We start from the raw sequence: 57253 nt of genomic DNA, 5'->3' as shown, positions 1-57253 counted from the left end.
ATTGTCATTGCCGGCCAGACGCTGACCGATCACATCGTGCAATATCTCGGGCTGGCGCATCGGGTCCTTGCCGCTGTTGGCGTGACTGCAGTCAACCATGATCGCCGCCTCGACGCCGGCCCTGTTCAACTCTGCCTGAGCGCCGGCTACGCTGATCGCGTCGAAGTTCGGCCCCTGATTGCCGCCGCGCAGCACCAGGTGAGTATCCGGGTTGCCGAGCGTTTCCACCAGCGCGGGTCGGCCCAGCTCGTCCAGGCCGAAATGCTGATGCGGGTGGGCCGCGGAGCGCATGGCATCAATCGCGATGCCCATGCTGCCATCGGTGCCATTCTTGAACCCCACGGGCATATCCAGACCGCTGACCAGCTCCCGGTGAATCTGCGATTCACTGGTCCGCGCCCCGATGGCCGCCCAGCCCAGCAGGTCATCCACATAGCCAGCCACCAGCGGCTGCAGCAGCTCACTGGCCAGCGGCAGGCCCAGCTCGATCATCTGCAGCATCAGCCGGCGGGACAGCTCCAGGCCGCCCGCCATGTCCCCGCTGCCATCCAGCTGCGGGTCGTAGACCAGCCCCTTCCAGCCAATGGTGGTGCGGGGCTTCTCGATGTAGGCGCGCATCACCAGCAACATCCGGTCCTCAACCTGCGGTGCCAGTTCGGCCAGGCGCTGTGCATAGTCCAGCGCTGCATCGGCGTCATGGATGGAACAGGGGCCAATTACCACCAGCAGGCGGGGGTCATGTCCGTGGAGGATGTTGCGAATCGCTTCACGCTGGGAGCGGACCTGCTCGGCCAGCAGGGCATTGAGCGGCAGGCGCTGGCGCAGAACGGCCGGGGTAGGCAGTGGCCGCGTGCGGCGCTGGGTTGAATCGGACTGGGTCGAATTGTTCGAGACCAGGGAAAGCTGCAGGGCGGATACGGGAGAGTTCATCGTTTGTCCTTAACCGCGCGGTTCAGGCCGCGCGGTGTTCTATCGTTCTGATCTGGGTGGTGTCGTACGGTCCGGCGTCAGGCCGGTAAATCGCCAGCTGCAGTAACGGTAGGAATGCCTGAAGTAGTTGCTCATGTCTCTTTCCTCGATATGTAAGCCACTGTGGGCCGAAAAAACAAAACCCCCGGTCGGGTGGCCGACCGGGGGTTTCTGAATACTGCGGTGGGCGGCCGGTGCAGAGTGGGCCGCCTGATGGGATCAGGCCAGCCCTTGGCTAAACCAATACCCATAAAAATAAACGGAAACCGCGTCAGCAGCGCAGGCAGCAGTCGCCACGGCGTGAGCCGGGGTGCGATGGTGCTGAAGGGATGCGCTGAGTGACATGCTGTTCTCCGTTGACGTGCAGTTAACTTACTGGATTAACCGGCGGTGTTCAACTCTGGTACGGATGAAGAATGCCGGAAGCAGATGACAATAGGGTGACGGAGCCCACACTCGGAGTCAGGCTGGCGGTCTGGAGCATGTGGAGCAAAGCCTCTGTCGCCAGGGATGGCGACAGGGAGCCTACAGGGAAGTATTTACGGCGTCTTTGCGGAACATGCTCCAGACCGGCATTCACTGAGAACGCAACTAGGGCTGTTTTACCGTATCCAGCGTCCTGGTGATCGCTGCCACCGCCGCGCCGACGTTGCTCAGCTCCGCCGGCAGGATCATGGTGTTGTTGGTCTTGGCCAGCTTGCCGAACTCGTTCACGTATTGCTCGGCCACCCGCAACGCCACCGCATCCTTGCCGCCTGGGGTGGTGATCGCATCGGCGACCAGACGCAGGCCGTCAGCGGTGGCCTGGGCAATCAGTTCGATCTGCCGTGCCTTGCCCTCGGCTTCATTGATCTGACGCTCGCGCTCGGCGATGGACAGGTTGATGGTTTCCTGCTTGATCCCTTCCGAGACATTGATCTTGGCCTCCCGCTCACCCTCGGACTGGGCGACCACAGCGCGGCGCTCCCGTTCTGCGCGCATCTGCTTCTCCAATGCATCGAGGATGGTCGCCGGCAGCTCGATATCGGCGATTTCGTAACGCATCACCTTCACGCCCCAGGGCCTTGCAGCCTCATCCAGAGCCTGGACCACCTGCACGTTGATCGCCTCGCGCTCCTCAAAGGTCTTGTCCAGATCGATCTTGCCGATCACCGAGCGCAGCGTGGTCTGGGCCAGCTGGGTTGCGGCGTAGCGGTAGTTGGTGATGCCGTAGCTGGCAGCCTTGGGGTCCACCACCTGCAGGTAAATCACGCCATTGACCACCACCTGGATGTTGTCCTTGGTCACGCAGGCCTGACGATCCACATCAATCGCCTCCTCCTTCATGGTATGGCGGTAGGCGATGCGGTCGACGAAGGGGATCAGCAGATGAAAGCCGGCCTCCAGGGTTTTCGCGTATTTGCCGAGTCGCTCGACCACAAAGGCGGAACGCTGAGGGACTATCTGTGCGGTCTTGGCGATGGTGATGACGATCAGCACCAGGAACGCGAGGGCAATGAGCGTTGCGGTTTCCATTAACTGCTCCTTCTTGTTGGTTTCGTTTTATCAGGGTGCGCTGCCGTCCGGCCGGCTGCGCACCTTCAGCACTATGCCGTTGAAGCCGGTTACCCAGGCGGTATCACCGCTGCGCAGCGGCTCGCTGGATTCGGCATCCCATTTCGCTCCGTTGAGCTGTACATCCCCCGCCCCGTCGACGAAATCGGTCAGTACGGTGACCCGCTGGTTGAGCAGTCCGGCGCTGTCCAGATCATCCTCGGCACGACCACCAACCATGCCCTTCAACCAGCGGGTACAGTGGCGACGCAGGCCGAACAGGGCAACCAGGCTGATCAATGCAAAGCACAGCAACTGCACCGCGAGGCTATCGATAATGCCGAACAGGGTCAGCAGGCCCACCGCCAGCGCACCGATGCCAAAGAACGCGGCGACCAGCCCGGGCACGAAGAACTCGGAAATCAGCAGCGCCAGCCCCAGCAGCAGCCAGAAGGTATATCCATTGAGAAAACTGCCCAGCATGATCTGTCTCCCACGCGTCATCCGAACCATGAAATGCAGCCTAACAGAACAGACATCGCCGGGAAGCACAAAGTCATCACTACCGTCCGTCGGATCGATTTCATGAATGGTATTGCAACAGAGCCATCGACCAACCGGTCATCTATGGGGCCACCAGGTCACCCAGGGCGAAGAACAGCCGGCCGGGGCCGGGCCGGCTATTCTTCTGGTTCCTGTTGCGCAGTCAGGAGCCGTCACCACAACAATAACAACCAATGAAGGAAACTCCGCATGTTCCGTAAACACCTGTTCGGCAGCCTGGCGCTGACCGCCGCGCTGGTTGCCTCCGGGCAGGCTCAGGCCTCCTGGTTCAGCTCTTCCTCCGATTACACCCGAACCAAGTACCCCATCGTCCTGACGCACGGCATGCTCGGCTGGGACAGCATGCTCGGCATCGACTACTGGTACGGCATCCCCCAGGCCCTGCGCAAGGATGGCGCCACGGTGTACATCACCGAGGTCAGCCAGCTGGATACCTCCGAAGCCCGCGGCGAGCAGCTGCTGGAGCAGGTCGAGGAGATCGTCGCCATCTCCGGCAAGGGCAAGGTCAACCTGTTCGGCCACAGCCACGGCGGGCCGACCATCCGCTACGTCGCTGCGGTCCGGCCCGACCTGGTGGCCTCGGTAACCAGCATAGGCGCGCCCCACAAGGGCTCGGCGCTGGCCGACTTCCTGCGGGAGATTCCGGAAGGGTCCGCCGGCGAGGCTATCCTTTCCAGTCTGGTGAATGCCGCCGGCAAGATGATCAACTTCCTGTCGAAGAGCCCGATCGACAGCCCGATGAACTCCCTCGGCTCGCTGGAATCACTGCATACGGCGGGCGCGGCCCGCTTCAACGCCCGGTTCCCGCAGGGCATCCCCACTTCGGCATGCGGCGAGGGGGCCTACCAGGTGAACGGGGTGCGCTACTACTCCTGGAGCGGCACCAGCCCCTCGACCAACGTGCTGGACCCGTCGGATCTGATGATGATCGCCGCCGCCCAGACCTTCCCCAGGGGGGAAGCCAATGACGGTATGGTCGGCCGCTGCAGCTCCCGGCTGGGGATGGTGATCAGGGACAACTACCGCATGAACCACCTGGATGAGGTCAACCAGTTCTTCGGTCTGACCAGCATTCTGGAGACCGATCCGGTAACGGTCTATCGCCAGCAGGCCAACCGGCTGAAGAAAGCGGGACTCTGACCGCAGGCCCTGCCGGTGGAAGGCTCCGGCGGGGCTTACCCCTTTTCTGACAGTACGGTGAGCACATGAAGATGATCATCTATCTGCCGCTGGTGACCAGCGCCCTGCTGCTGGGCTGGTACCTGTTCGGCGGCAATCCCTCTCAGCCCCCCTCCCCTGCGGACATTCCGGTCGCCGGACGCAGCACGGCGGCCACCCCGCTGATATCCCCCACTACAGGCCCGTCCCGTGCATTGCCGGCACCGGTGGAACAGCCCACCAGCCTGCGCGGTACGGATATCGACGGTCAGCTTGAGGTGGACGGCATCGGCAACCTGCGCATCACCGGCCAGGTCCGTCACCTGTTCGATTACTTCCTCAGCCTGATCGGCGAGGAGGACCTGGCGGCAACGGAGCGGCGGATTCGCGATCATCTGGCTGGGCAGCTGCAACAACCGGCCCTCGGCCAGGCGCTGGCGTTGCTGGATGACTATCTCGAATATCAGCGGCAGGTCGCCGAGCTGGAAAGCCGCTTCCCGGTCAGTGAGAACCTGGAAGACCTGCTTGCCCGCGAACAGGCAGTGCAACAGCTGCGTGCCAGCCTGTTCAGCCGCGAGGCCCATGAGGCCTTCTTTGCCGGTGAGGAGATCTACAACAACTTCACCCTTGAACGTCTGATCATCGCCAGGGATGACTTCATGGATGAACGGCAGAAGGCCGAAGCCGTGGAGGCGCTCAGGGAAAGCCTGCCGGAGGAAATGCAGCAACTGCTGGTGCCCCAGCTGCATCAGGAACTGCGGGAGCAGACCCTGGCACTGCGCGATGCCGGTGCGGACGAACATGCCATCCGCGCGTTGCGCATGAACCTGCTGGGCCCGGCGGCCACCGAACGGCTTGAGGAGCTGGACGCACAGCGCGCCGAATGGCGACAGCGGGTGGCCTCCTTCGAACGGGAGCGCGATGCCATCATGGCACAGCCCGGGCTTGCCGCCACCGACCGTCAGGCGGCGGTGGACGCGCTGATGCAGGAGCAGTTCAGCGAAAGCGAGCGGCTGCGGCTGCGCTGATCACTTTTTCATCCAGACGCCGTTGAGCATTATGTATTGCCCGGACGGCGTCTTCTCCAGCGCCTTCTTGCCGGCCATGGACTCCACATCCCGCAGCTGGATGTTGTTCTCCCGGGCCAGGCGCTGATATTCCTGGCGCCGGGCATCGTTGATCTGCCGGACAATGGCAGCACCGTTGCCGCCCGGACTGACCACCCCTAGATAGCCGTCGGGCTGCTCACCGACCTGCCCCGCCGCCTTGGCGGCCGGCAGTGCCGCCATCGCCTCGTTGAGACTCATGGCCATGGCCGGTGCGCTGAGCAACACCAGCATCAGACCGATCAGTTTGATTGCGCTACGCATGGGGTTCTCCTAGAACAGTCCGCTGGATTCGCTGAACAGCGAGTCCAGCTCCTTGTCGACCTTGATGTAGATCTCGTGCTGGATCTTCACATTAAGGTTGATGTTGATCGGGTCGCTGGGCGCGGCCAGCTGCACCGTCGGCGTGCAGGCGCTCAATATCGCAACGGCTACCGCCACCACCGTCAGTCGCCACATATCTGTCTCCTGTCATGGACTGCCGCGCTGCATATAACGCTGCTCGATCCGTTTTCTGATTAGGTCACTCACCTGTCCACTGAGCTGCAGGCTGGTCAGCAGAGCCGGTATGTCTTCCTCAAGCCGGATGTTGAGGTTGACCTGGCGTCCCTGCTGAAAGGCGGGATTGCTGCCCTCCAGGCGCAGACCAAGCACCAGCACACCCTGCTCATCATAGGACACATCGCTGGCCAGCACGCGGTAACGGAAGTCATCCAGCGCCGCCGCCAGCTGTTCCAGGTTCGGGTTGCCCTCGGCCATGGTGCGCAGCTGTTCGGCCTGATAACGCAATACACCGCCCGGCTCGCGGGCCTGCAGCCGGCCATCCTCGATCAGCAGTTTGCCATCGACCAGGCTGACCGGGAAGCGGCCGTCGAGCGTACCGCGGCCGCTGAGACCCTCGGCCGGGTAGACTTCGAACAGCCGGGCCAGTTCGAGCCCTTCTACCAGCGCCACCAGGCTTTGCCGTGGCTGGCCAAGGTCAATCGCGCCAGGCTCTACGCTCACCCGGCCACCCAGTACACCCAGACTGGCTGACTGCAGTTCAAGCACCCCACGCGCCGGTTGCGCCAGCCGCGTTGCATAGCTGCCCCGAGCCTGCAGCGGCCCCAGTTCCAGCCCCGGATCCAGACTGTCGACCCGCAAGCCTCCGGTAGCAAGACGCAGCTGCTCACCCTGCAGGGATATCGACAGAGGCAAGGTCAGGCCGCGGAACGCGGCGCGGTCGTAGATACCTTCGGCCCCCGTCAGGGTCACCTGCCCGCTCAGCTTCTGCAGACTATCAAGGCCACTGGCCTGGATCTGACCGGTGATCCGCCCGCTGCTGAAACTGAGCAGGTCCGGCCAGTCGACAAGAGTCGTCGCCAGCGGGTTACCAGCGCGCAGGAAGATATCATTGAGAGTGGCCTGCAGCTGCCATGACTGGTCGGCGGGCCAGTCCAGCTGCAGCCGGCTGTCGAGGCCGCTCGCCGCGGTGAGGTTGGCGTCCAGATCCAGCCCGGCGCCGGCATAGCGCAGTTCGCCCTGCAGCTCCCAGCTCTGCGGTTGCAGAACCGCCTGCTGCAGGTTATCCACGCTCAATCTCAGGGGGGCAGTAAGCGCCAGTTCCTCGGGTATCGCCAGGGGCAACAGCAGGCGAGCCCCACCTAGCTGCCCACGGACGCTGTGAAGCACCAGCGTGTCCTCGGCCAGCGCCAGGCGCCCTGCCGTCAACGGAGCCTCGGCACCCAGCTCGAGTGTCAGCTGGTCGCTATCCCCGCTGGCCTGAAGTGGCCAGTCCAGCTCGACATTCGACAGCTCGACCTCAGCCAGCTCCAGACGGGAAGCAGCAAGCCGCAGGCGGGCGGCGTCCAGGCTGGCATTCCAGCCGTCCTGACTCTGCAGCCTGAGGTTGCCTTGCAGCTGGCCTTTGAGGGGACCTTCGGCCTGTATATCGAGCGCCAGATCGATTCGATCCTGCCAGTCCGCCAGACTGGCGGGATCGGGCTTCAGATCCAGCATCAGCGTCTCGGGTCGCGGGAGCGATGCGGGCATGGCGAATTCGGGATTTTCCAGCTTTGCCGTTATCTGGCCCCGGTTAAGCCGCCACTGCTCGGTCTCGTTTTCCAGATCCAGCATGGCATCGCCGCTGAGCGTCCCGATGCCCGGCAGGCTCAGCGGCTCGGGCAGGTGCAGCGCGGCCTGGATCAGGTAGCGGCCGTTACGCTCTGTCAGATCCAGCTGGCCGCTGACTCGCTGCTCCTGCGACGCCAACTGCAGCGCGCCATGCAGTTCCAGTGGCTGGGCCTGGCTGTCCAACCGAACACTGCCCTGCAGCATGCACTGACCCTGCGGGCAGGGTAACTGCAGCAGCAGCCGGTCCACCTGCAGACGCTCCGGCAACCAGGCCAGGGGGTCGGCAAGATCGGCAAGCGAGGGCAATTGCCAGGGCTGGTCCGCATCCACCTCGGGCAACCGCTCGACCGGTTGCCATATCAGCTGCAGCTCATCGACCGACAATTCGCCGATGCGCGGCCCTTCGCGCCACACCGGCCGCAGGCTAACCCCTCCACCACGGACGCCGAGGCGTCCCTGATCGTGGACGTAGACAGCGCCGATCTGCTGCAGATGCAGCTGGCCATCGCGCCAGCGCAGTTCCTGCCAGTGCCATTGTTCGATACCCGCCGCCAGCAGACTGCGCTGCAGCCACTGAGCCGCCAGCACCAGCAGCAGCGACAACACTCCCAGCACGGCAATCAGGCCGGCAAGTCTGCGCATTGGCCACGGTCCCCTGAAGACAAACATCCGAAATCAAGGTTAGCATGCCGGATCACTTCGACTGACGGGCCATATATGGATATTCTCCGCCGCATAAACCGCCGCAACCGGCGCGCGCACCCGCTGACCAGGATCGGTCTGATACTGCTGGTGATCTGGCTCGGGCTCATCCTGTATCAGACTCAGCGCCAGCTGCCGGAGGACTTTTCCCTGAGCCTGCCCTGGCGGCAGGCCGTGAACGTCGAGCTGCTGCTGGATCAGACCTGGCAGACACCCGACGGGGAGCGCTTCAGCAAGCAGGAGATCTTCGACGAAGCGCTGCGGATCATCAGCCAGGCCCGGCGTCTGGTAGTAGTGGATATGTTCCTGTTCAACGAGTTCGCCGGCCAGCAGAGTTACCGCCCCCTGTCAGGTGAACTCGCCGGCGCGCTGGCGCAGGCCCGGCAACTGAACCCGGAGCTCGAAGTGGTGCTGATAACCGACCCCTTCAACACCCTCTATGGCGGGCTGGAAAATACCCATCTGCAGTCGCTGCAGGCCGAGGGTGTGCAAGTTGTCATGTCACCCCTGAAACAACTGCCTCCGTCCAATCCACTGTGGACCAGCCTGTGGAGCGTCTGCTGCCGCCTGCTCGGCAACAGCACCGATGGAGGCTGGCTACCCAATCCGGTGGGGCCGGGCAAGGTTACCCTGCGCAGTTACCTGCACCTGGCGAATTTCCGCGCCAATCACCGCAAGACGCTGTTTGCCGATGCGGGTGACAGCTGGACCGCCCTGGTCACCTCGGCCAACCCGCACGATGCAAGCAGTCGACACAGCAACCAGGCGCTGCGCTTCAGCGGCGCAGCAGCGCTGGACCTGCTGCGCTCGGAAGCCACGATCACCCGCCTCCTCGATATGCCCACCGGCCATTGGCCGACCCCGCCACCGGTCCAGCCGCTGACGGCCGACCAGCCGCGGCTGCGGGTGCTGACCGAGGGCGCCATCGCCCGCGCCTTGCTGGAGCTGGTCAACGACGCCGTCGCCGGCGAGCGGCTGGATGTGTCGGTGTTTTACCTGTCCCATCGACCATTGATCGAGGCGTTGATCAACGCCCGTCAGCGCGAAGTGGATGTACGCGTGCTGCTCGACCCCAACCGCGACGCCTTCGGCCGCGAGAAGAACGGCATCCCCAACCGCCAGGCCGCCTGGGACCTGCACCGCGCCGGCATCCCCCTGCGCTGGTGCAATACCAGTGGCGAACAGTGCCACAGCAAATGGCTGCGCCTGGACCGCGCCGATGGCAGCAGCGAACTGATCAGCGGCTCAGCCAATTTCACCCGACGCAATCTGGATGACCTGAATCTGGAAACGGATGTCCAGCTGGTCGCTGCGCAGAACCACCCGGCGATACAGCGAGCCAGGACCGCGTTTGACAGACAGTGGAGCAATGCCGAAGGCATCGAATACAGCCTGCCCTACACCGCCTTCGCCGACCACAACGTCGCACGCTACGCGCTGTACCGGTTGATGGAAGCGACGGGGTTATCGACGTTCTGATGATCTGATAATGCCGAAGGCCCATTAAAGGCCGGGGAACCATGGAAGGCCGAGTTCCATGATCAGCTCTGGATATAGGCTACCTGGGTGTGCATGTACTCATACAACCCATGCTTGCCATCCGCCCCACCGATACCCGAGCGGCGCACGCCGGCGTGGAAGCCCAGCCAGTCGCAGCCCCGCAGCGCTCCGCCCCCCCCGGGAATGTCGAGTTCCACCTCGACACCAACGAACCACCCGCACTACCCCAGCCAGCCCCAGCCTCACCACGTTCCGCCCCTTGGGAGTGTCGAGTTCCATCTCGACACCAGCGGACGCTCCGCCCACCATCAACCCTCAGGCGATCTCCCCCAGACAGGCCTCGATGATATCCAGCCCTTCCCCCACCTCCACATCTGTGGCGGTGAGCGGCACGAGGATACGGATGACGTTGGCATACTGCCCACAGGTAAGCAGCAGCAGGCGTTTCTCCCGGGCGCGCATGACCAGCCGGCTGGCCAGTTCGGGGTCCGGGTGGCCGTCTTCGGTCAGGAACTCGACCGCCACCATGGCACCCAGCCCGCGCACTTCGGCTATGCGCCTGTGCTGCTCGGCCAGTTTCCGCAGCCGCTGGGTAAGCATGTCGCCCAGGGTGCGGGCCCGCGCCAGCAGGTTTTCTTCCTCGAATACCTCCAGCACCGCCAGCGCCGCGGCGCAGGACACCGGGTTGCCCGCGTAGGTGCCGCCCAGCCCACCGGGGGCGATGGCATCCATGAGCTCCGCACGACCGCACACGCCCGCCAGCGGGAAGCCGCCGGCCACCGACTTGGCAAAGGTGGTCAGGTCGGCAGTGGCGCCCATCTGCTCCATGGCAAAGAAGGTGCCGGTACGCCCTGCGCCGGTCTGCACCTCGTCGGCAATCAATACGATGCCATGCAGGTCGCACAGGGCCCGCAACCGCTGCATGAACTGCGGCGAGGCCACGCGGAAGCCGCCCTCGCCCTGCACCGGCTCGACCACCAGCGCGGCGATGTCCCTGGGCTCGGCGTCGGTCTTGAAGATCTGCTTGATGCTGTCGATGGCATCGTCCTCGCTCACCCCGTGCAGGGCATCGGGGAAGCGCGCACGGAACACCCCGCCCGGCATCAGGCCCATGCCGGAGGCATAGGGCATGACCTTGCCGGTCATCGCCAGGGTCATCATGGTGCGGCCATGATAGCCGCCGGCAAAAGCGATGACGCCGGCGCGGCCAGTGGCGGCGCGGGCGATCTTCACTGCATTTTCCAGCGCTTCCGAGCCGGTGGTGACCAGCAGGGTCTTCTTGTCGAAGTCGCCGGGCACCAGGCTGTTGATTTTTTCGCACAGCGCGACATAGGGCTCATAGGCCACCACCTGGAAGCAGGTGTGGGTGTAGAGTTCCAGCTGGCGCCGGACCGCATCGATCACCCTGGGGTGGCGGTGCCCGGTGTTGAGCACGGCGATACCCCCGGCGAAATCCAGGTAATGATTGCCTTCGACATCGACGATGGTGGCGTTTTCCGCGTGCTGGACGAACACCGGGTGGATCTGGCCCACGCCACGGGCCACCGCCTGCTCGCGCCGCTGCATCAGGGATTCGTTGTTCATGCTCATGCCGCTGCCCTCCAGGTGATCCGGCGGATCAGATGCCGCCCAGACACACGTATTTGAGTTCCAGATATTCGTCGATGCCGTATTTGGAGCCTTCACGGCCCAGCCCCGATGCCTTCATGCCGCCGAAGGGTGCTACCTCGGTGGAGATCAGCCCGGTATTCACGCCGACCATGCCGTACTCCAGCGCCTCGGCGACGCGGAACACCCGGCTCAGGTCCCGGGCATAGAAATAGGCCGCCAGGCCGTACTCCGTATCGTTGGCCTGACGGATCACATCGGCCTCGTCGCTGAAGCGGAACAGCGGCGCCACCGGGCCGAAGGTTTCCTCCCGGGCAATCAGCATGCTGCTGTTCACATCGGTCAGTATGGTCGGCTCGAAGAACAGCCCGCCCAGGGCATGGGGCTTGCCGCCGGCCAGCACGGTGGCACCACCAGCAACGGCGTCCTCGATATGCCGCGCGACCTTCTGCACCGCCTCGGCATTGATCAGCGGGCCGGTGGTCACGCCTTCGCGCATGCCATCGCCCACTTCGAGATGCCGCACGGCGGTGGCCAGCTTCTCGGCGAAGGCATCATATACCCCGTCCTGAACGTAGATGCGGTTGGCACACACGCAGGTCTGGCCGGCATTGCGGTACTTGGAGATCATCGCTCCCTCTACCGCTGCATCCAGATCCGCATCGTCGAACACGATGAACGGGGCGTTGCCGCCCAGCTCCAGGGACAGCTTCTTGATGCTCGGCGCGCACTGTTCCATCAGACGTACACCCACCGACGTGGAGCCGGTGAACGACAGCTTGCGCACTACCGGATTGGCGCACAGTTCGGCACCGACCAGCCGGGAATTGTCGACGCCGGCGGTCACCACGCTGAACAGGCCCGCCGGCAGACCGGCCTGCTCGGCCAGATGGGCCAGGGCCAGGGCGGAGAACGGTGTCTGCGGTGCCGGCTTCAGCACCATGGCACAGCCGGCGGCCAGCGCCGGGCCGGCCTTGCGGGTGATCATGGCGGCGGGGAAGTTCCAGGGGGTGATGGCGGCGGTAACGCCGACCGGCTCCTTCTGCACCAGCAGGCGCTTGTCGCCCTGGTGGCCGGGGATGATGTCGCCGTAGACCCGCTTGGCTTCCTCGGCGAACCATTCGATAAAGGAGGCGGCGTAGAGGACTTCCCCCCGGGCCTCGGCCAGCGGCTTGCCCTGCTCGGCCGTCATGATCCGCGCCAGGTCTTCCTGGTGCTGCACAATCAGCTCGAACCAGCGCCGCAGCGCTGCCGATCTTTCCTTCGCAGTGCGTCGGCGCCAGGCTGCCTGAGCGGTCTGGGCGGCGGCAATGGCGCGACGGGTCTCCGCTGCCGCCATGTCCGGCACACTGCCCAGACGCTCTCCGGTGGCGGGGTTGTGGATGTCGGTACGCCGGCCCTGATCGGCCTCGCACCAGTGTCCGTCGATGAATGCCTGTTGGCGAAACAGTTCGGGGGCATGCAGTTCCATGGGCTCTCCTGGGGACCGGCGCTACGCCTGCCAGCAGCGTTTGATATTTCGAACATGCTAAGGCGGATAGCCGGTCCAGACAAGATGAGCCGGGGTTACACCAGCGGTTCGTCATCCATCAGGATGCTGGCCGGCTTATGGCCTTCCTCGAACAGCCCCGCCACGCGCTGCAGACTGGCCAGCAGCATGTGCTGCTCCCAGTCTGCCAGTTCGCCAAAGCGTTCCAGAAAGGCACTGGGCAGCAGGGCCGGCTCGGCCTGGATAACCGCTTCGCCGTCCTCGGTCAGGCACAGGTGGACCTTGCGCTTGTCGCTCTGGCTGCGCACCCGCTTGAGCAGCTGGCGGCTTTCCAGCCGGTCGATGATGGTGCTGAGGGTGGCCTGGGAGACGCTGACCTGTCGCGCCAGGGAGCCGAGTGTGCCCTCCTCGCTGACCTGGATGCTGTGCAGGATCAGCAGCTGAATCGGCGTCAGCCCGCTGTGGCGGCCCAGCCGCTTGGCGTGAATCTCGGTTGCGCGCTGCAGCCGCCGCAGGGCCATGTACAGGTCGTGCATCATAGAATGGAGTTCCCCCCGGCAAAAACAGCTGAAAGACGTCCATTCTGCCACAAAGCCCTCGACTCCGGTGGCCCTGCGGGCCCGTCCTGGCCCCGATCGGTTAGACATGTAAACATGTAAAGGCAACCGAAACGGAAAAAACCGTTAAACCAAACACCTGAAACGCCCTCAAAGAAGAGGATTGCAACGAAACAGATGCGCATTTCCAGCGGAGTCACACCGGATTCCCGGGGTGTGCAAGCATTTCCTACACAAACAGGAGCTTTTGATGTGTGGACTGGCGGGGGAATTTCGCTTTGATGGACAACTGCCTGACCTGGATGCGTTGTCGCGCATAAGCGGTCAGATGATCAACCGCGGCCCTGACGCTGCCGGCATGTGGGCCGCCGGGCCCATCGCCCTGGCCCACCGGCGACTGAAGATCATGGACCTGGCCGAAGCTTCCGGTCAGCCCATGGTGGACCCACAGCTGGGGCTGAGCCTCATCTTCAACGGGGCCATCTATAACTACCCGGCGCTGCGCGGCGAGCTGGAGATCCTCGGTTACCAATTCTTCTCGGATGGCGATACCGAGGTGGTGCTCAAAGCCTACCATGCCTGGGGCGAGAACATGCTTGAGCGCATGAACGGCATGTTCGCCCTGGCGATCTGGGAGCGCGACAGCCAGCGGCTGTTCCTGGCCCGGGACCGGCTCGGCATCAAACCGCTCTACCTGTCGCAGACCGACAAGCGACTGCGCTTCGCCTCAAGCCTGCCGGCGCTGCTGCGCGGTGGCGAGCTGGATACCTCGCTCAACCCGCAGGCGTTGAATCACTACCTGTCCTTCCACTCCGTGGTGCCGGCGCCGCTGACGCTGCTCAACGGTGTCACCAAGCTGCCGCCCGGCCACTGGATGCGCATCGACGCCCGCGGCAATCAGGAACAGAAATGCTGGTGGACGCTGAACTACGGCGCCCGCCCCGACGAACAGGGCCTGCCCTTCGAGGAGTGGCAGGACCGCGTGCTGGACAGCCTGCGCAGCGCGGTCAAGCGGCGCAATCTGGCCGCCGTGGACGTCGGGGTTCTGCTCTCCGGCGGTGTCGATTCCAGTCTGCTGGTCGCGCTGCTGGACGAGGCCGGCGCACGCGACCTGAAGACCTTCACCATCGGTTTCGCCGATGTCGGTGGCGAAGCGGGGAACGAATTCCCGTACTCGGACCTGATCGCCGAGCACTACGGCACCGAGCATCATCAGCTGATGGTGCCCGAGCAGGACATCATCGCCCACCTCCCCGACGCGCTGACGGCCATGAGCGAACCCATGGTCAGCCATGACTGCATCGCCTTCTATCTGCTTTCGCGGGAAGTCTCGAAGCACTGCAAGGTGGTGCAGAGTGGCCAGGGTGCCGACGAGATATTTGCCGGCTACCATTGGTACCCGACCGTGGCTGATGCCGAGGATCCGGTGGGCGCCTACCAGCAGGCGTTCATGGATCAGGATTTCGCCACCTACCGCAACATGGTCCAGCCGGCGTGGGTGCAGCAGGATTACTCCGGCGAATTCATCCGCGAGCATTTTTCCCGGCCCGGTGCCGATTCGGGCCTGGACCGCGCGCTGCGACTGGACAGCACCGTCATGCTGGTCGAGGACCCGGTAAAGCGGGTCGACAACATGACCATGGCCTGGGGGCTGGAGGCGCGAGTGCCCTTCCTCGACCATGAGCTGGTGGAGCTGGCCGCCCGGGTGCCGGGTGAATTCAAGTTGCCCGGCGACGGCAAGTATGTACTCAAGGAAGCCGCCCGGCGGATGCTGCCGGCTGCGGTGATCGACCGGCCCAAGGGCTACTTCCCGGTGCCCGGCCTGAAATATCTGCAGGGTGAAACCCTCGACTGGGTGCGCGACAGCCTGACCGGCAGCAGCGCCCGATCACGGGGGCTTTTCAATCCCGACTATGTCGACCAGTTGCTGCAGGATCCCGCTGCCCATATCACCCCCCTGCGGGGTTCGCGCCTGTGGCAGCTGGCCGTTCTGGAACTCTGGCTGGACACCCACCGAGTGACGCCATCATGAATAAAGTATTGCCCCCCGACCAACAGCGCCTGCGCCGCAGCCAGACGCCCACCTGGGAACGGCTGCAGGCGGGCCATGCGCAGCAGGGCCAGCAGCCCGATGACAGCCTGGCGGATGTCACGCTCGATTGCGGGTGGGGCCGGCTGCTGGTCGGTCATACCTTCAACGACCCCCAGCGCCTGGCCAATGCCCTGCTGGAGGAAAGACCCGGGGAGCGCGACATCGCGCTCTACGTCGCCGATCCCCATGTGGTGCTGAGTTTCGCCCCGCAACAGCTGTTTCTCGACCCCTCCGACACGCTGCGGCTGTGGTTTACCGATTACCGCCCGGCCCATGAAAGTATCCGTGGTTTCCACATTCGCCGCCCGCAGTGCGAAGAGGACTGGCAGGCGATCAACAATCTCTATCTGTCCAACGGCATGGTGCAGGTCAACCCCCAGCGGCTTACCGCGCGGGAAGCCGGCGGCCCGGACTTCTGGCTGGCCGAGGATACCGACACCGGGCAGATCATAGGCACGGTGATGGGGCTGAACCACGCCCGGGCCTATGACGATCCGGACAAGGGGTCCAGCCTCTGGTGCCTGGCTGCCGACAGCCAGACCCAGCGCTTCGGTGTTGGCGAGATGCTGGTCCGGCACCTGATCGAGTATTTCATGAGTCGCGGCGCCAGTTATCTGGATCTCTCGGTGCTGCACGACAACCGCGGCGCCAAGACCCTCTACCGCAAGCTGGGCTTCCGCCAGCTGCGCACCTTCACCATCAAGCGCAAGAACAGCATCAACCAGCCGCTGTTTCTCGGTCCCGAGCAGGACAAGGGGCTCAACCCCTATGCCCGCATCATCACCCGCGCGGCCATGCGCAAGGGTATCGAGGTCAACATCATCGATGCCGAGGCCGGTCTGTTCAGCCTGACCCAGGGTGGCCGCACCATCCGCTGCCGGGAGTCGCTCAGCGACCTGACCAGCGCAGTCAGCATGACCCTGTGCCAGCAGAAACAGCTCACCCACCGCGCATTGCAACGGCACGGCCTGAACACACCCAGCTGGCAACTGGCGGGCAGCCCCGAGGACAATGCCGCCTTTCTGGCCGAACACGGTGCGCTGGTGGTCAAGCCGGACAACGGCGAGCAGGGCGATGGCGTGGCGGTGAATATCCGCGATGAGGCGAGTCTGGAGCAGGCCATCGAGCAGGCCCGCCGGTTCGACAGCCGCGTGCTGCTGGAAAGCTTTCATCCCGGCCACGACCTGCGGGTGGTGGTGATCAACTATCAGGTGGTCGCCGCCGCCATCCGCCAGCCGGCGCAGATCTGCGGGGACGGCCGCAAGACGGTACGCGAACTGATCGAGAAGCAGAGCCGCAAGCGCCAGGCCAGCACCGACGGCGAGAGTCGCATACCGGTGGACGAGGAGACACAGCGCACCGTGGAGGACGCCGGCTTCACCTTCGACAGCGTACTGCCGGCCAACCAGACCCTGCAGGTGCGCCGTACCGCCAACCTGCACACCGGCGGGGTGCTGGTGGATGTGACCGACGAGCTGCATCCGACCCTGCGCGACGCCGCCGTTCAGGCCGCCCGCGCACTGGAAATCCCGGTGGTCGGCATGGACCTGCTGGTGCCCGCGGTGGACCAGCCGGAGTACGTGATCATCGAGGCCAACGAGCGGCCCGGACTGGCCAACCACGAGCCGCAGCCCACCGCGGAATGCTTTATCGATCTGCTGTTCCCGCTCAGCCAGGTCAGCTGAGGGGAACCGGGAGTACACATGCACAACGAACACCTTCCCGACATGCAGTACCTGCAACAGGTATTGCTGGAAATGCTCGCCATTCCCTGCCCCACCGGTTTCACCGATGGCATAGTGCGTTACGTCGCCGAACATCTGGATCAGATGGGCGTGGCCTACGAACTGACCCGCCGCGGCACCATCCGCGCGACCCTGCCGGGCCGGCAGAACAGCCCGGACCGCGCCATCGCCAGCCATCTGGATACGGTCGGCGCCATGGTCGGCGAGATCAAGGACAACGGCCGGCTGAAGCTGGCACCGGTCGGTTGCTGGTCCAGCCGCTTTGCCGAAGGCAGCCGCGTCAGCGTCTTCACCGAAAGCGGCTGTTTCCGCGGCAGCGTGCTGCCTCTCATGGCCTCCGGGCACGCCTTCAATACCGAGGTCGATACCCTGCCGGTCAGCTGGGATACCATCGAGCTGCGGCTGGACATTCCCACCGGCAGCCGGGCGGACACCGAGCGTCATGGGGTGGGCGTGGGGGATTTCGTCGCCTTCGACCCGCTGCCCGAATTCACCTCCAACGGCTTCATAAGTGCCCGCCATCTGGACAACAAGGCCGGCGCGGCAGCCATGCTCACCGCCATCAAGTATGTAGTCGACAGTGGTCGCACCCTGCCGATGGACTGCCACCCGCTGTTCACCATCACCGAGGAAACCGGCTCCGGCGCCGCCGGCGCGCTGCCCTGGGATGTCAGCGAGTTCGTCGGGGTGGATATCGCACCGGTCGCCCCCGGCCAGTCCTCCACCGAGCACGCGGTAACCCTGTGCATGCAGGACTCCAGCGGCCCCTACGATTACCACCTGAGTCGTCATCTGCTGCGTCTGTGTCAGCGTGACGAGATTCCGGTACGCCGTGACCTGTTCCGCTACTATCACAGCGACGCGGAGTCGGCCGTGCGCTCCGGCAACGACACCCGGGTAGCACTGATCGCCTTCGGCACCGACGCCACCCATGGCTACGAGCGCACCCATCGGGACAGCCTGGAAGCGCTGACCCGGCTGCTGATCGCCTATGTGTTCAGCCCACCGGTGTTCGAGCATGATGATCGGGACAACGCGCCGCTCGAACACTTCCACCTGCAGACCGATGCGGACATGCCGCTGTCCAGCGAGACCCCGCTGCCGCCTCTGGAGAAGATATTCGCCTGCGGCAATGACGAGAACTAGGTCAGCTGCAACCGCCTCAACGAACCCGCCCCACCCGGGGCGATCCGGCGCCAGCCCACTGAACCACCCTCGGGCGCGCTGTGCGCGCCAATCGCGCCGGGGTCGGCGCTCCCACAAAACCCGGGGGCTTGGGCTACCGACGGGAGCTCATCATCCCTCGAACGGTAGGAGCCCCGACCCCGGGGCGATTCGGCATCACCCCAGGTCACTGAACCTCGTTCGGGCGCGCTGCGCGCGCCAATCGCGCCGGGGTCGGCGCTCCCACAAAACCCGGGGGCTTGGGCTACCGACGGGAGCTCACCACCCCTCGAACGGTAGGAGCCCCGACCCCGGGGCGATTCAGGCCTTCCGACGCGATGCGTCACCCGTTTCCAGACTACCGCTGCACCCGCACCGCATCGAACGCCCCGCGCCGGAACGCCAGCATCAGGAACACCACTGCCATCGCCGCCATCAGTACCGGCAGCGCGTGACTGCTGGCCCAGCGGCTGGCGGCACCGGTGACCAGCGGCCCGAACAGGCAACCGGCACCCCACAGCAGCGCAATATGCGCATTGGCCCGCACCAGCGCGTCATCGCGGAAACGTTGCCCGACCAGAATCAGTGACAGGGTATACAACCCGCCGGCGCTGGCGCCGAACAACACCAACGCCGGCCAGATGAATGGGCCGTGCAGCAGTACCGGAATGCTCAGACTGCTGCCCAGCAACACCAGCCCGCAGACGCGGTAAAGCGTGGTCCGCGGCACCCGGTCGGCCAGCCAGCCGATCGGTAGCTGCAGCACCGCATCGCCGACCACCACGGTACTGACCATCACCAGCGCCATGGCGGGCGGAAAACCTTCACGGATCAGGTACACCGGCATCAGCGTCAGCGCCATCGCCTCGAAGCCGGCAAACAGGATCACCGCCCAGGCCACCGCAGGCATACGCCGCACGAACTCCGTCACGCCCTTGCCGGAGGCGTTCTGCGCGTTGATCTGGGGTGCGCCATCCACCTGCCAGAGCACCGCCACCCCCAGCAGCAACAGGGTCACCGACAGCCAGAACCCTGCGTCTCCGGCGGTGCCCAGCACACCCAGCAGCAGCGGCCCGCACAGCTGGCTTACGGCAAAGCCGCTGCCGTAGACCGCCACCAGCCGCCCCCGCAGACGATCCACCACCAGCTGGTTGATCCAGCTTTCACCGAGAATGAAGGTGATGGTCAAACTGGCCCCCAGCACCAGGCGCAACACCAGCCACAGCCAGTAATTGACCCACACCGTCAGCAGCCCCACCGATATCGCCGCCCAGACCAGCATCAGCCGCATGCAGCGCTCCGAGCCGAGCCAGCCGGCCAGGTGCCCCGCCAGCCGCGCCCCGAACAGGATGCCGATCGCCGGCGTTGCCGCCATCACACCAATGGCGAAGGCGTCATACCCCAAATGATCAAGGCGCAGTGATACCAGCGGCAGGGTCACGCCCATGGCCAGGCCGACGACCACCACCGCCGAGGTGACTATCCAGTAGGTGCTCCAGCGCATCGACTGTGTTCCGGTCAGAAAATGGAAGGCGGAAAAACATACGCCCACCCCGCTGAACATTCAATATTTTTGACAGGCCGCGCTGCTGCCTCCGCCACTCGGACCGGACTGTACCTGGCCTGTTTCCTCTCTCGGGATCGTCCCGACACTGCGCTTTGCTGTTTGATTTATTTGACATAGACTCGAACAAAACAACAATTACCCCGAGCAAGGTGTGAATGATGAACAGCCCCAGCCGCAAGCCCTCCGCCGAATCTGCCACCCGCCTCGACAGCTTCTGGATGCCCTTCACCGCCAACCGCCAGTTCAAGGGCCGGCCGCGCATGCTGCAGAGTGCCGAAGGCATGTTCTACACCGATACCGAAGGACGGCAGGTACTGGACGGCACCGCCGGACTCTGGTGCTGCAACGCCGGGCACGGGCGCCGCGAGATCGCCGAGGCGGTGAGCCGGCAGATCAGCCAGATGGATTTCGCCCCGACCTTCCAGATGGGCCACCCGCTGCCCTTCGAGCTGGCCGAGCAGTTGGCCGGTATCGCGCCGCCGGGTCTGAACCGGGTGTTCTTCACCAATTCCGGCTCCGAGGCGGTGGATACCGCACTGAAGATCGCCCTGGCCTATCACCGCGCCCGGGGTGAAGGCAGCCGCCGGCTGCTGATCGGCCGGGAGCTGGCCTATCACGGGGTGGGCTTCGGCGGCATCTCGGTGGGCGGCATTGCCAACAACCGCCGGGCCTATACCACCCTGCCCAATGTCGACCATCTGCCGCACACCCTCGACCTCGAGCGCAACGCCTTCACCCGCGGGCTTCCGGTCAATGGCGCGGAGCAAGCGGACCATCTGGAACGGCTGGTCAATCTGCACGGGGCGGAGAACATCGCCGCGGTCATCGTCGAGCCACTGTCCGGCTCAGCAGGCGTCATCCTGCCACCGGTCGGCTATCTGCAGCGGCTGCGGGAGATTACCCGCAGGCACGGCATTGTGCTGATCTTCGATGAAGTGATCACCGGCTTCGGCCGGGTCGGCGCGCCCTTTGCCGCCCAGCGCTGGGAGGTGGTTCCGGACATGCTCACCGCCGCCAAGGGACTGACCAACGGCGCCATACCCATGGGCGCGGTACTGCTGCACAGCGCCCTGCAGGATGCGCTGATGAGCGGGCCGGAGCAGCAGATCGAGTTCTTCCACGGCTACACCTATTCCGGGCATCCGGTGGCCGCCGCCGCCGCCCTGGCCACCCTGGAGATTTACCGCAGCGAGCAGCTGCTGACCCGGGCGGCCGACCTGGAAGAAGACTGGCAGACGCTGCTGCACAGCCTGGCCGGGCTGCCCAACGTGGTCGACATCCGCAATACCGGTCTGGTCGGGGCGGTGCATCTGGCCAGCCGGGAAAACAGCCCGGGCAGCCGCGGCTACGAGGTGTTCGAGCGCTGTTTCCGTGAGGGTCTGCTGGTGCGCTGCACCGGGGACATCATCGCCCTGTCGCCGCCGCTGATCATCGAGCCGGGCCACATGGACCGGATCATCGATACCCTCGGCAGCGTGATCCAGCGCACGGCCTGACTTCCGCCGGCAGGCAGGCGTCCTGCCATCTCACCTGAATGGGATCGTATTGCCGCTTGCAGCCGGCAATACGCGTCCATAGCATCGCCCCTGGACAACATCTTCAGGATTCAGCTGTTCCTGGTTCCGTCGACAACGAACCGGCTTGCTTCGCCGCAAGCCCAACCCGGAGCCCAAACCGATGAAATCACCCGCCCTGCTGTTGACCCTGCTGCTCATTCCGTCCCTCTGCTTCGCCCTCAACCCACCGCCGGACGAGCCCGGCGACCCCGGCACCCCCTCCGTCTGTTCAGCCCCCACCCTGCAACCCGGCCAGCATACCCGCACCCTGACCGTAGACGGCCAGCGCCGCAGTTACATACTTCATGTCCCCGCCGGCTACAGCGGTGAGCGCAAGGTCCCGCTGCTGCTCGACTTCCACGCGCTGCATACCAGCGCCGATTACCAGCTGAACAACTCCGGGACCCGCGCCGTGGCGGACAGCCAGAATTTTCTGGTGGCCTATCCACAGGGCATCGACAATGCCTGGAACCTGGGCCCCTGCTGCACCGAGTCGCGCAGCGTGAATGATGTCGGTTTCGCCCGACAGCTGGTCGCCCAGCTCACTGCCGACGCCTGCGTCGATGAGCAACGGGTATACGCCACTGGCTACTCCAACGGCGGCGGCATGGCCTACCTGCTGGCCTGCCAGGCGGCTGACCTGTTCGCGGCGGTGGCGCCGGCGGCCTTCGACATGATCGCCGAAGTCCCCTGCAGTCCGTCCCGGCCGGTATCGGTGTTCGCCCACCGCGGCCGTCTGGACCTGATCGTGCCGTACCGGGGCGGCCCGTCCACGCCGCCGACAGGGTATCCGCTGGAGCCGATCACCTTCCTTGGCGCCGAAGGCAGTTTCCAGCGCTGGACCAGCCTGAACAACTGCCAGGCCGCCGCCGGCAGCAGCGGCAACTGCCAGAGCGCGCGCAACTGCGCCGACGGCGTTGAAACCGTGCTCTGCACCGCCCGCGCCGGCACCCACTCCCCCTGGGATGCCCAGCAGAGCTGGAATTACCTGAAGAATCACCGCCTGCCCTGAGTGCCATGAGGGGATGCCCGGCATCCCCGTTTTTTGCATGACATCATGGTCTATACGTGACCGGTCGGTTACATTCCTCGTCATCTATGCTATTCGAATAACGCCCCGGCGGGCCGAAGTACCGTCCGCCACGCATGACCGGGTCCGGGAGACCGTCATGGGGGCCCTGCGAGGAGTCTTGCCAGATGTCGCGTTTGCCGGTCATCGTCGGTTTCGGAGGCTACAACGCCGCCGGCCGCAGCTCGTTTCACCATGCGTTCCGCCGCACCGTGATCGAATCCCTGTCCCCTGCCGAGCGCCAGGAAACGCTGGCGGGTCTGGCCGTACTGATGCAGCTGGTTCGCGTCGACAACGAGCGGTATGTCGATCATGCCGGCGCCATGCTTACCCCGGCGGAGATCGAACAGCGCTTTGCCGCACAGATCCTGGACAGCACTCTGGTGCGACGCATCGAGAAGCGCCACCTGGACGTCGATGCCGCCCACTGGCACAAGGTGCTGCCGGTCAATCCGGTGGATGCCCAGCCGCTGACCTTCACCACCCTGGCCAAGCAGCTGCCCGAACCGTTGCCCGCCGGTTGGAGCGTCGAGCCGCTGACCGGCAACGAGGTGCGGGTCACGATCGCCGCCGGCTGCGAACTGAAGGTCGACAGCTACCGGGAACTGGCGGTCAAGTCCGCCGGCCAGTTGCCCAGCGGTTTCGAGCCCGGCGAACACTACAATTCCCGCTTCCACCCCCGGGGCCTGCAGCTGTCCATCGTCGCTGCGGCAGACGTGCTGCATTCCAGCGGTCTGTCCTGGCAGCGCATCATGGAGCATGTGCAGCCGGATCAGGTGGCGGTGTTCTCCAGCAGCATCATGAGCCAGCTGGATGAGTTCAGTTTCGGCGGCATGATGCAGTCGCGGCTGCGCGGCCACCGGGTCAGTGCCAAGCACTGCGCGCTGGGCCTGAACAGCATGCCGGCGGATTTCGTCAACGCCTATGTGCTGGGCAGCGTCGGCACCACCGGCGCGGTGACCGGTGCCTGCGCCAGCTTCCTGTACAACCTGCAGAAAGGCGTCGACATGATCGACAGCGGCCGCGCCCGGGTGGTGCTGGTCGGTGCCAGCGAGGCGCCCATCACCCAGGAGTGCATCGAGGGCTATGGCGCCATGAGCGCGCTGGCCACCGAGGAAGGCCTGCGCAATATCGAAGGCCGGGACGAGGTGGATTTCCGCCGCGCCAGCCGCCCGTTCAGCCAGAACTGCGGCTTCACCCTGGCCGAGTCCGGCCAGTTCATCATGCTGATGGACGACGAGCTCGCGATGGAGCTGGGCGCGGACATCCATGGTGCGGTACCGGACGTATTCGTCAGCGCCGACGGCTTCAAGAAGTCCATCTCCGCCCCCGGCCCGGGCAACTACCTGACCATGGCCAGGGCGGTGCACAGTGCAATGCAGATCCTCGGGCCGGATGCGGTGCGCCGGGGCAGCTTCGTGCACGCCCATGGCTCCAGCACCCCGGCCAACCGGGTGACCGAGTCCCAGCTGCTCGACGAGGTCGCAGGCGCCTTCGGCATCGACGAACTGCCGGTGGCGGCGGTCAAGGCCTTTGTCGGCCACTCGCTGGCCAGCGCCAGCGCCGACCAGCTGATCTCGGCCCTGGGCAGCTTCAGGTACCAGTTGCTGCCGGGCATCAAGACCATCGACCGGATCGCCGATGATGTCTATCAGCAGCACCTGCGCTTCAGCACCACCGACGTCAACCGTGAGGACAATCCGCTGCAGGTCTGCTTCATCAACTCCAAGGGCTTCGGCGGCAACAATGCCAGTGCCGTGGTGCTCGGGCCGCAACCGGTGGAGCGCATGCTGCGCAAGCGCTACGGCGCGGAACGCTTTGCCGAATACGAGATCCACCGCGCGGAAACCCGCAAGGTCGCCGCTGCCTACGAGCAGCGCGCCCTGCTCGGCCAGCTGGATGTGATCTACAACTTCGGCAACGACATGATCGATGACAGCGACATCCGCATCACGCAGGAGCAGATCAGCATCCCCGGCTTCACCCAGCCGCTGGTGTTCGGCCGGGATCAGCGCTTCAGCGACATGCTGGACTAGTTCTTCGCCCCCATGGCTGCGATGAAGGCCGCCATCTCGGCCTTCTTGTCCGCCTCGATGCGCTGAACGTTGGGGTTGGTGGCCAGCCGCTCCAGCAGGTCCCGGGCCTGCGGCCAGTCTGCCAGCAGATCGGTGTCGAACAGCTTCCGGGCCACCGCCCGGGCCAGATCGATGCTGTACAGGAACATGAGGTCGGCAATGGTCATCTCCGCGCCGGCCACATAGGGCGAGAAGCTGGCGTGCCGGCGCAGGGCCGCCACGCCCATGGTCAGTTCCTCCCGCGCCTTGTCCTTGATGGCCTGGTCGACCTTGCCGCCGAAGAATACTTCCGGGTAACAGCTGCGGGCCGGCAGTTCGATATACAGCTCGATTTCCTTGGTCAGCGCGCGAACACGGGCGCGCTGGAACGGGTCGCTCGGCAGCAGCGCCCTGCCGCCCTGGGTTTCCTCCAGGTACTCCAGAATCACGTTGGTTTCGATGATGAAGCCATCCGGCGTTTCCAGACAGGGCACCTTGCCGCGCGGGCTGATGGCGAGGAACTCCGGCGACTGGCCGCCGCGAACGGTATTGATCTCGAAGGGAACGCCCTTCTCCAGCAGTGCCAGCTTGACCATGTTGAAGTAGTTGCTGACGGCGAAGCCATGAAGTCGCAGCATGGGTGGGTCCTTGTCTGTGTTGTTGTCGGAAAACCCCTTTTACCCGCCCGCCCGTTCCATTTCCAGCACATCAGCACGGTGAATGGACTGCCCCGCGACAAGCTGCCGGTTGCCTGCGCCGTGCCGTTTGCAGCTAGACTGCACGACAGGACTTCCCATCACAGCGAGGCGCGATCATGTCCCTGACCCCCGAAGAGATAGACGAGATCAATCTGCTGGCCCAGTACAACCTGGCCAATACCCACGAGGGCCTGAAAATCCATCAGCGCCAGGCAGACGCCAATACCATAGCGGCAGCCGAACGGTTGTATCAGCGCGGCCTGACCACCATGGATGACGGTGGCTACCTGACCAGCCTGGGGCTGGACGCCGCGGAGCATGCACAGCACCTACTGACGATATTGCGGGCACGTTAGGCGGCGGGTGCGCGGCATCCCCAGCCTCGGTATACTGCATTTCATCATCCGTTCATCAACCGGAGTTCCATCATGAAACGATCCCTCGGAGCGTTCATTGCCCTGCTGTTCCTGGCCGGCTGTGGCCAGAAAGGTCCCCTTTACCTGCCTGAAGAAACAGCCGGCCAGCCGGTTGATCCCGCGCGGGAAGCGCTGATCCAGCAACCTACGGAAGACTGAAAGCTTAATGAGTGAATTCCAATACCGTAACGGCGAGCTCCATGCCGAGGACGTTGCCCTGTCCGACATCGCCGCGCAGTACGGCACCCCCTGTTATGTCTATTCCCGCCGCGCCATCGAACAGGCCTGGCTGGCCTGGGACCGGGCCCTGGACGGTCTGCCCCATCTGGTCTGCTTTGCCGTCAAGGCCAACTCCAACCTTGGCGTGCTGAACGCGCTGGCCCGGCTCGGCGCCGGCTTCGACATCGTCTCCGGCGGTGAGCTGGAACGCGTGCTGGCCGCCGGCGGGGAGCCCGGCAAGGTGGTGTTCTCCGGCCTGGGCAAGACCGAGGAAGAGATGCGCCGGGCCCTGCTGGTCGGCATCAAATGTTTCAACGTCGAGTCCGCCGCCGAGCTGGAGCGTCTGCAGCACGTGGCTGCAGAGCTGGGCGTGAAGGCACCGGTTTCGCTGCGGGTCAACCCCGACGTGGACGCCATGACCCACCCCTACATCTCCACCGGACTGAAGGAAAACAAGTTCGGCATCGACATCAACCAGGCCCTGGCGATCTACCGCCGCGCTGCGGAACTGCCGAACCTCGAGATCGTCGGCGCCGACTGCCACATCGGCTCCCAGCTGACCGACGACACCCCCTTGCTGGACGCTCTGGATCGCATGCTGGTGCTGATCGACCAGCTCGCCGACGAGGGCATCCGGGTACGCCACCTGGACATGGGCGGCGGTCTGGGCGTGGTCTACCAGAACGAGACGCCGCCCACCCCCGGCGAATACCTCGGCCGGGTGCGCGAGAAGATCGCCGGTCGGGATCTCACCCTGCTGTTCGAGCCGGGCCGGTCGATCGTGGCCAACGCCGGCGTGCTGCTGACCGGCGTCAACCTGCTCAAGCCCACCGAGCACCGGAACTTCGCCATCATCGATGCGGCCATGAACGATCTGATCCGCCCTGCCCTGTACAGCGCCTGGATGGGCATCGACCCGGTGCGGCCGCGCGAGGACGTGCCCGTGATGCAATGGGATCTGGTCGGCGCCATCTGCGAGACCGGCGACTTTCTCGGCAAGGACCGGCCGCTGGCGCTGGCCGAGGGTGATCTGCTGGCAGTCCGCTCCGCCGGCGCCTACGGCTTCGTGATGAGCTCCAACTACAATTCGCGCCCCCGCGCTGCCGAAGTGATGGTAGACGGTGCCACCAGCCATCTGGTGCGCCGCCGGGAGACGGTCAGCGAGCTGTTCGCCGGCGAGTCCCTGCTGCCCGAGGCCTGACATGCTGCTGCGCTTCACCAAGATGCACGGCCTGGGCAACGATTTCATGGTCATCGACATGGTCACCCAGCATGCCCAGCTGTCGCCGAAGCTGATCCGCCAGTGGAGCAACAGGCATACCGGTGTCGGCTTCGATCAGTTGCTGGTGGTCGAGCCGCCGGGCGATCCGGACGTGGACTTCCGCTATCGCATCTTCAACGCCGATGGCAGCGAAGTGGAACAGTGCGGCAACGGCGCACGCTGCTTTGCGCGCTTCGTTCAGGACAAGCGGCTCACCGCCAAGTCCAGCATCGAGGTGGAGACCGCCGGCGGCCGGATCACCCTGCATGTACGGCGGGACGGCCAGGTAACGGTCAACATGGGCATTCCACGCCTGGAGCCGCAGCAGGTGCCCTTCGAGGCGGACAGCGCGGCAGCGGTCCATCCCCTGCAGGTCGGCGAACTGAACCTGCAGGTGTCCGTCCTGTCCATGGGTAACCCCCATTGCGTCACCCTGGTGGAAGACCTGGACCGCTACCCGGTGGCCGAACTGGGCCCGCTGATCGAGCACCATCCGCGCTTCCCGCAGCGGGTCAATGCCGGCTTCATGCAGATCGTCGATGCCCACCACGTCCGGCTGCGGGTGCACGAGCGCGGAGCCGGTGAAACCCAGGCCTGTGGTACCGGTGCCTGCGCCGCAGCGGTGGCCGGCATTCGGCTGGGCCGGCTGCAGTCGCCGGTCAATGTGCGCCTGCCGGGGGGCACCCTGAAAATAGAATGGGCCGGTGAAGGCCGGCCCGTGATGATGACCGGGCCCGCCAGCCGGGTTTACGAAGGACAGATACGCGTATGAGCACACCCTCCCAGCCGACCCAGCCTGACCTCAGCGCCGCGCAGGTGGCGGAATACCTGCGGCAGAATCCGGCCTTCTTCGTCGAATATGACGAGCTGCTGCCGGAACTGCTGATTCCCCACCAGTCCGGTCAGGCCGTGTCGCTGGTCGAACGTCAGGTTAAGCTTCTGCGAGAGCGCAACATCGATGTGCGTCACCGGCTCAGCGAGCTGATGAGCGTGGCCAGGGAAAATGACCGCCTGTTCGAGAAGAGCCGCCGGCTGATACTCCAGCTGCTGGAAGCGCCGGATGTGGAGGAGGTCATTGCCAGCATCGAGGACAGTCTGCGGGATGATTTCAAGGTGCCCTTCGTCAGCCTGATCCTGTTCAGCGAGACCCGGCGCTTCTCCAATGCCCGCTGTACCACCCATGCCCAGGCCCGCGAAGCCATCGGCCACCTGCTCGACAGCGGCAAGACCCTCAGCGGCGTGCTGCGCAGTCACGAACTGGAGTTCCTGTTCGGCGAGCATGCGGACGAGGTTGCCTCCACCGCGCTGGCGCCGATCCAGCACCAGGGGCTGCACGGTGTGCTGGCCCTTGGCAGTCGTGACCCGCAGCAGTACCGCAGCGCCACCGGTACGCTGTTCCTCAGTTACATCGCCGATGCCCTGGCGCGGGTGCTGCTGCGCCAGCGCCCGGCGACACTCAGCGAGCCGGCGTCCCGATGACCCTCAGCGCTCCGTTGCACGGCGCGGTGGAGCAGTTCACCGACCACCTGCGCAACGAGCGCCAGCTTTCCCCCCATACGCTGGAGGCCTACCGGCGCGACCTGCTCAGCTGCTGCCGCTTTCTCGAAAAGCAGCAGATCAGCGACTGGAACGAGGTCGACAACGCCCTGCTGCGCCGCTACGTCGCCGGCCGCCATGCCAGCGGCCTGTCCGGACGCAGCCTGCAGCGGGAGCTCAGCGCCATCCGCACCCTGTTCCAGTACCTGATCCGCGAGCGGCGCTGCCGGCACAATCCGGCGCTGGATCTGCGAGCACCGAAGGCGCCGGACAGGTTGCCGAGGCTGCTGGATGCCGACCAGGCCAACCAGCTGCTCGATGCCCCGGTCGAGGACGACTGGCTGACGCTGCGCGACCACGCCATGCTCGAGCTGCTGTACTCCTCCGGCCTGCGGCTGGCGGAACTGGCCAGCCTCGACATGCCGCAGCTGGATCTTCAACAGGGCGAGGTGCGTGTTACCGGCAAGCGCAAACGCACCCGCGTGATCCCCGTGGGACGCATGGCCCGTCAGGCGCTGGAACGCTGGTTCAAGGTACGACCTCCGGTGCCCGGGGGCAGCCAGCCGGTCTTCGTCAGCATGCAGGGTCGACGGCTGACGCCGAGGGCAATCCAGCTGCGGGTTCGCCGCTATGGTGTCGAACAGCTGGGCCAGCATCTGCACCCGCACATGCTGCGGCATTCCTTCGCCAGTCATCTGCTGGAGTCCTCCGGCGACCTGCGTGCGGTGCAGGAGCTGCTCGGCCACAGCGATATCAGCACCACGCAGGTGTACACTCATCTCAACTTCCAGCATCTGGCGGAGGTGTACGACCAGGCCCACCCCAGGGCCAGACGCAAGACCGAGGAATGACATGATCGAGCTGTTGACCTTCGACCTGGACAATACTCTCTGGGAGACCGAATCCGTAGTCGCTGCCGCCGAGCAGACCCTGCTCGAATGGCTGGACCGACACGCGCCGCGCTTCAGCCAGCGGCTGGATGCCGATGCCCGGCGTGCCCTGCGCGGTGAGGTGCTGGCCACCCAGCCCGAGCTGCGTCACCGGGTGACGGCGCTGCGTATTGCGGTGCTCGAACATGGCCTGCGCAAGGCCGGGTACGAGCAGGATGAAGCGCGCGAGCTGGCGCTGGCAGGGTTTGAGGTGTTTCTCGAGGCGCGCCATGCGCTGACGTTCTTTCCCCACTGCGAACCGCTGCTGGAAGAGCTGGCCAGGCATTATCAGCTGGCGACCATTTCCAATGGCAACGCCGATGTACGCAGACTGGGGCTGGAAAAGTATTTCAAGGTGATCGTGTCCGCCGACGAGATCGGCCTGAGCAAGCCGGACCCGGCGCCCTTTCTCGCGGCACTGGAGCGTGCCGGCGTCGAGCCGCAGGCAGCTCTGCACGTCGGTGACCACCCGGTGGACGATGTGGCAGGCGCCCGTGCGGTAGGGCTGCATACCCTGTGGTTCAACCGGCTGGGGCTGGAATGGTCGGGTGCGGAGCCAGCCCACGGGGAAGTCCGCTGCCTCAGCGAAATCCCCGGCTGGCTCCGCGAGTACGGCAGCCGTCTGGTCAGATAGGTCGGCTGCCGTACTTGCCCTCCGGCTTCTTCGGCGGGTCGCCCAGCGCGTTGTTGTCCACCTCCTGGATCTTGCCGCCCCTGGCCAGAAACTCTTCCATCTGCCGCGCCAGCATCTCCCGCTCCCGCTGCTTCGCCTCCAGCGATGCCCCTTCCAGGTCCTCCTGAACAGCGGCCTTCTTCCGCGGCTTTACCGCCGGCTCTTCATCGACTTCCATTTCGTCGACTTCGTCGACATTGCTGTTGTCTACCTCCTCCTCTTCCTGGAGGTCATCATCTTCGATGTCGTCTTCGCTCATACATAATCCTCGGCTGGAAAACCTGGCTATATATAGCGCAACGTAAGGATTTGAAAAGAGGAAAAAAGATGAATTTTTCCAATGACCTGCCGAACCCGGCTCAAAGTTCGTTCAGCCGGCCAGCCTGCTCCGCCAGACGGCGGGTCGCCCCTTCTTCCAGATTGAGCATGTTGGTCATCAGCTCCACCGCAGCGGGGATGGGTGCGCGGCCCTTCATCGAGGTGAACACCTCGATCAGCTGGTTGTGCAGTTCGAATACCTTGGCCTTGATCTGCTCCGCGTCATCCCCTTCGAAACTGAGCTCCCAGCGCGAGTTGGGCGGCACGTCCTCACCGACGTGTTCGTACAGCCAGGTGCGACTCTCCGCCTCGCCCGCCTGCGCCCGATAGCGTTCCACGGTGGCGGCCAGCTCGCGCTCATGGCTAGCTATGTATTCCATCAGCCAGCGGCTGCGCTGGTCGGTATCCGGGCCCATGGCCTGTTCGAGCTTGTCGGCAATGGTCTGGTGCAGTTCGCTGGTCCATTGCAACAGATAATCGTAGGTTTCAGTCTGCATCCCGTTCTCCAGGTAATGGGTTTGGGGGTGCTGTCTTGGACTGCGATATGAGAGGCAAGTTTGGTGTTTGTGGGAGGATCAGACCCAGGTTACCTGGCTTCCCCTTGGGGAGCGTCGAGTTCCATCTCGACGGGCGTGCTTGTCGGCTGCCCTCCTTGTTCGAGATGGAACTCGAACTTCCCAAAAAAGCGGCCTCCCCTGGGAGCGTCGAGTTCCATCTCGACGGGCGGGCTTGTCGGCTGCCCCTTGTTCGAGATGGAACTCGAACTTCCCCACAAAACGGCCTCCCCTGGGAGCGTCGAGTTCCATCTCGACGGGCGCGCTTGTCGGCTGCCCTCCTTGTTCGAGGTGGAACTCGAACTTCCCCACAAAACGGCCTCCCCTGGGAGCGTCGAGTTCCATCTCGACGGGCGCTCTTGTCGGCTGCCCCTTGTTCGAGATGGAACTCGAACTTCCCAGGGAGTCCTCCCGGGGTATCTGCGGACGTGTCACTTCTTCAAGGTGAACTCCGGGTAGGCTTCCAGTCCGCATTCCACGGCATCCACTCCGAGGTATTCCTCTTCGGGGGAAATCCGGATGCCGATGACCACCGTGATCAGCCCCCATACCAGCAGGCTGGCCACGAACACCCAGGCGAAGATCGATATCACGCCGATCAGCTGTCCGACCAGGCTTGCCTCCGCATTGCTCAGCGGCACGGCCAGCACACCCCAGATGCCCGCCGAGCCGTGGGCAGAGATGGCACCGGCAGGATCATCGATCTTCAGCCGGTCCAGACCGAGCACACTGAGCACCACGATCACCCCGCCGACCGCACCGATCAGCAGCGCACCGGGCGCCGAAGGAGACAGCGGATCGGCGGTGATCGCCACCAGTCCCGCCAGCGCCCCGTTGAGCACCATGGTCAGGTCGGTCTTGCCGAACAGCACCCGGGCGGTAGCCATGGCAGCAAGCAGCCCGCCGGCCGCAGACAGATTGGTGTTCACCATCACCTGCGCCACGTTGTTGGCCGACTCCACGTCTGAAATCTTCAGCTCAGACCCTCCGTTGAAGCCGAACCAGCCCATCCACAGGATGAAAATACCCAGCGTGGAGAGCGGCATGTTGCTGCCGGGTATGGCATTGATCTGACCACCGGGCCCGTACTTGCCACTGCGCGGACCGAGCAGCAGCACACCGGCCAGCGCCGCAGCGGCGCCAGCCATGTGGACGATGCCGGAGCCGGCATAATCGGAATAGCCCAGCTCGCTCAGCCAGCCCCCACCCCAGCTCCAGCTGCCCTGTATGGGATAGATGAAGCCGGTCATGATCACCGCAAAGCCGAGGAATGCCCAGAGCTTCATGCGCTCGGCCACGGCGCCGGAAACGATGGACATGCAGGCGCCGGCGAACACGATCTGGAAGAAGAAGTCGGCGCGACTGGAATAGTAGGGGGCTTCGTCTCCCCCTGCGGTCACGTCGGCCAGACTGTGTTCGTCGCCGATCAGCATGCCCAGACTCGGCAGGATGCCGTTGTCGGAGGAGTACATGATGTAATACCCCACCAGCAGGTACATTACCGAGGCAATGGCGAACAGCGAGATGTTCTTGGCGAGGATTTCGGTGGTGCTCTTGGTGCGGACCAGGCCGGCTTCGAGCATGGCAAAACCGCAGGCCATCCACATCACCAGTACGGCGCACACCAGAAAATAGAACGTATCAAGTGCGTACTTGATCTGTACGAGATCTTCCATAACTAAGCCCCCCAGATAGGCTTGTTACTGCATGTGATGAAGCAATGCTTCAGATGGCGTCAGTGCCGGTCTCACCCGTCCTGATACGGATGGCCTGTTCCAGCGCCACGACGAAGATCTTGCCGTCGCCGATCTTGCCGGTATTGGCCGCCTTGGTGATGGCTTCGATGACGCGGTCGAGCATGTCGTCGCCGATGGCCACTTCAATCTTTACCTTGGGCAGAAAGTCCACCACGTACTCGGCACCCCGATACAGTTCGGTGTGGCCCTTCTGCCGGCCGAAGCCCTTGACCTCTGTGACGGTGAGACCCTGAACGCCGATTTCGGAAAGCGCTTCCCGAACGTCGTCCAGCTTGAATGGCTTGATAACAGCCGTTACTAATTTCATCTGCATACTCCCGTTTAGATGGCTTGCCCTGGGGGACAGGACAAGTCTATTCCGAGTTAAAGCCTTTTAAAATCGGACTTTGCATCTATCACCCTTATCGAGCGGCGCAATAAGTGCCGCCGGTGTCCGTCTGCTGCATTGCAGAAACTCTGCCAATGTCGGAATTCCGACTCTTTTCAACGTCTTGCGTGAAGCAGAGCGCCGTCCCACCGACGCAGCGGGGAGGAACTGCACCACATCAGTGCAATGTTTCGCCGCCGTTGCGCCAGGAACGTGCGCTGGCGCACCCAAATGAGTTGGGCCGGTTCAGTAGCGGGTGATAAACTGACCGCCATCATCACCGGCCCTGCCGGTGCCAGTACGCCGGTAACGGGAAGCAGAAGATGTTGCACAAGGTCCTGATGGATAAAGTTGGCAGCCAGGCCGCACGCCTGATGAGCAGTGATCTCGGTCAGCCCGCCGCCGACCTCGAGAAACAGGTCAAGGCGCTGCTGCAGAGCGCGCTGGCCAGGCTCGACGTGGTGAGCCGTGAAGAGTTCGAGACCCAGCAGACCGTGCTGCTGCGTACCCGCGAGCGCCTGGAGGCGCTGGAAAAGCGCGTTGCGGAGCTTGAAAACAAGGAGTGATCAATGTCCCTCGCGATTGTTCACAGTCGCGCGAAACTGGGAATTCAGGCACCACCAGTCACTGTTGAAGTCCACCTGGCCAATGGCATGCCCAGTCTCACACTGGTTGGCATGCCGGAGACCGCTGTACGTGAGAGCAAGGATCGGGTCCGGAGCGCATTGCAGAATGCGCGCTTCGACTTTCCCAGCCTCAAGCGCATCACCATCAATCTTGCCCCCGCCGATCTGCCCAAGGAAGGCGGGCGTTTCGACCTGGCCATTGCCCTTGGCATGCTGCTGGCCAGCGGGCAGATCCCTGCTGACAGCCTGCAGGATTGTGAGGTACTCGGCGAGCTGGCCCTTTCCGGCGAGCTGCGTCCGGTTCAGGGTGTACTGCCTGCTGCGCTGGCGTGCCGCGAGCAGCAGCGGACCCTGCTGATCCCCAGCTGCAACGCTGCCGAAGCGGCGCTGGTGCCCGGGGTACGCATCATCGCCGCAACGCACCTGGCCCAGCTGGGTGAACACCTGCGCGGCGAGCAACTGCTGACGCCGGTATCACCGGCCGAACCGGCAGCCGATCCTGCGCCTGTCGCTGATCTGGCCGATGTTCAGGGCCAGGCCCAGGCCAAGCGGGCACTGATCGTGGCCGCCGCCGGCTCCCATAATCTTCTGCTGTTCGGTCCGCCCGGCACCGGCAAGACCCTGCTTGCCAGCCGGCTCCCCGGTATCCTGCCGCCGCTGGCCGAGCATGAAGCGCTGGAGGTCGCCGCCATCCAGTCGGTATGCGGGCGGGAATTGGTGGCGCGCTGGCCCGGGCGCCCGTTCCGCTCGCCCCACCATGGCGCATCCGCCGCCGCGCTGGTCGGTGGTGGCAGCCAGCCGCGCCCCGGAGAAATCAGCCAGGCGCACCATGGCGTGCTGTTTCTCGATGAGCTGCCGGAATTCGACCGCAAGGTCCTGGAGATGCTGCGCGAACCGCTGGAGTCCGGGGTTATCCACATCGCCAGGGCGCGGGAACAGTTGAGCTTCCCGGCCCGCTTCCAGCTGATCGCAGCGATGAATCCCTGCCCGTGCGGCTATCAGAGCGACCCGTCCGGCCGCTGCAACTGCTCGCCGGAGCAGGTTCAGCGCTACCGCAGCAAGTTGTCCGGCCCGCTGCTGGACCGGATCGATCTGCACCTGGGCATGCACAACGAGCCCTTCAGCCTGTCGAGCCATGCGCCGGCCAGACCCAGCAGCGAAGAGGCGGCGGCACAGGTCATCTCGGCGAGGGAGCGGCAACTGCATCGGCAGGACTGTCTGAATGCCCATCTCGATCTGGGGGGAACGCGTGAGCATTGTCGACTGAGTAGTGCAGACGAGGCCTGGCTGGAGCAGGCGGTGCAGCGTCTGGGCCTGTCCCGCCGGGCCAGCCACCGCGCACTGAAGGTGGCACGCACCCTGGCGGACATGGAAGAAGCGACGCACATCGGACGGCCCCACCTGGCCGAAGCCCTGCAGTACCGTCAGCTGGACCGGCAGCCCACCAGCTGAGATACCACGCCCTTGTCCGGCGTGGCGAGGGCGTCCTCACGGCCCATGCTGTAGGCATCGACGAAATAGCACAGCTCGACAAAGGGCAGCGCCGGGCTGATGAAGAAGCCCTGGATCTGGTCGCAGTTCAGTGCACGCAGGGATTCCATCTGGGCGCGATCCTCCACCCCTTCGGCCACCACCTCCAGGCCCAGGCTGTGGCCCATCTCGATCATCGCCTGGACCAGCTTGCGATCCGCCGGATTGGGCACAATGCCCCGCACGAAACTGCGATCAAGCTTGAGCAGCTTGATCGGCAGGCTGTGCAGATGCACGAAGGAGGAAAAGCCGGTGCCGAAGTCGTCCAGCGAGAAGCGCAGCCCCTGCTGGATCATCCCGGCCATGGTGTTCTGTACCTGCTCAGGATGCTGCATGACCGCGGTCTCGGTCAGCTCGAACTCCAGCCGCCGGGGGTCGATGCCGGTCTTCTGGATCAACCGCTGGATGGTCGCCAGCAGGCGGCTGTCGAGAAACTGGCGGAAGGACATGTTCACCGCCACGTTCAGATCTATGCCGCGGCGCTGCAGAATCCGCAGATCGTGGCAGGCGCGGGCAATCACCCAGTACCCCATGGGAATGATCAGCCCCGTTTCCTCGGCCATCGGAATGAACTCGCCGGGGGCCAGCAGACCCCGTTCCGGATGGCGCCAGCGCACCAGCCCCTCGACGCCGACGATCTTGCCGCTGCGCAGGTCCACCCGCGGCTGGTAGTGCAGCTCCAGCTCATTGCCGCGCAGCGCCGAACGGAGCTGGTTCTCGAATTCGATCTGGGTGTTGGCCTGGCGATTGATCCGCTCATCATAGAAGTGATAGCTGCAGCCGCTCTGGGCCTTGGCCTGCTGCACAGCCAGACTGGCATGCAGCAGCAGGCTGTCGACGCTCTCCCCCGCCTCGGGATAGGTCGCTATGCCCATGCTGCAGCCGAGCAGGACGCTGTCGCTGCCGACGCCGAAGGGCTCGCTGAGGGTGGCGGTGATCTTCTTCACCACATGCATGAGATTGGCCGCGTTGAGGTATTCCTCGACGATGACGGCGAACTCGTCGCTGCCGATCCGCCCGACCGTATCGGTGGAGCGCAGCGCCCCGCGCAGCCGGTCGGCCACCTGACGGATGATGGCATCCCCGGCGGCATGGCCGAGGGTGTCGTTGACGTGACTGAAGTTATCCAGGTCCAGCACCAGGACCGCCAGCGGCTGGTCGGCGCGCAACGAACGCTGCATGCCGTGCTTGAGGCGATCCTGCAGCATCTGCCGGTTGCAGCAACCGGTCAGCGGATCATCGGTAGCGGCGCGGGCCAGCGCGTCCAGCAGCTGGTGGCGCTCCCAGGCGTAACGCAGACTGCGCAGCAGCTCGGTTACCGCCGCGCCCCGGCTTACCCTGTCGGCGTCCACGCTGGGGTAATCCAGCTCCCCTGGAGTGAACAGCTGCACGATCGGCGCCGAGCAGTAATCCGGCCCGGGCATGAAGCTTTCATCCACCAGCAGCACGCTGCCGGGCTCGCCGGCATGGTCCAGCGCCTGGGGCCAGTCCGCTGCGATGACCACCCGCGGACCGCCGACCGCCCACAGACGGTTCACCAGATCGTTTCTGGTTCCATCTGCGTCAAGCAGCACGATCTGTTGCAGGGGTGCATCGTTAAACAAATTCGTCCCTCGCCTCAGGCATGACTGAAATGCCCGTTCTGCCCAGCCTAGCCTGTGGCCATCATGATGTCGAGCGCCACAAGCGCAGCGACGATATTATCCTGTGCTAGAATTGCGCGCCCGGCATTGCGTGAGGTCAATGTGTCGCAACTCAATCCCCGTCAACAGGAAGCTGTCCGCTACATCAGCGGCCCGCTGCTGGTCCTGGCCGGCGCGGGGAGCGGCAAGACCAGCGTCATCACCCGCAAGATCGCCTATCTGGTGAAGGAATGCGGCATCCGCGCCCAGCATATCGTCGCGGTGACCTTCACCAACAAGGCCGCCCGGGAGATGAAGGAGCGTGTCGGCACCCTGCTGCGCGGGGCCGAAGGACGCGGGCTGACCGTTTCCACCTTCCACAACCTCGGCCTCAACATCATCCGCAAGGAGCACAAGCGGCTGGGCTACAAGCCCGGCTTCTCGATCTTCGACCAGCGCGATGCCGAAGCGCTGATCAACGACCTGATGCACAAGGACTACGGTGCCGATGACGGTGCCGAGGGCATTCAGGCGCAGATCTCCTCCTGGAAGAATGACCTGATCACCCCCGAGGAGGCCCTGCAGCAGGCGAAGACCCCGCAGCAGCAGACCGCCGCCAGCGTCTACATGCACTACAACCGCACGCTCAAGGCCTACAACGCGGTCGATTTCGACGACCTCATCCTGATCCCGGTATTGCTGTTCCGGGATCACCCCGATGTGCTGGAGAAGTGGCAGTTCCGCATCCGCTACATGCTGGTCGACGAGTATCAGGACACCAACGCCAGCCAGTACCTGCTGGTCAAGATGCTGGTCGGCAATCAGGCGCGCTTCACCGTGGTCGGCGACGATGACCAGTCAATCTACGCCTGGCGTGGTGCCCGGCCGGAAAACCTCGCCCAGCTCAAGGAAGACTTTCCCAGCCTCAAGGTGGTCATGCTGGAGCAGAACTACCGCTCCACCAGCCGCATTCTCAAGGCCGCCAACACGCTGATCGCCAACAACCCCCACGTGTTCGAGAAGCAGCTGTGGAGCGAGCTCGGTTACGGCGATCCGATCCGGGTGATCCGCTGCCGCAACGAGGACGCCGAAGCCGAGCGGGTGGCCACCGACATCCAGATGCTGCACCTGAAACAGGGCATTCCCTGGAAGGATTTCGCCATCCTCTACCGGGGCAACCACCAGTCACGGCTGATCGAACTGAAACTGCAGCATCACCAGATCCCCTATCACCTCTCCGGCGGCACCAGTTTCTTCAGCCGCCAGGAGGTCAAGGACCTGATGTCCTACTTCCGGCTGCTGGTCAACACCGACGACGACAACGCCCTGCTGCGCATCATCAACGTGCCCCGCCGCGAGATCGGCCCGGCCACCCTGGAGAAGCTCGGCACCTATGCCAATGAACGGGGCGTGAGCCTGTTCACCGCCTGCACCGAGATAGGGCTGGCCGAACATATGGAACCGCGCTACCTGGAGCGCCTGCAGCGCTTTGCCAGATGGCTGGAGGGCATCCGCGAGCGGTGCATGCGCAGCGAACCCATTGCCGCCCTGCGCGATATGATCAACGATCTGGATTACGAGAACTGGATTCGCCAGAACTGTTCCAGTGACGAAATTGCCGCCAAGCGCATGGGCAACGTCTGGTTCCTGCTGGATGCACTGAAAACCACCATGGACCGTGACGAGACCGGCGAAACCACCTTCGAGGATGCCATCGCCAAGCTGGTACTGCGCGACATGCTCGAGCGCCAGGAAGAGGAAGAGGATGCCGACCGCGTGCAGCTGATGACGATGCACGCCTCCAAGGGGCTGGAATACCCCCACGTCTACGTACTCGGCATGGAGGAAGAGATCCTCCCGCACCGCTCCAGCATCGAGGCCGACAGCGTGGACGAGGAACGCCGGCTGGCCTACGTCGCCATCACCCGGGCCAAGCGCAACCTCACCTTCACCTTCGCCGCGCGCCGCCGCCAGTTCGGCGAGATCATCGATTGCCTGCCCAGCCGCTTCCTCGACGAGCTGCCGCCGGAAGACCTCGAATGGGAAGGCACCGAGGACGTGCCCGTGGAGCAGAAGCAGGCCCGCGGCAACAGCGCACTGGCCGATATTCGCGGGCTGCTCGGGCGCTGAAGCTACTCCCGCAGCAGGTCGGCCAGGGCCGCCAGCGCCGGCAGGCTCAACGGCATGGTCTGGGCACTGCTGGCCACCGGATGGGATGACAGGCGGACCATGACCAGCCCCACCGTCGGGTTGATATGGATCATCTGCCCGTGCACGCCGAGGGCCTCGATGGCGCCATCGGCGTTGTGGCTGATCCACCACTGGTTGCGATAGGAATAACCCGGCTGGTAGTCCCGGCCCGCCGCCTTGAATGCCTCCCGATCGCCACCCTCACGAATGGCGCGCACGGCCTCGGCACTGACAATCCGCTGACCGTTGAACTCCCCTTCAAGCCGCACCATTTCCGCAAACCGCGCCAGATCGCGCAGGGTCACGTTGAGCCCGGCACCTGCCCACTCCGCACCGCGGGGATCGAGCAGCATGTAGGCATCCTGCTCCGCCCCCAGCTTGCGCCAGATGCGCTGCTCCACCAGCGCCGCCGTGGACAGGCCGGTCACCCGGCGCAGAATCCAGCCCAGCACCTCGGTATGGGTGGTGCGATAGCGGAACGACTTGCCGTGAGGGTCGACACCCGCGGAGATGGTCGGCAGATAACTGTACAGGTCCCTCGCCCCCGGGTAGTCGTGGGGCACCGGCGCCATGCCCGCTGCCAGCGAATACTTCACCACATCCGAATCGCGGTCGGCATAGACCTCGCTGTAATCAATATCCGCGGTCATATCCAGTACCTGCTGCACCGTGGCCCCGCGCCAGCCGCTGTCGGCGAGCTCGGGTACATGATCGGTCACCAGCGATGCGGGGTTCAGCGCGCCCTCTTCGATCAGCTGGGTTGCCAGCAGCCCGACCACCGACTTGGTCACCGACCAGAGAATATGCGGCTCATCCTCCGGCACACCTGGCTGATATTGCTCGAACAGCACCTTGCCGTGCTGCATGACCAGCACACCGTCGACATAGGTGGCGTCCAGATACTGCTGGAAGCTCATCGGCTCGCCATCGGGACCGGTGAACTGCAGGTCGGCTATCTTCTGCTCCCAGCCCTCGGCCCGGGGCAGCTCGTATACGCCATCGTTGCCGCGGGCAACACGCCGTGACGGGATCAGCTCCCGTGCATGATGGAAACTCCACCGCGGATTCGGGTAGGGCCGCATGAAGCCGGCCAGCGTGACCTGCTTCTCGGCCGATGGCGGAAAACCCTGCATCAGCTGCAGCCGATCGGTACGCACCGACTCGGGATCGGGCAGCTCGGCAGCCGGGACTTGAGTGGACAGCAGAACAGTAGCCAAGGACACCCCCAGTATCTTCAATCGATTCATGACACACCGGTATCTGTTGTTATTGTTCTGTCGAGACTATATGACCCGTTGCCGAGCCGCCATGGTTGCCAGGCTGGATTGCTCCGCTGAATGGTGCAGGATCGGCCATCGAGCGGACACAAAAAAGCCACCCGAAGGTGGCTTCTCAGCAAGGCAGGCGACTCAGTTGAGGGACAGGATCCACTCGGCCAGTTGCATGGCCTCATCGTCGCTGACGGCGTTCGGCGGCATGGGAATCGGGCCCCAGTTACCGGAGGAGCCGTTCTTGATGCTGTTGGCAATATGATCGGCATCGCCCGCATACTTGGCTGCCACCTCTTTCATGGCCGGACCGACCACCTTGTTGTCGATAGCATGACAAGCCACACAGACCTTGGCCGAGAACAGCGCCTCACCCTGGCCGCCAGCCGCGGCACCGCCCTCTTCCTGGCCACCGGCAGCAGGAGCCGCGGCCGCAGCCAGCTCTTCAGCGCAGGGGTCACCGGCAACACACACGGTGCCTACCGGCTTGATGCGCTCGGCAATGGCTTCCTCGGTGGTCGCATGGGCACTGCCAGCGAACAGGGCAAGTACTGCTGCAGAAGCAGCCAGAATATTCTTCGCAATCGTCACTTATCCATCCTCATCATGGCTATTGGTATGCGCCCAAGTGCAGTGCCCGGACAATCCGGCAAGTATACTGCCAAAGCGGCATCGGGCAAAATTGCAAACCATTCCAGCGACAAGACGCCGCACCCCTCCCCGCCGACCGCCGCAACCGAGTTTAACGACAAGGCATGGACGAAAGGGCAATCCGAGGGTATCATGCCGCGCTTACGCACTCGTAGCTCAGTTGGATAGAGTACTGCCCTCCGAAGGCAGGGGTCACAGGTTCGAATCCTGTCGAGTGCGCCATTTCCCTCTAGCGTTAGCTGCTTACCTTCGCACCAGCCTCCCTAGCTTTTAACTGCACGCCAAACTGGCATGCCAAAGCAATTGCAGCTCAATATCAGATCGCCTAAGGTCGAACTTCGCCCTGGGTGCTGCGCCTCACCGCTGCGCTATCTTATTTCATAGAGTACACCTGACCGCGCCCATCGGTGCATTGCATATCGCCGGCCCCGGTTACAGGCTCTGTGTGGCAACAGGGAATTAACGCTTTGAACACCATGAGGAAGTAATGAATAGCACAGAACAACAGTTTCTAAAGGCCTTGGACGACAAGCTCTGGAAAGCCGCTGACAAGCTCCGGGCCAACCTGGACGCTGCCAACTACAAGCACGTGGTGCTGGGGCTGATTTTCCTGAAATACGTATCCGATGCCTTCGAAGAGCGTCAGGAACAACTGCTGGAGCTCTTCCAGCAAAACGATGACAACAACATCTATTACCTGCCCAGAGAAGATTTCGGCAGCGATGAGGAATACCAGCAAGCCCTGCAGGAAGAGCTGGAAGTACTCGACTACTACCGCGAGGCCAACATCTTCTGGGTACCCAGGCCAGCCCGCTGGAGCACCCTGAAAGAGAAAGCCGTGCTGCCTGTAGGCACCGTGCTCTGGCAGGACGATGCCGGCAACGAGGTAAAACTGCGCTCGGTGTCCTGGCTGATCGACAACGCTCTGGAAGAGATCGAGAAGAGCAACGTAAAGCTGAAGGGGATTCTCAACCGTATCAGCCAGTACCAGCTGGAAAACGACAAGCTGCTGGGGCTGATCAACACCTTCTCCGACACCTCCTTTACCCGGCCCGTATTCGACGGCGAAAAGCTGAACCTGCACAGCAAGGACATCCTCGGCCATGTCTATGAATACTTCCTGGGTCAGTTTGCACTGGCCGAAGGCAAGCAGGGCGGCCAGTACTACACCCCCAAAAGCATCGTCACCCTGATCGTGGAAATGCTCCAGCCCTACTCCGGGCGCGTGTATGACCCGGCCATGGGTTCCGGCGGTTTCTTTGTCTCCAGCGACAAGTTCATTGAAGAGCACGCCCAGAAACAGCACTACGACGCCGCCGAACAGAAGAAGCACATTTCCGTATACGGCCAGGAATCCAACCCCACCACCTGGAAGCTGGCGGCCATGAACATGGCCATCCGCGGCATCGACTTCAACTTCGGCAAGAAGAACGCCGACACCTTCCTCGACGACCAGCACCCGGACCTGCGCGCCGACTTTGTTATGGCCAACCCACCCTTCAACATGAAGGACTGGTGGAGTGAGTCCCTGGCCGATGACGTGCGCTGGAAGTACGGCACCCCACCCAGGGGCAACGCCAACTTCGCCTGGATGCAGCACATGATTCACCACCTGGCCCCCACCGGCAGTATGGCCCTGCTGCTGGCCAACGGCTCCATGAGCTCCAACACCAACAACGAAGGTGAAATCCGCAAGCGGCTGGTGGAAGAGGACCTGGTGGAATGCATGGTCGCCCTGCCCGGTCAACTGTTCACCAACACCCAGATCCCCGCCTGCATCTGGCTCCTGACCAAGGACAAAGCCAACGGCATGGTGCGTGACGAAAAGAAACGTGACCGCCGACAGGAGTTCCTGTTTATCGATGCCCGAAACCTGGGTTTTATGCGGGATCGGGTACTACGGGACTTCACCAACGACGACATCGCCCAGATCGCTGATACCTTCCACGCCTGGCAGCGTGGCGAAGGCTATGAAGATGTCGCCGGTTTCTGCAAATCCGCCAGCCTGGACGAGATCAGGAAGCATGACTTTGTACTGACTCCAGGCCGCTATGTCGGCGCTCAAGAACAGGAAGACGATGGCGAGCCCTTTGCCGAGAAGATGACTCGGTTGACTGAGCAGTTGCGGGAGCAGTTTGCGGAGAGTGATCGGCTGGAAGCGGAGATAAAGCGGAATCTTGGGGGGCTGGGGTATGAGTTCTAAGACAGCCTTTTATCGGCTGGGCGATCTCACTGACTGGTTCTCTGGTGGGACTCCTTCAAAGAAGAATCCAGAATGCTGGGGCGATGAAATACCGTGGATTAGCGCCTCCTCGATGGGCGGTTCTCGTTATTCCAATTCTGACCTAAAAATCACGAAGCTAGGCTTAGAATCCGGCTCCCGACTTGCACTCAAGGGCTCAATTCTTCTGCTTGTGCGAGGAAGTACTCTTCATAACAGGATTCCTGTTGGCATTGCGGTGCGAGACGTTGCTTTCAATCAAGACGTGAAGGCTATCAGAGTCAAGCCTGAGCTTGCTGCCCGCCAAGTAACCGATGAAATGTATTTGTATTATTGGCTCAAGGCTAACGAGAAAAAATTGCTTGAAATGGTTGAGCATACAGGTATTGGAGCCGGGAAACTCGATACAAAGCGTCTTCAAGATCTTGAGATACGCCTACCTTCTTGGTCAGAGCAACGGCAAATTGTTGCATCAGCCACAGCAATTGATGAAAAAGAAATCCTAAACTCCTGCATCAACCAAACCCTCGAACGGATGGCCCAGGCCATCTTCAAAAGCTGGTTTGTCGATTTCGAGCCGGTCAAAGCCAAGATCGCAGCACTGGAAGCCGGTGGCAGCGAGGAAGACGCCCTGCTCGCCGCCATGCAGGCCATTTCCGGCAAAGGCGAAGCGGAGCTAACCCGCCTCCAGGCCGAACAGCCCGAGCAATACGCCGAGCTGCGCGCCACCGCCGAACTGTTTCCGTCGGCTATGCAGGATAGTGAGCTGGGGGAGATTCCGGAGGGGTGGTATCTCAGCACTATAGGTGACGAGGTTACTGTGGTCGGCGGCGGTACCCCCTCCACGAAAAACCCTGCCTTTTGGGACGACGGACAGATCAGTTGGACTTCACCAAAAGATCTATCAAATCTCCCGGATAAGGTACTTGTCAGAACTGAGCGAAAAATTACAGAAGCGGGCCTTGCTAAGATTAGCTCTGGCCTACTTCCAGTCGATACCGTGCTGATGTCATCGCGTGCACCAGTTGGTTATCTGGCTCTCGCCAAAATACCTCTGGCGGTTAACCAGGGCTACATAGCGATGAAATGCGAGAAGGTGTTGACTGCCGCGTTTGTCATCCAATGGTGTCAGGCTCATATGGAGGAAATAAAGAATCGAGCTAGCGGTACAACATTCGCAGAGATTAGCAAAAAAAGTTTCAATGTCATTCCTGTCTTGACACCTACAGAAGGTGCTATCTCAGCATATACAAAATTAGCAAGTAAACTGTATAACGTTATAGAGAGCAATATTAGAGAAGCGCACTCCCTGAGCGAACTGCGGGACATCCTTCTCCCACAACTCCTGTCTGGAAAACTTACAATAGCAGACGCTGAGGAATGAATGGATAATTTCTGTCAAAACCTAATCCACTGGCTATCTAGCATGGAAAACTGGAAAGACGTAGCGACAGTTTTAAGCGGCTTTTCCACAGTGGTAATCGCCGGCTTGACACTTTTCCTGTGGCGGGAAAACCGGGCGATGCGTAAAGCCGGTTCTGAGCCCCGTCTTATCGCCTACTACGAGCCGCACCCAGATGGCACGGGTGGCTTGAACATTGCGATTGCCAATGTGGGTACAGGGCCCGCTAGAAATGTATGTTTTCAGTTTCTGGGATCTCCTGAAGACTTTTCCAGATACAACCTGCAGCTAGACTGTACCTTGAGACGCGGACCAATCAGCATGATTCCTCAAGGTGAGAAGCTCTCCCTCTTCTTCGCAGTAGGGCACCAACTTTTTAAATCCAAGGCAGGTGAGGAAAAACCGATACCACCTTTCAATATTAAGCTTGAATGGTCCACACTGCAGAGCAGTCGTAAAATTTCAAGCATTTTCCCTTTGGATGTCAGTCCTTACGCAGGCTTACCCGGCTTTGTAAATAAGCCACCCCTAATCAAAATAGTTGACTCCTTGGATGAGGTCGGCAAACAAATTGGTGCGCTAAAACCACTTGTTGGGAAACTTACTCACATTATAGAGACGACCACTCTGGAAAGTGAATGGGTAAGCAAAACAAAGGGGAATACAGAGGATATTTAAAATCAACCCACCACCAACCGCATCAACCCATTGGAAGATGAAGAAAAAGCGCCAGCAATGAGCCTGATCTTCAGTAAGGGCGAGGTCCGGGTAGAGTTTTACATGTCCCGCCCCCAGGCCGAGACCAACCAGCTGGTATTCGACCAACTATTCGCACAGAAAGAACAGATCGAGGCGGAGTTTGGTGCAGAGCTTGAATGGCAGCCCCTGCCCAACCGCAAGGCCTGCCGTATCCAGTACTCCCGAGCGGTGGATGGCTATAACAAGGACAATTGGGCGGATATGATCAAATGGCTGGTGGAGCATATGACGCGGCTGGAAAGCACCCTGAGCACACCCCTTGGCGTGATCAGGCAAAACCTGAAGAACCAGTAACAGGACAAAGGCACTGAATTGAAACCACTGAAGCCATGGCTATCGTTTTCTGATCAGTTGGAACAACTGCGTGGGCGCGGGCTTCAGGTGGAAGACCGCGCAGCAGCGCTGGGCTACCTCAAACGACTGGGCTACTACCGCTTGAGCGGATATTGGTATCCACTGCGGGAAATAGACCGGACAGCATCAGCCAGGCAGGATCGCCCCGTACGCGACGACCGTTTTGTCCCTGGCAGCCGCTTTGAGGATGTGGTTAAGCTGTACGTTTTCGATAAGAAACTCCGTCTGCTGGCACTGGATGCGTTGGAGCGTATCGAAATGGCCGTACGGGTGGATGTGGCTCACCTGTTGGGTCAGCGCGACCCGCGAGCGCATGAGAACCCCGATTGCCTGCACGGCAAGTTTGCACGTCGCCCATTCAAAGCTGGCCCTGACAAAGGAAAAACAGAACATGACCTGTGGCTGGCCAAATACCACGCTCTGCTCCAGCGCGCACGTAAAGAACCCTTCGTCGCACACCACATTACTCATTACGGCAGCTTACCTATCTGGGTGGCGATAGAGGTATTGGACTTTGGCGCGCTATCCAAGCTGTTTTCCGGCATGGCACATGAGGATCAGGAGACTATTGCAGCCATTTACGGTGCACCAACTGGCAAGGCCTTTGCTCAGTGGTTACGCAGCCTGAACTTCATCCGCAATGTTTCGGCGCACCACAGCCGCCTGTGGAATATCAACGTGGTGGAAATATCAACGGTTCCAGAGGGCTGGTCGAAGGAGTTGAAACCTTCCCGGCCATTCTTCTACTTCTGCCTGATCCAGCAGCTGATGCGGGTGATCTGTCCCAATTCCAGCTGGGGTGACCGGTACAAGGCTTTGTTGGCAGAAGAGTTTCCCAGACTGGCAAACCAGCAGCTGAGCTTGAAGGATATGGGTGTGGTAGAGGGCTGGGAGAACTGGCCGGTGTGGCGTAAGCAATAGGCAGAAATGAGAACCGACGCGTACACAGAAGTGCAGAGGCGCCGGTCATATTGGCGCTGATACTAGTGCAATAATGCTTGCATGTAAAGCCTACCGCATGGCCAGAGCAGCACTCGACAGGCTGGCGAGCCGACAAGCACTATGGGATCAATGGTAGCCTGAGAAGATATTGGCAGATGTACCCAAAGGAAGCAGTCAATGACGGAAGATCAGCTGGAACAGCAATGCCTGGAATGGTTCGCCGAGGGTGGTTGGGAGCTGGGTCATGGTCCGGATCTGGCGCCGGATGGTATCGCTCCGGAGCGCAGTGATTATCGCCAGGTGCTGCTGCTGGCTGATCTGGAAGCGGCCATTCGGCGGATCAACCCGCACCTGCCAGACTCCGCTGTTGAACAGGCGATCTCCCAGGTGCGCCAGCCATCGAGCCTGGACACCGTAGTGAGCAACCGGGCCTTTCACCGGCTGTTACTGGATGGTGTGCCGGTGGATTACAAGCTGGACGACCGCATCATCCACGACCATGCCCTGCTGATCGACTTCGAACAGCTCGAAGCCAACCGCTTTCGCGCCATCAATCAGTTCACCCTGCAGGGCAGCAAGCAACTGCGCCGCCCCGACATCATCTGCTTTGTCAACGGCCTGCCCCTGGCCGTACTTGAGCTGAAAAGCCACACCTCGGAAAACGTCAGCATCTGGGATGCCTTCAACCAGATTCAGACCTACAAGGACGAGCTGCCGGAGCTGTTCGTCTACAACGAAGCCCTGGTGATCAGTGATGGCTACAACGCCCGGGTAGGCTCGCTCACAGCCAGCCAGGAGCGCTTCATGCCCTGGCGCACAATCAAGCACGAAGACGACAAACCGCTGCTGGAGTGGCAGCTGGAGACGATGGTGCGCGGCTTCTTCGATCGCGAGCTGCTTCTCGACTATATCCGCTACTTTGTCCTGTTCGAGACGGACTCCGAGAAGCTGATCAAGAAAATCGCCGGTTACCACCAGTTCCACGCGGTGCGCGAGGCCGTCAGGGCGACCATTATTGCGGCATCCGTACCGGAAAAGGAGCTCCGGGAACGGCGCGCCACCTACGGCGCCGAGGTCGCGCCCGGCAGCAAGAAAGCGGGCGTGGTCTGGCACACCCAGGGCTCAGGCAAGAGCATTTCCATGTGCTGCTACGCGGGGATGCTGCTGCAGCAGCCGGAGCTGAACAACCCGACCATCGTTGTGGTTACCGACCGTAATGACCTCGACGGTCAACTGTTTGCCACCTTCTCTGCTGCACGGGAGCTGCTCAAGCAAGAGCCGGTTCAGGCGGACGATCGCGATACCCTGCGCCAACTGCTGGCCGAGCGCGAATCCGGCGGCATCATTTTCACTACCGTGCAGAAGTTCGCGCTGCTGGAAGACGAAAGCGGCCATCCGATCCTGAATGACCGCCACAACATAGTGGTGATTTCCGACGAGGCCCACCGCAGTCAATACGGCCTGAAGGCCACCCTGAAACAGGACGGCAGCTACAAATTCGGTTATGCCAAGCACATGCGCGATGCGTTGCCGAACGCTTCGTTCATTGGCTTTACCGGCACGCCCATCGCCACCGAGGACAAGGATACCCGCGCGGTCTTCGGTGATTACGTATCCATTTACGATATCCAGGATGCGGTAGATGACGGTGCCACTGTGCCCATCTATTACGAGTCACGCCTGGCAAAACTGGATATCAATCACGATGAAATCGAAGCCCTGTCCGATCAGGTGGATGAGGTCGTAGAGGACGAGGAAGACGTTACCCAGCGGGAAAGAACCAAGGGCGAGTGGAGCCGACTGGAAAAGCTGGTTGGTGCAGGACCGCGCCTGCGTCAGGTTGCGGCCGACCTGGTGGAGCACTTTGAAACACGTACCGCCATGATGGACGGCAAGGCGATGATCGTGGCCATGAGCCGGGACATCTGCGTGCAGCTGTATGACGAAATCGTCGCGTTGCGCCCGCAGTGGCACGACCCAGACCCGGAAAAAGGCGCCATCAAGATTGTCATGACCGGGTCAGCATCGGACAAGGCGGCCCTGCAGCCCCATATCTACAACAAACAAACCAAGAAGCGACTCGAAAAACGCTTCAAGGATATCAACGACCCGCTGAAGCTGGTCATCGTCCGGGACATGTGGCTGACCGGTTTCGACGCCCCGTGCTGCCACACCATGTACATAGACAAGCCCATGAAGGGCCACAACCTGATGCAGGCCATCGCCCGCGTCAACCGGGTATTCAAGAACAAGCCCGGCGGTCTGGTGGTGGACTACATCGGCATCGCCAACGAGCTCAAACAGGCGCTGAAAACCTACACCGACGCCAAGGGCCGCGGCGAACCCACGCACAGCGCGGAAGAAGCCTTCGCCGTGATGCTCGAAAAGCTGGATATCATCCATGGCATGTTTGCGCCCGGACCGAACAGCAAGGGCTTCGACTACAGCGGCTTCGAAGATCAACCGCACAAGCTGCTGGTACCGGCAGCCAACCACGTGCTCGGGCTGGAGGACGGCAAGAAACGCTTCCTCGATACGGTGCTGGCTCTGAACAAGGCTTACAGCCTGTGCAGCACCCTCGATCAGGCTCGGACCTACCATAAGGAGGTAGCCTTCCTGTCGGCAGTAAAGGCTGCGATTACCAAGCACACCAGCGTGGACAGGAAGCTGACCGAGGAAGAAAAGAACTCGGTGCTCAAGCAGATCCTCGACAACGCCGTCGTTGCCGAGGGTGTGACCGACGTGTTCGCCCTGTGCGGCCTCGACAAGCCCAATATCGGGCTGCTGTCTGACGAGTTCCTGGATGATGTACGGCGCATGCCCTACAGGAATCTGGCCGTGGAGCTGCTGGAAAAGCTCCTGAAGGACAATATCAAGGCCCGCACTGGCAACAACGTGGTGCAGGAGAAGAAGTACGCTGACCGCCTGCAGGAGACCCTGCGCCGCTACAACAACCGCGGCATCGAAACGGCGCAGGTCATTGAAGAACTGATTGCCATGGCCAAGCAGTTCCAGGCCGAGATGGAGAGGGAGGCTGCGCTGGGCCTCAACCCGGACGAAATCGCCTTTTATGATGCCCTGGCCAACAACGAGAGCGCCGTGCGCGAGCTGGGCGATGAAATCCTGAAGAAGATTGCGGTGGAAATCACTGAGAAACTACGCGCATCCACCACCGTGGACTGGCAGGTACGCGAGAGTGTCAGAGCCAAGTTACGGATCCTGGTTCGACGTACCTTGCAGCGGTACAAATACCCACCCGATGAAGCACCGGGGGCTGTGGAGCTGGTGTTGAAGCAAGCTGAGGTGCTGTCTAATGCGTGGAGTGTGTAAGGTGAAAAGATACTTCCGTTGATACCAAATTAAAGTGGCAGGCTGTCGGGTGCGTACTCATCCAAAGCTGCGAGATAGCCATTCACCCTTCGTGAGCGCATTGGTACCATCAGCCAACCATTCCATATCACCGGCCAACACCGCCTCCAGCCGATCCACCGCCTCTGCCAGCTTCTCATCGATGATATGCAGGTATTCGGTCCAGTCATCGACGTGATGCAGATCGGCCTTGCCATCCGAAATACCGCGCAGGGCCACCAGCGGCACATCGAACTGCATGCAGGCGCGCAGGCAGGCGTAGGTTTCCATATCCACCATCTCGGCTGAAATCGCATCGTACGCCGCGCCCGAGACGATATTTCCCCCGGTGGACAGAGTGGCCTGTGGCACACCGGGAATACGCAGCGGCAGTGGCACCGTCGCTGGCAGCGAGAGGAAGGGTGTGACGCCCTTTTCGAAGCCCAGGGCGCTGGCGTCCATGTCGCGGTAGGCAACGGACGTCGCCTGGTAGACCTCGGTCTGCTCCAGCACCCGACTGCCGGCCGAGCCCAGGGACACCACCAGATCCGGCAGTCTTCCACTCTGAGCCAGAGCGGCGAGCGCTGCGGTCAACTGCACCGCCGCCTCGACCGGGCCGATGCCGGTCATCAGCGGCACGAAGCGTCGCTGCAGGTGCGGGCCGTATTCGGCCTTGTCGGCCATGACGAAGAGGATGTTGCGACCTGCCAGGGTGGTCAGTTCAGGTCGGCCGGAGCGCTCGGCCATGGGTGCTGGGGTATGTGAAATGTTCATTTGTGCCGTTTGCCACATTGGTTCCGAGTACGGGGAGGCCCCATCATACCGGGAGTCTTCACTCGCGAAACTGCACCGCAAGCATCTCACCCCGGGCACACACCGTGCCGCCCGCGGCCAGGGCCAGTGCAACACGCACCTTGCGCCCTTCGAGACTCATCAGCCTGCCCGTAATGGTGACTTCCTTGCCGACGGGTGTCGGTCTCAGATAGTCGATGGTCAGCGACGCCGTGACGAAGCGCACCGGCTCCGCTCCCTCCCCCAGCTCGTGACCTTGCGCGCGGCAGGCGAAGGCCGCAGCCGATGCTGTGCCGTGGCAGTCAATGAGGGATGCGACCATGCCTCCATAGGCATTGCCCGGTACCCCACCGCTGTACATGGGCGCAATGGTGAAGCGGGCAATCGTCTCATCGCCCTTCCAGTAGCTCTTCAGCTGATGCCCGTGGGGATTGTTTCTGCCACAACCGAAGCAGTGACTGAACCGCTCGGGGTAATAATCCTGAATCGCGCGAGTCATGACTCGTCTACTCCTGTGCATTGCGATGGCCAGCGCCATCAACGCCAACGTCAGCGCCCTTCATTTAATCCGCCGAGAATTTTCCCCGCCGGCCCAACCACGCTGTACTCCCGCTCTGCGGCCACAGGCACCGGCTCGGTATTCACATGCACCACCGTGGCACCGCGCTCCCACGCCAGCCCCGGTATCTGTGCTGCCGGGTAGACCAGGCCGGAGGTGCCGACAACCAGCACGAGGTCCGCCGATTGTGCTGCCTCCACCGCCTGCTGCCAGGCCTCTTCAGGCAATGCCTCGCCAAACCAGACGACGCCCGGGCGCAGCAGACCGTTACAGTGTTCACAGTGTGGAGGAGGAATGGCTGCGCCATCCAGGGGCATCGGGTCCACCGGCACCTGGGCGGGGATTGCGCAGTCAAAGCAGTGGGTCGACAGCAGGCTGCCGTGCAGGTGAATCACTCCTTCGCTTCCGGCGCGCTCGTGCAGGTCATCCACGTTCTGGGTCACCACGGTGACGCTGGCCCCCCGCTGCGCCAGTGCCGCGATGGCCCAATGTGCCGGGTTCGGTTCGCGGCTCAACAACTGCTGGCGCCGCCATTGGTACCAACCCCATACCCGTGCGGGATCTGCCATGAACCCTTCCGGCGTGGCCAGTTGTTGAGGATCGTTATTTGCCCACAGGCCGGTCAGCGCGTCGCGAAATGTCGCTATACCGCTTTCTGCCGAGACGCCAGCCCCGGTAAAGACGAGGACGTGGTGGGCTTCCCTGATCAGGCTCTGCAGGTCGGGCGTGGTGGTGGGCATGACGGGCTCCGGGGAATCAGCAATATGAGCGGATACCCTCGGGGCCGGCCGCAGATATGTCAACCCGCTCGCTGTTGTCACGAAGGCCTGATATCGACCTGTTCGATGAATTCCATCCCTTTTTTGTGCTTATAAACCGTAAGGAAAGGATGGACCATGATCAGCACTATCAAGACGATCAGCGGGGAACACAGCCTGTTGGCTAGAATCAATCCAATCCCCCCGACCTTTTCAGGAGGACACAATGGGCTTACTTGTCGAAGGCAAATGGGTAGATCAGTGGTACGACACCGAATCGAGCAAAGGCCACTTCATCCGCAGCCAGTCACAGTTCCGCAACTGGGTAACCGCCGACGGGCGCCCCGGCCCCACCGGAGAAGGAGGCTTCAAGGCGGAAGCGGGCCGCTACCACCTGTACGTGTCGCTGGCCTGCCCCTGGGCGCACCGCACGCTGATCTTCCGCACGCTGAAGGGGCTGGAGGGCATGATCTCGCTGTCGGTGGTCAATCCGCTGATGCGCGAGCATGGCTGGACCTTCGCCCCGGACGAGGGGGTAATCGCCGATCCGATTCACCAGGCCGACTACATGCACCAGATCTACACCGCCGATACCCCCGATTACACGGGACGGGTGACCATCCCGGTACTCTGGGACAAGCAGCAACAGCGGATCGTCAGCAACGAATCGGCGGACATCATCCGCATGTTCAACAGCGCCTTCGACGATGTCGGCGCCAAGCCGGGTGACTACTATCCGCAGGCATTGCGCAAAGACATCGACGCGCTCAACGAGCGCGTCTACGATCTGGTCAACAACGGCGTCTACAAGGCCGGTTTTGCCACCAGCGACGAGGCGTACCAGCAGGCCTTCTGGCCGCTGTTCGGCATGCTTGACGAGCTGGACGAGCGGCTGGGCGGGCAGCGCTACCTGCTGGGCGACACCCTGACCGAGGCGGACTGGCGGCTGTTTACTACCCTGCTCCGCTTTGACCCGGTCTACCATGGTCATTTCAAATGCAACCTGCGGCGGATCGTCGATTATCCCAACCTGTCAGGCTATGTGCGTGAGCTGTATCAGTGGCCCGGTGTGGCTGCCACGGTGAACATGCAGCACATCAAGGATCATTATTACCGCAGCCACGAGACCATCAACCCGACCGGCATCGTACCGGCGGGGCCGCAGCTGGATCTTGACCGTCCGCACGGGCGCGAGCAGCTCTGATCCCGCCGCGGCAGGGAGGCCGCGCCCCGGACAGGTCAGGCCTTGAGCTTGACTGCCAGCCTGGCGACCATTTCACCCTGATGGCGGGCAATATCCAGTTCGCTGGCGCTTGGCTGACGGGAGCCGTCCCCTCCCGCGATAGTGGATGCGCCATACGGCGTACCCCCGCGGACCTCCGAAATGTCGAACAGGGCCGGGTTGGTATAGCCAATGGGCACGATGACCATGCCATGGTGGGCCAGCGTCGTCCAGGTGGAGGTGATGGTCATCTCCTCCCCGCCGCCCGTGCCGGTGGAGGTGAAGACGCTGGCGACCTTGCCGGCCAGGGCGCCCTTGGCCCACAGGCCGCCGGTCTGGTCAAGGAAGTTGCGCATCTGTCCGGACATGTTGCCGAAGCGGGTCGGCGTGCCGATGATGATCGCGTCGTAGTCGGCCAGTTCTGCCGGCGCGGCGACTTCAGCGGCCTGATCCGTCTTGCCGCCAGCCTTGGCGAACGCCTCCGCCGGCATGGTTTCCGGCACGCGCTTGATGGTCACATCCACCCCGGACACGCTGGCGGCCCCTTCGGCCACCTTCTGCGCCATGGTTTCGATATGGCCGTACATCGAATGGTAGAGCACAAGTAGCTTGGTCATCAGCTGGGCTCCTCTGTTGAGCAGATCTGGTGGGTGCCTGGCTGGGCTGGCAGCTGGCCCCACCAGGGTTTGTCCTGAAGTTGAACACTGAGAATAGTTCACCCGCGCGGATCTTCCTGCGCGCCACCATCCATCAATTAAACTGATCATTTTGTCGGGATTTATGCGCTTTTAGCGCGCTCTGAACTGATGGATCATACGGGTATGGGATCCCCGCAGCGGGGGTCGGCACAGAGGAAGACATCCATGATCGAATTACGCCCATACGAGCAGCTGGGTGGCGCCCATCACGGCTGGCTTGAAACCCGCCATCACTTCTCGTTCGCCGAATACTACGATCCGGCCAGAATGCACTGGGGCCGCCTGCGGGTGTGGAATGACGACATCATCGCGGCGCAGTCGGGGTTTCCGCCCCATCCGCACCGGGATATGGAAATCATCACCTACGTTCGCAGCGGTGCAATCACCCATGTCGACAATCTGGGCAACCAGGGTCGCACCGTAGCCGGTGATGTGCAGGTAATGAGCGCGGGCACAGGTATCACCCACGGCGAATACAATCTGGAAGACCAGGAAACCCGCCTGTTCCAGATCTGGATAATGCCGGACCAGAAGGGGCTGCCGCCGTCCTGGGGCACCCGTCAGTTTCCCCGGGGGGACCGCGCCGGTGCCTTTGTGACCCTGGCCAGTGGCATCGACGGCGATGAGGACGAAGCGCTGCGGATCCACGCCGACGCACGAGTCGCAGCCGCCACCCTGAACCGGGGCCAGGCCACCGAATATTTCATGGCATCCGGCCGCAGGGTCTACATGGTGCCCGCGCGGGGGCGTATCGAAGTCAACGGAGTGACAGCCAACGCCGGTGACGGTCTGGCCATCCGTGACGAGCGTCTACTGCGGGTGAGCGCCGGTGAGGACAGCGAAATCGTGCTGGTAGACGTGGCCTGACGCGTTCTGTTTTCCGATCACCGGCCAATCGCCCGGCATTGCAGTCTGCAGATTTGCTGTTTAACATGGCGCGTCAATAACACAACACTTTCAGCCCTGCTCGTCTGATTTTTGACGAAGCGGGCTTTCCGGTGATACCGGAACGCTGACATCACGAATGGATTACCGGGTCACTGCAAGGAGGCATTCACCCCGCCGCCCTGTGGGGCCTGTCAATCAGCCGCAAACCCAGTAACGGTGCGCTTTCGCAGACAGGCGAGACACAGGCGATCATGACCTTCAGAGATTATCCTTTCAGAGCCTGCGGCCACACCTTGCGCTCGGCCGGCGTGTTGCTGGCCATCACATTGCTTGCTGGCACGGCCGGCGCTTCCCAGGCGGAGTACGACAGCCTGGTGCTGCGGGCCCGCGCGGGAGATTCCGCACCGTTGCTGGATTGGCTGGCCAATAACCGGGACAGGCTCGACCCGGCCAGACAGGCCGACTGGCTGCAGGTAGCCAACTGGGCGGAGGATGACCCTCAGGTGATTACGGTCTGGGAAGAATTGCCCGCCGACGCGCGCAACAGGCTTCCTGAGCGCGGCCTGCTGGCGGTGGCCCGGTCCTACCGCAACCTGCAGCAATGGCAGAACGCGCTGCTGCTGTGGGAAGCGATCCTGCAGCGCAACCCCGCCCTGCAGGATGCCCGCGCAGGCTGGATCATGAGCCTTGCGGACGCCGGCAACCATGCCCTTGCCCGGGAGCAGGCCGAGCTGTTCGTGCGCGAGCATGACAACCTTCTCAGCCGTCAGGTGCGCGCCTATGTGCTGCGCGGGCATGGCAATGAATGGGATCAGCTGTTTGCCGCGACCCGGCTGTGGGAGGCGCAGCGTACGCCACCCCGGGATACCGAACTGATGCTGGTGGATACGCTGGCAGCCGCACGAGTATCGGCACCGGCACTGGAAATCGGGTCCCGCCTGGCGCTGGAGCCGGCCACGCGGCGCCGTCTCGAACTGGACCAGGCTGCCGAGCTGGTGCGCATGGCCCACACCGATAGCCGCAGCGAGGAACAACGCTACCGGATTGCCGACCGCGCCCTTGCCCGCTACGCAGAGCTTCTGCAGCGATGGCAGGGCATGGCGGAAGCTGAAGAGGCAGTGCTGCAGGCACGTATCGATCGGCTGGGTGCCCTGCTCGCCCGCCATCGCCACGAAGAGGTGATCAGCGAGTACGAGCAATTGACCAGAGATGGCCAGAAGCTGCCCCGCTACGCCCGCCGCTGGGCAGCCAGTGCCTACCTGTCCAACCGCCAGGCCGAGCAGGCCTATCTGCTGCTGGAAGAGCTCCTCACGGCAACGCCCGCCTCGCAACTGGAACCTGAGGATGCCCAGGAACTGTTCTTTGCCGCACTGGAAAGCGAGCGCATCCAGACCGCCGGCGCGCTGGCGCAGGAGATCCAGGCCGACGCGCCCTACCATCGGTATCTGCATGGCTCGCCCACGCCGCAGCCCAATGACCGCTGGCTGACCGGCCAGGTGCTGTACGGACATTACCTGCAGAAAATCAACCGCCTGGATCTTGCCCAGGCCCATAACCAGCAGCTGAGCGCCAACGGCCCCGGCAACATGGGGCTGCGGATCAACCACGCGGAAACCCTGCTGGCACGGGACCTGCCCCGTGCAGCCGAACGCGAGCTGAAGATAGCCGAGGCGCAGCAACCCACCAGCCTGCCGCTGGAACGTGAACAGGCCTGGGTAGCCCAGCGGCTGCACGAATGGCAGCAATTCGATCTGCTGGTGGAGGATGTCAGCCGGCGCAGCCCGGACGAGCCGGCCACCCGGCAGCTCAGGCGCGCCCATCAAGTGGAGAACATGAACGAGCTGCGGCTGGCCGGACGCAAGGGCATTTCCTCCGGCAACCCGCAGACCGGCTCCCATGACCTGCATCTGCACACCGCGCTGTACGGCCCGCGGCAGCATGAGCATTACCGTCCCTTCATCGGTTTCGATTATGGCCGCGGCCGCTTCGAGGAGGGCGACGGCAGCCAGCGCATCCAGGCACTGGGCGTCGAATACAGCCGCCGCGACCACTGGGCAGAACTCGAGCTGTCGAACCACAACGCCCGGGGCGGCAACAGGACCGGTGTGCGCCTTTCCTACTGGCATGAGTTCGATGACCACTGGCGGGTG

Annotated in this window: 51 protein-coding genes and 1 tRNA gene (2 of these 52 only partly in view); 29 read left to right on the top strand and 23 right to left on the bottom strand. The window is 62.9% G+C overall.

All coding sequences use genetic code 11. The features are described 5' to 3' along the window. From IEW63_RS13415 to IEW63_RS13405, 3 genes are all read right to left on the bottom strand, one after another. Nucleotides 1-930 carry the 5' portion of a 3-deoxy-7-phosphoheptulonate synthase gene (locus IEW63_RS13415; RefSeq protein ID WP_188637141.1) on the bottom strand. The gene continues 153 nt to the left of window position 1, outside the view, so 930 of the gene's 1083 nt are visible here — the first part of the coding sequence; it begins with the start codon at nucleotides 928-930; its stop codon lies off the left edge, out of view. 630 nt (nucleotides 931-1560) lie between these two features. Further along, nucleotides 1561-2484 (bottom strand): SPFH domain-containing protein, encoded by a 924-nt coding sequence (locus tag IEW63_RS13410; protein WP_188637140.1) that lies wholly within the window; start codon nucleotides 2482-2484, stop codon nucleotides 1561-1563. A gap of 30 nt (nucleotides 2485-2514) precedes the next feature. Beyond that, complete coding sequence (locus IEW63_RS13405; protein ID WP_188637139.1) at nucleotides 2515-2985, bottom strand: NfeD family protein; 471 nt, start codon at nucleotides 2983-2985, stop codon at nucleotides 2515-2517. 270 nt (nucleotides 2986-3255) lie between these two features. Here IEW63_RS13405 and IEW63_RS13400 point away from each other — a divergent pair, with 270 nt between their 5' ends. Further along, nucleotides 3256-4206 carry a triacylglycerol lipase gene (locus IEW63_RS13400; protein WP_188637138.1) on the top strand — a complete coding sequence of 317 codons (951 nt, stop codon included), beginning with the start codon at nucleotides 3256-3258 and terminating at the stop codon, nucleotides 4204-4206. 65 nt (nucleotides 4207-4271) lie between these two features. Next, nucleotides 4272-5252, top strand: a complete 981-nt coding sequence (locus IEW63_RS13395) for a lipase secretion chaperone (protein ID WP_229710522.1) — start codon at nucleotides 4272-4274, stop codon at nucleotides 5250-5252. Here the strand turns inward: IEW63_RS13395 and IEW63_RS13390 are convergent, their stop codons facing one another. From IEW63_RS13390 to IEW63_RS13380, 3 genes are read right to left on the bottom strand one after another with little or no spacing between them, the layout of a single operon-like run. Beyond that, on the bottom strand, nucleotides 5253-5594 hold the full coding sequence (locus IEW63_RS13390; protein ID WP_188637137.1) for a YdbL family probable chaperone protein: 342 nt from the start codon (nucleotides 5592-5594) through the stop codon (nucleotides 5253-5255). Between the two features lie 9 nt (nucleotides 5595-5603). Further along, entirely contained in the window at nucleotides 5604-5789 is a 186-nt protein-coding gene (locus IEW63_RS13385) for a YnbE family lipoprotein (protein ID WP_188637136.1), read from the bottom strand. A 12-nt stretch (nucleotides 5790-5801) separates the two neighbouring features. Next, entirely contained in the window at nucleotides 5802-8084 is a 2283-nt protein-coding gene (locus IEW63_RS13380; RefSeq protein ID WP_188637135.1) for an intermembrane phospholipid transport YdbH family protein, read from the bottom strand. A 75-nt stretch (nucleotides 8085-8159) separates the two neighbouring features. Between IEW63_RS13380 and IEW63_RS13375 the strand changes: the two genes are divergently transcribed. Continuing rightward, on the top strand, nucleotides 8160-9623 hold the full coding sequence (locus IEW63_RS13375) for a phospholipase D-like domain-containing protein (protein WP_188637134.1): 1464 nt from the start codon (nucleotides 8160-8162) through the stop codon (nucleotides 9621-9623). Nucleotides 9624-9685: 62 nt separating this feature from the next. On the opposite strand, the gene IEW63_RS13370 is transcribed toward IEW63_RS13375, so the two are convergent. From IEW63_RS13370 to IEW63_RS13355, 4 genes are all read right to left on the bottom strand, one after another. Then, nucleotides 9686-9841 carry a hypothetical protein gene (locus tag IEW63_RS13370; RefSeq protein WP_188637149.1) on the bottom strand — a complete coding sequence of 52 codons (156 nt, stop codon included), beginning with the start codon at nucleotides 9839-9841 and terminating at the stop codon, nucleotides 9686-9688. A 118-nt stretch (nucleotides 9842-9959) separates the two neighbouring features. Then, on the bottom strand, nucleotides 9960-11234 hold the full coding sequence (gene gabT, locus IEW63_RS13365) for a 4-aminobutyrate--2-oxoglutarate transaminase (RefSeq protein WP_188637133.1): 1275 nt from the start codon (nucleotides 11232-11234) through the stop codon (nucleotides 9960-9962). Between the two features lie 28 nt (nucleotides 11235-11262). Continuing rightward, nucleotides 11263-12723, bottom strand: coding sequence for an NADP-dependent succinate-semialdehyde dehydrogenase (gene gabD / locus IEW63_RS13360; protein ID WP_188637132.1), 1461 nt, complete (start codon nucleotides 12721-12723; stop codon nucleotides 11263-11265). A gap of 95 nt (nucleotides 12724-12818) precedes the next feature. Further along, nucleotides 12819-13280, bottom strand: a complete 462-nt coding sequence (locus IEW63_RS13355; protein WP_188637131.1) for a MarR family winged helix-turn-helix transcriptional regulator — start codon at nucleotides 13278-13280, stop codon at nucleotides 12819-12821. Between the two features lie 268 nt (nucleotides 13281-13548). Between IEW63_RS13355 and IEW63_RS13350 the strand changes: the two genes are divergently transcribed. From IEW63_RS13350 to IEW63_RS13340, 3 genes are read left to right on the top strand one after another with little or no spacing between them, the layout of a single operon-like run. After that, on the top strand, nucleotides 13549-15330 hold the full coding sequence (locus IEW63_RS13350; protein ID WP_188637130.1) for an N-acetylglutaminylglutamine amidotransferase: 1782 nt from the start codon (nucleotides 13549-13551) through the stop codon (nucleotides 15328-15330). Next, complete coding sequence (ngg, locus tag IEW63_RS13345; protein WP_188637129.1) at nucleotides 15327-17075, top strand: N-acetylglutaminylglutamine synthetase; 1749 nt, start codon at nucleotides 15327-15329, stop codon at nucleotides 17073-17075. The genes IEW63_RS13350 and ngg overlap by 4 nt, the downstream gene beginning before the upstream one ends. Nucleotides 17076-17093: 18 nt before the next feature. After that, nucleotides 17094-18281 (top strand): osmoprotectant NAGGN system M42 family peptidase, encoded by a 1188-nt coding sequence (locus IEW63_RS13340; protein ID WP_188637128.1) that lies wholly within the window; start codon nucleotides 17094-17096, stop codon nucleotides 18279-18281. 376 nt (nucleotides 18282-18657) lie between these two features. Here the strand turns inward: IEW63_RS13340 and IEW63_RS13335 are convergent, their stop codons facing one another. Further along, complete coding sequence (locus IEW63_RS13335; protein WP_188637127.1) at nucleotides 18658-19803, bottom strand: MFS transporter; 1146 nt, start codon at nucleotides 19801-19803, stop codon at nucleotides 18658-18660. A 218-nt stretch (nucleotides 19804-20021) separates the two neighbouring features. Here IEW63_RS13335 and aptA point away from each other — a divergent pair, with 218 nt between their 5' ends. The 3 genes from aptA to IEW63_RS13320 all read left to right on the top strand — a co-directional run bounded on the left by aptA (nucleotide 20022) and on the right by IEW63_RS13320 (nucleotide 24527). Next, nucleotides 20022-21362: an omega-aminotransferase AptA gene (aptA, locus tag IEW63_RS13330; protein ID WP_373288234.1), complete on the top strand. Its 1341-nt coding sequence runs from the start codon at nucleotides 20022-20024 to the stop codon at nucleotides 21360-21362. Nucleotides 21363-21543: 181 nt separating this feature from the next. Next, entirely contained in the window at nucleotides 21544-22434 is an 891-nt protein-coding gene (locus tag IEW63_RS13325; RefSeq protein WP_188637125.1) for a CE1 family esterase, read from the top strand. Between the two features lie 185 nt (nucleotides 22435-22619). Then, nucleotides 22620-24527 (top strand): beta-ketoacyl synthase, encoded by a 1908-nt coding sequence (locus IEW63_RS13320; protein WP_188637124.1) that lies wholly within the window; start codon nucleotides 22620-22622, stop codon nucleotides 24525-24527. Here the strand turns inward: IEW63_RS13320 and IEW63_RS13315 are convergent. Beyond that, nucleotides 24524-25183, bottom strand: a complete 660-nt coding sequence (locus tag IEW63_RS13315) for a glutathione S-transferase family protein (RefSeq protein WP_188637123.1) — start codon at nucleotides 25181-25183, stop codon at nucleotides 24524-24526. The genes IEW63_RS13320 and IEW63_RS13315 overlap by 4 nt on opposite strands. A 176-nt stretch (nucleotides 25184-25359) precedes the next feature. Here IEW63_RS13315 and IEW63_RS13310 point away from each other — a divergent pair, with 176 nt between their 5' ends. The 7 genes from IEW63_RS13310 (at nucleotide 25360) to IEW63_RS13280 (ending at nucleotide 30238) form a co-directional block, all read left to right on the top strand. Next, nucleotides 25360-25599, top strand: coding sequence for a TIGR02647 family protein (locus tag IEW63_RS13310; protein ID WP_188637122.1), 240 nt, complete (start codon nucleotides 25360-25362; stop codon nucleotides 25597-25599). A 72-nt stretch (nucleotides 25600-25671) separates the two neighbouring features. Further along, nucleotides 25672-25818, top strand: a complete 147-nt coding sequence (lptM, locus tag IEW63_RS13305) for an LPS translocon maturation chaperone LptM (protein WP_188637121.1) — start codon at nucleotides 25672-25674, stop codon at nucleotides 25816-25818. Nucleotides 25819-25825: 7 nt separating this feature from the next. Further along, a complete protein-coding gene (lysA, locus tag IEW63_RS13300) occupies nucleotides 25826-27079 on the top strand; it encodes a diaminopimelate decarboxylase (protein ID WP_188637120.1) in 1254 nt (417 codons plus the stop codon). 1 nt (nucleotide 27080) lies between these two features. Beyond that, nucleotides 27081-27911 (top strand): diaminopimelate epimerase, encoded by an 831-nt coding sequence (dapF, locus tag IEW63_RS13295; RefSeq protein ID WP_188637119.1) that lies wholly within the window; start codon nucleotides 27081-27083, stop codon nucleotides 27909-27911. Next, nucleotides 27908-28618, top strand: coding sequence for a DUF484 family protein (locus tag IEW63_RS13290; protein WP_188637118.1), 711 nt, complete (start codon nucleotides 27908-27910; stop codon nucleotides 28616-28618). Before dapF ends, IEW63_RS13290 begins: the two co-directional genes overlap by 4 nt. A 14-nt stretch (nucleotides 28619-28632) precedes the next feature. Further along, entirely contained in the window at nucleotides 28633-29526 is an 894-nt protein-coding gene (gene xerC / locus IEW63_RS13285; protein ID WP_188637147.1) for a tyrosine recombinase XerC, read from the top strand. Nucleotide 29527: 1 nt separating this feature from the next. Continuing rightward, nucleotides 29528-30238, top strand: coding sequence for an HAD family hydrolase (locus tag IEW63_RS13280; protein ID WP_188637117.1), 711 nt, complete (start codon nucleotides 29528-29530; stop codon nucleotides 30236-30238). Here IEW63_RS13280 and IEW63_RS13275 read toward each other — a convergent pair. From IEW63_RS13275 to glnK, 4 genes are all read right to left on the bottom strand, one after another. After that, nucleotides 30231-30536, bottom strand: coding sequence for a hypothetical protein (locus tag IEW63_RS13275; protein WP_188637116.1), 306 nt, complete (start codon nucleotides 30534-30536; stop codon nucleotides 30231-30233). The genes IEW63_RS13280 and IEW63_RS13275 overlap by 8 nt on opposite strands. A 100-nt stretch (nucleotides 30537-30636) precedes the next feature. Then, nucleotides 30637-31092, bottom strand: a complete 456-nt coding sequence (locus tag IEW63_RS13270) for a hypothetical protein (RefSeq protein ID WP_188637115.1) — start codon at nucleotides 31090-31092, stop codon at nucleotides 30637-30639. Nucleotides 31093-31580: 488 nt separating this feature from the next. Continuing rightward, nucleotides 31581-32825, bottom strand: coding sequence for an ammonium transporter AmtB (gene amtB, locus IEW63_RS13265; RefSeq protein WP_188637114.1), 1245 nt, complete (start codon nucleotides 32823-32825; stop codon nucleotides 31581-31583). A gap of 49 nt (nucleotides 32826-32874) precedes the next feature. Continuing rightward, nucleotides 32875-33213, bottom strand: coding sequence for a P-II family nitrogen regulator (glnK, locus tag IEW63_RS13260; RefSeq protein ID WP_188637113.1), 339 nt, complete (start codon nucleotides 33211-33213; stop codon nucleotides 32875-32877). A gap of 383 nt (nucleotides 33214-33596) precedes the next feature. Between glnK and IEW63_RS13255 the strand changes: the two genes are divergently transcribed. Both IEW63_RS13255 and IEW63_RS13250 read left to right on the top strand, forming a co-directional pair. Next, nucleotides 33597-33839 carry an accessory factor UbiK family protein gene (locus IEW63_RS13255; protein WP_188637112.1) on the top strand — a complete coding sequence of 81 codons (243 nt, stop codon included), beginning with the start codon at nucleotides 33597-33599 and terminating at the stop codon, nucleotides 33837-33839. A 3-nt stretch (nucleotides 33840-33842) separates the two neighbouring features. After that, the gene (locus tag IEW63_RS13250; protein WP_188637111.1) at nucleotides 33843-35351 is read left to right on the top strand and encodes a YifB family Mg chelatase-like AAA ATPase; all 1509 of its coding nucleotides are present in this window, start codon (nucleotides 33843-33845) and stop codon (nucleotides 35349-35351) included. Here IEW63_RS13250 and IEW63_RS13245 read toward each other — a convergent pair. Continuing rightward, a complete protein-coding gene (locus IEW63_RS13245) occupies nucleotides 35324-36967 on the bottom strand; it encodes a putative bifunctional diguanylate cyclase/phosphodiesterase (protein ID WP_229710520.1) in 1644 nt (547 codons plus the stop codon). The genes IEW63_RS13250 and IEW63_RS13245 overlap by 28 nt on opposite strands. A 207-nt stretch (nucleotides 36968-37174) precedes the next feature. Between IEW63_RS13245 and rep the strand changes: the two genes are divergently transcribed. After that, on the top strand, nucleotides 37175-39181 hold the full coding sequence (gene rep, locus IEW63_RS13240; RefSeq protein WP_188637110.1) for a DNA helicase Rep: 2007 nt from the start codon (nucleotides 37175-37177) through the stop codon (nucleotides 39179-39181). 2 nt (nucleotides 39182-39183) lie between these two features. Here the strand turns inward: rep and IEW63_RS13235 are convergent, their stop codons facing one another. Continuing rightward, nucleotides 39184-40458: a serine hydrolase domain-containing protein gene (locus IEW63_RS13235; RefSeq protein ID WP_188637109.1), complete on the bottom strand. Its 1275-nt coding sequence runs from the start codon at nucleotides 40456-40458 to the stop codon at nucleotides 39184-39186. A 192-nt stretch (nucleotides 40459-40650) separates the two neighbouring features. Then, the gene (locus tag IEW63_RS13230; protein WP_188637145.1) at nucleotides 40651-40950 is read right to left on the bottom strand and encodes a c-type cytochrome; all 300 of its coding nucleotides are present in this window, start codon (nucleotides 40948-40950) and stop codon (nucleotides 40651-40653) included. Between the two features lie 355 nt (nucleotides 40951-41305). Here IEW63_RS13230 and IEW63_RS13225 point away from each other — a divergent pair. From IEW63_RS13225 to IEW63_RS13195, 7 genes are all read left to right on the top strand, one after another. Continuing rightward, nucleotides 41306-41382, top strand: a tRNA-Arg gene (locus IEW63_RS13225). A 265-nt stretch (nucleotides 41383-41647) separates the two neighbouring features. Continuing rightward, nucleotides 41648-43363, top strand: a complete 1716-nt coding sequence (locus IEW63_RS13220) for a class I SAM-dependent DNA methyltransferase (protein ID WP_188637108.1) — start codon at nucleotides 41648-41650, stop codon at nucleotides 43361-43363. Beyond that, nucleotides 43353-44765, top strand: coding sequence for a restriction endonuclease subunit S (locus IEW63_RS13215; RefSeq protein WP_188637107.1), 1413 nt, complete (start codon nucleotides 43353-43355; stop codon nucleotides 44763-44765). Before IEW63_RS13220 ends, IEW63_RS13215 begins: the two co-directional genes overlap by 11 nt. Before the next feature lie 42 nt (nucleotides 44766-44807). Continuing rightward, nucleotides 44808-45461 carry a DUF8453 domain-containing protein gene (locus IEW63_RS13210; protein ID WP_188637106.1) on the top strand — a complete coding sequence of 218 codons (654 nt, stop codon included), beginning with the start codon at nucleotides 44808-44810 and terminating at the stop codon, nucleotides 45459-45461. A 57-nt stretch (nucleotides 45462-45518) separates the two neighbouring features. Further along, nucleotides 45519-45836, top strand: coding sequence for a DUF4268 domain-containing protein (locus IEW63_RS13205; protein WP_188637105.1), 318 nt, complete (start codon nucleotides 45519-45521; stop codon nucleotides 45834-45836). 18 nt (nucleotides 45837-45854) lie between these two features. Next, nucleotides 45855-46817, top strand: coding sequence for an Abi family protein (locus IEW63_RS13200; RefSeq protein WP_188637104.1), 963 nt, complete (start codon nucleotides 45855-45857; stop codon nucleotides 46815-46817). A gap of 198 nt (nucleotides 46818-47015) precedes the next feature. Further along, a complete protein-coding gene (locus IEW63_RS13195) occupies nucleotides 47016-50168 on the top strand; it encodes a type I restriction endonuclease subunit R (RefSeq protein WP_188637103.1) in 3153 nt (1050 codons plus the stop codon). A gap of 57 nt (nucleotides 50169-50225) precedes the next feature. Here IEW63_RS13195 and IEW63_RS13190 read toward each other — a convergent pair whose 3' ends face one another. From IEW63_RS13190 to IEW63_RS13180, 3 genes are read right to left on the bottom strand one after another with little or no spacing between them, the layout of a single operon-like run. Next, nucleotides 50226-50960 carry a 5'-methylthioadenosine/S-adenosylhomocysteine nucleosidase gene (locus IEW63_RS13190; RefSeq protein ID WP_229710519.1) on the bottom strand — a complete coding sequence of 245 codons (735 nt, stop codon included), beginning with the start codon at nucleotides 50958-50960 and terminating at the stop codon, nucleotides 50226-50228. A 58-nt stretch (nucleotides 50961-51018) separates the two neighbouring features. After that, on the bottom strand, nucleotides 51019-51477 hold the full coding sequence (locus IEW63_RS13185; RefSeq protein ID WP_188637102.1) for a PaaI family thioesterase: 459 nt from the start codon (nucleotides 51475-51477) through the stop codon (nucleotides 51019-51021). A 50-nt stretch (nucleotides 51478-51527) separates the two neighbouring features. After that, nucleotides 51528-52277: an SIR2 family NAD-dependent protein deacylase gene (locus tag IEW63_RS13180; RefSeq protein ID WP_188637101.1), complete on the bottom strand. Its 750-nt coding sequence runs from the start codon at nucleotides 52275-52277 to the stop codon at nucleotides 51528-51530. A 244-nt stretch (nucleotides 52278-52521) separates the two neighbouring features. Here IEW63_RS13180 and IEW63_RS13175 point away from each other — a divergent pair, with 244 nt between their 5' ends. After that, nucleotides 52522-53499 (top strand): glutathione S-transferase family protein, encoded by a 978-nt coding sequence (locus tag IEW63_RS13175; protein ID WP_188637100.1) that lies wholly within the window; start codon nucleotides 52522-52524, stop codon nucleotides 53497-53499. Nucleotides 53500-53534: 35 nt separating this feature from the next. Here IEW63_RS13175 and wrbA read toward each other — a convergent pair whose 3' ends face one another. After that, nucleotides 53535-54134: an NAD(P)H:quinone oxidoreductase gene (gene wrbA / locus IEW63_RS13170; protein WP_188637099.1), complete on the bottom strand. Its 600-nt coding sequence runs from the start codon at nucleotides 54132-54134 to the stop codon at nucleotides 53535-53537. A 246-nt stretch (nucleotides 54135-54380) separates the two neighbouring features. Here wrbA and IEW63_RS13165 point away from each other — a divergent pair, with 246 nt between their 5' ends. Together IEW63_RS13165 and pgaA are read left to right on the top strand one after the other, a co-directional pair. Beyond that, nucleotides 54381-55082 (top strand): pirin family protein, encoded by a 702-nt coding sequence (locus IEW63_RS13165; RefSeq protein ID WP_188637098.1) that lies wholly within the window; start codon nucleotides 54381-54383, stop codon nucleotides 55080-55082. A gap of 272 nt (nucleotides 55083-55354) precedes the next feature. Then, nucleotides 55355-57253, top strand: the 5' portion of a protein-coding gene (gene pgaA, locus IEW63_RS13160) for a poly-beta-1,6 N-acetyl-D-glucosamine export porin PgaA (RefSeq protein WP_188637097.1). Its footprint extends 558 nt past the window's final position; only the first 1899 of its 2457 coding nucleotides appear in the window; its start codon is at nucleotides 55355-55357; its stop codon lies off the right edge, out of view.

The sequence above is a fragment of the Halopseudomonas pertucinogena genome (genome assembly GCF_014646575.1).
GTDB lineage: Bacteria > Pseudomonadota > Gammaproteobacteria > Pseudomonadales > Pseudomonadaceae > Halopseudomonas > Halopseudomonas pertucinogena.
The sequence above is the reverse complement of the archived record's forward strand: the minus strand, read 5'-3'. Positions and strand labels throughout refer to the sequence as shown.

Bases quoted from the DNA above. Each gene is read 5' to 3' on its own strand.
- IEW63_RS13410 (WP_188637140.1), bottom strand. From the start codon at position 2,484: ATGGAAACCGCAACGCTCATTGCCCTCGCGTTCCTGGTGCTGATCGTC.
- IEW63_RS13405 (WP_188637139.1), bottom strand. From the start codon at position 2,985: ATGCTGGGCAGTTTTCTCAATGGATATACCTTCTGGCTGCTGCTGGGG.
- IEW63_RS13400 (WP_188637138.1), top strand. From the start codon at position 3,256: ATGTTCCGTAAACACCTGTTCGGCAGCCTGGCGCTGACCGCCGCGCTG.
- IEW63_RS13395 (WP_229710522.1), top strand. From the start codon at position 4,272: ATGAAGATGATCATCTATCTGCCGCTGGTGACCAGCGCCCTGCTGCTG.
- IEW63_RS13390 (WP_188637137.1), bottom strand. From the start codon at position 5,594: ATGCGTAGCGCAATCAAACTGATCGGTCTGATGCTGGTGTTGCTCAGC.
- IEW63_RS13385 (WP_188637136.1), bottom strand. From the start codon at position 5,789: ATGTGGCGACTGACGGTGGTGGCGGTAGCCGTTGCGATATTGAGCGCC.
- IEW63_RS13380 (WP_188637135.1), bottom strand. From the start codon at position 8,084: ATGCGCAGACTTGCCGGCCTGATTGCCGTGCTGGGAGTGTTGTCGCTG.
- IEW63_RS13375 (WP_188637134.1), top strand. From the start codon at position 8,160: ATGGATATTCTCCGCCGCATAAACCGCCGCAACCGGCGCGCGCACCCG.
- gabT (WP_188637133.1), bottom strand. From the start codon at position 11,234: ATGAGCATGAACAACGAATCCCTGATGCAGCGGCGCGAGCAGGCGGTG.
- gabD (WP_188637132.1), bottom strand. From the start codon at position 12,723: ATGGAACTGCATGCCCCCGAACTGTTTCGCCAACAGGCATTCATCGAC.
- IEW63_RS13355 (WP_188637131.1), bottom strand. From the start codon at position 13,280: ATGATGCACGACCTGTACATGGCCCTGCGGCGGCTGCAGCGCGCAACC.
- IEW63_RS13350 (WP_188637130.1), top strand. From the start codon at position 13,549: ATGTGTGGACTGGCGGGGGAATTTCGCTTTGATGGACAACTGCCTGAC.
- ngg (WP_188637129.1), top strand. From the start codon at position 15,327: ATGAATAAAGTATTGCCCCCCGACCAACAGCGCCTGCGCCGCAGCCAG.
- IEW63_RS13340 (WP_188637128.1), top strand. From the start codon at position 17,094: ATGCACAACGAACACCTTCCCGACATGCAGTACCTGCAACAGGTATTG.
- IEW63_RS13335 (WP_188637127.1), bottom strand. From the start codon at position 19,803: ATGCGCTGGAGCACCTACTGGATAGTCACCTCGGCGGTGGTGGTCGTC.
- aptA (WP_373288234.1), top strand. From the start codon at position 20,022: ATGATGAACAGCCCCAGCCGCAAGCCCTCCGCCGAATCTGCCACCCGC.
- IEW63_RS13325 (WP_188637125.1), top strand. From the start codon at position 21,544: ATGAAATCACCCGCCCTGCTGTTGACCCTGCTGCTCATTCCGTCCCTC.
- IEW63_RS13320 (WP_188637124.1), top strand. From the start codon at position 22,620: ATGTCGCGTTTGCCGGTCATCGTCGGTTTCGGAGGCTACAACGCCGCC.
- IEW63_RS13315 (WP_188637123.1), bottom strand. From the start codon at position 25,183: ATGCTGCGACTTCATGGCTTCGCCGTCAGCAACTACTTCAACATGGTC.
- IEW63_RS13310 (WP_188637122.1), top strand. From the start codon at position 25,360: ATGTCCCTGACCCCCGAAGAGATAGACGAGATCAATCTGCTGGCCCAG.
- lptM (WP_188637121.1), top strand. From the start codon at position 25,672: ATGAAACGATCCCTCGGAGCGTTCATTGCCCTGCTGTTCCTGGCCGGC.
- lysA (WP_188637120.1), top strand. From the start codon at position 25,826: ATGAGTGAATTCCAATACCGTAACGGCGAGCTCCATGCCGAGGACGTT.
- dapF (WP_188637119.1), top strand. From the start codon at position 27,081: ATGCTGCTGCGCTTCACCAAGATGCACGGCCTGGGCAACGATTTCATG.
- IEW63_RS13290 (WP_188637118.1), top strand. From the start codon at position 27,908: ATGAGCACACCCTCCCAGCCGACCCAGCCTGACCTCAGCGCCGCGCAG.
- IEW63_RS13280 (WP_188637117.1), top strand. From the start codon at position 29,528: ATGATCGAGCTGTTGACCTTCGACCTGGACAATACTCTCTGGGAGACC.
- IEW63_RS13275 (WP_188637116.1), bottom strand. From the start codon at position 30,536: ATGAGCGAAGACGACATCGAAGATGATGACCTCCAGGAAGAGGAGGAG.
- IEW63_RS13270 (WP_188637115.1), bottom strand. From the start codon at position 31,092: ATGCAGACTGAAACCTACGATTATCTGTTGCAATGGACCAGCGAACTG.
- amtB (WP_188637114.1), bottom strand. From the start codon at position 32,825: ATGGAAGATCTCGTACAGATCAAGTACGCACTTGATACGTTCTATTTT.
- glnK (WP_188637113.1), bottom strand. From the start codon at position 33,213: ATGAAATTAGTAACGGCTGTTATCAAGCCATTCAAGCTGGACGACGTT.
- IEW63_RS13255 (WP_188637112.1), top strand. From the start codon at position 33,597: ATGTTGCACAAGGTCCTGATGGATAAAGTTGGCAGCCAGGCCGCACGC.
- IEW63_RS13250 (WP_188637111.1), top strand. From the start codon at position 33,843: ATGTCCCTCGCGATTGTTCACAGTCGCGCGAAACTGGGAATTCAGGCA.
- IEW63_RS13220 (WP_188637108.1), top strand. From the start codon at position 41,648: ATGAATAGCACAGAACAACAGTTTCTAAAGGCCTTGGACGACAAGCTC.
- IEW63_RS13215 (WP_188637107.1), top strand. From the start codon at position 43,353: ATGAGTTCTAAGACAGCCTTTTATCGGCTGGGCGATCTCACTGACTGG.
- IEW63_RS13210 (WP_188637106.1), top strand. From the start codon at position 44,808: ATGGAAAACTGGAAAGACGTAGCGACAGTTTTAAGCGGCTTTTCCACA.
- IEW63_RS13205 (WP_188637105.1), top strand. From the start codon at position 45,519: ATGAGCCTGATCTTCAGTAAGGGCGAGGTCCGGGTAGAGTTTTACATG.
- IEW63_RS13195 (WP_188637103.1), top strand. From the start codon at position 47,016: ATGACGGAAGATCAGCTGGAACAGCAATGCCTGGAATGGTTCGCCGAG.
- IEW63_RS13190 (WP_229710519.1), bottom strand. From the start codon at position 50,960: ATGAACATTTCACATACCCCAGCACCCATGGCCGAGCGCTCCGGCCGA.
- IEW63_RS13185 (WP_188637102.1), bottom strand. From the start codon at position 51,477: ATGACTCGCGCGATTCAGGATTATTACCCCGAGCGGTTCAGTCACTGC.
- IEW63_RS13180 (WP_188637101.1), bottom strand. From the start codon at position 52,277: ATGCCCACCACCACGCCCGACCTGCAGAGCCTGATCAGGGAAGCCCAC.
- IEW63_RS13175 (WP_188637100.1), top strand. From the start codon at position 52,522: ATGGGCTTACTTGTCGAAGGCAAATGGGTAGATCAGTGGTACGACACC.
- wrbA (WP_188637099.1), bottom strand. From the start codon at position 54,134: ATGACCAAGCTACTTGTGCTCTACCATTCGATGTACGGCCATATCGAA.
- IEW63_RS13165 (WP_188637098.1), top strand. From the start codon at position 54,381: ATGATCGAATTACGCCCATACGAGCAGCTGGGTGGCGCCCATCACGGC.